This is a genomic window from Streptomyces sp. NPDC051909 (genome assembly GCF_040681095.1).
Taxonomy (GTDB): Bacteria; Actinomycetota; Actinomycetes; order Streptomycetales; family Streptomycetaceae; genus Streptomyces.
Genome location: NZ_JBFAYA010000002.1, coordinates 57,672 through 115,342, shown reverse-complemented (window position 1 = coordinate 115,342; position 57,671 = coordinate 57,672). Strand labels below are relative to the sequence as shown.

Here is a 57,671-nt window from a genome sequence, read left to right as displayed (position 1 = left end):
CCCGAGCGCCCTAAGGCCCCCTGAGGTACGTCTAAGGACCCCCGTACGCCGAACATGCGGCACTCTCCCGATGTGGCCGCACCCCCTGGGACACGACAGTAGAGGCATCGCAAGGAGCGATACCGAAGGCCGAGAACCCAGGGAGAACCTCATGTTCGCGTACGAACTCCACCAGGCCCGCCACAACGAGCTCGTCGCCCGGGCCGCCGCCCAGCGCCTCGCCCGGGAGGCCCGCAAGGCCGCCCGCAGCGGGCGCGACGAACCCGAGGGGCGGGTGAGCGCCCAGCGGCACCGCTTCGTCCGGGCCGCGTGACCCCGGGATGCCGCACGCCCCCCGTACGAGCGCACCGGCGGACGCCTGTGCGATGCTCGGCGCCGTGGAGACCAGGTCAGTCAGCCCCGTCTTCGTCGGCCGGGCCGGCGAACTCACCGCCCTCACCGAGGCGCTCTCCCGCGGCGGCGCGGGAGAGCCCCAGGCCCTCCTCCTCGGCGGCGAGGCCGGGGTCGGGAAGACCCGCCTCGTCGAGGAGTTCACCGCCCGCGCCCGCGCCGCCGGCGCCGTCGTCGCCCTCGGCGGCTGCGTCGAGATCGGCGCCGACGGACTGCCCTTCGCCCCCTTCTCCACCGCCCTGCGCGCGCTGCGCCGCGAACTGCCCGAGGAGTTCGCCGCGGCCGCCGCGGGACAGGAGGGCGAACTCGCCCGCCTCCTCCCCGAACTCGGCGACCCCGCGGGCCACGAACCCGCCGCCGAGGAGGCCACCGCCCGCCTCTTCGAACTCACCGTACGGCTCCTCGAAGGCCTCGCCGCCGAGCGCACCGTCGCGCTCGTCCTGGAGGACCTGCACTGGGCCGACGCGTCCACCCGGCACCTGCTCGCCTACCTCTTCCGCACCCTCGCCCACGGCCGCATCACCGTCGTCGCCACCTACCGCGCCGACGACATCCACCGCCGCCATCCGCTGCGCCCGCTGCTCGCCGAACTCGACCGGCTGCGCTCCGTCCGCCGCATCGAACTCGCCCGCTTCACCCGCGCAGAGGTGCACCGCCAGCTCACCGGCATCCTCGCCGCCGAACCCGACCCCGCCCTCCTCGACCAGGTCTTCGCCCGCTCCGACGGCAACGCCTTCTTCGTCGAGGAACTCATCGCCTCCCACGAGTCCGGCTGCGCCGCCGGCGCGCTCAGCGACTCCCTGCGAGACCTGCTCCTGGTCCGCGTCGAAACCCTGCCCGAGGCCGCCCAGCGGGTCGTCCGGATCGCCGCCGAAGGCGGCTCCACCGTCGGCTTCGACCTGCTCGCCGCCGTCGCCGGACTGCCCGAGGACACCCTCATCGAGGCCCTGCGCGCCGCCGTCGGCGCCAACATCCTGCTCGCCGCCCCCGACGGCGACGGCTACCGCTTCCGCCACTCCCTGGTCCGCGAGGCCGTCAGCGACGACCTGCTGCCCGGCGAACGCTCCCGGCTGCACCGGCGCTACGCCGAGGCCCTGGAGGCCGACCCCGCGCTCGTCCGCGCCGACGAACGCGCTACCCGGCTCGCCACGTACTGGTACCACGCCCGCGACGCCGCCCGCGCCCTGCCCGCCGTCCTGCGCGCCTCCGTCGAGGCCCGCAAGCGCTACGCCTACGCCGAACAACTCCGGCTCCTCGAACGGGCCATGGAACTCTGGGACGAGGCCCCCGACGAGGTCCGCGCCGCCCTGCGCCCCCTCGACTACGCCGATTCCTACCCTGCCTGCGGCTGCGACCCCGAGACCCCGCTGCGCCATCTCGACCTGCTCGCCGAGGCCGCCGTCGCCGCCCGGCTCTCCGGCGAACGCGAACGCGCCCTCAAGATCGGCCGCACCGCGCTGCGGATCCTCGACAGCGGGGAGGAGCACGACCCGCTGCGCGCCGCCTGGTTCTACGTCGAACGCGCCCGCCTCCAGTCCGCCCTGGCCCGCGGCGACGGCTGGGCCGAGATCGCCCGCGCCCAGGAACTCGTCCGCGGCCTGCCGCCGTCCGCCGTGCACGCCGTGGTCCTCGGCGTCGCCGCCGGCTGGGGCATGCTCCGCAACCCCGGCCCCGAGGCCGTCGCCGACGCCGAACGCGCCGTCGAATACGCCCGGTTGGTCAAGGCCGAGGCCATCGAACTCGCCGCCCGTGGCACCCTCGGCACCCTCATGGTCGCCTCGGGCGACCCCGAGGCGGGACTCGCCCAGCTCCACGAGGTACGCGAACGGACCCTGGCCCTCGGCCAGTTCCACGAGGCCTCGCGCACCTACGTCAACATCTCCTCCGTCCTCGAAGGCCTCGGCCGCTCCCGGGAGGCCGTCGAGGTCGCCACCGCCGGCATCGAATCCGCCCGCGCCCACGGCCTCGTCGACAGCGTCGGCTGGGTCCGCGCCAACCTCGCCGAGTCCCTGCTCTCCCTCGGCGAGTGGGACCGGGTGCAGGAGGAGACCGAGGCGCTGCTCCGCACCGGGGCCGGCGCCTCCAAGCCGGGCGTCACCGCGCAGCTGCTGCTCGCCCACCTCGCCGTCGTCCGGGGCGAACCGGCCCAGGCCACCGCCCGGCTGTCCGAGGCGGCCGCCCGCTACGGCAGCCGCGACCCGATCCCGCAGTACACGCTTCCGATGGCCGAGGTGACGGCTCACATCGCCGCCGCCGAGGGCAGGCTCGACGACGTACGGGCGGGGTTCGCCGCGGCGGTCGCGGACGGGTGCCCGCCCGGCACCCACCGCTACGGCTGGCCGCTCGCCGCCGCCGCCGTCACCGCGGAGGCCGACGCCCGGGGCCTGCCCGCCGCAGCCGAGGGCCGCGCCGAGGCCCTCGACCGGATCCGCCGTTTCGTACGCGGCATGGCCGCGCCGGCGCCCGTCTGGCAGGCGTACTCCCTGCATGTCTCCGCCGAGCTGGCCCGCGCCGAGGGCCGGGACAGCGCGGAACGCCGGGCGGAGGTCCTCGCCGCCGTCGAGCCGCTCGACCGGCCCTACGAGCTGGCCATGGCCCGGCACCGCCTCGCCGACGCGCTGCTCGCCGACGGCGGCCGGCGGGAGGAGGCCGCCGCCCTGCTCCGCGCCGCCCACGCCACCGCCGTACGCCTCGGAGCACAGCCGCTGCGCGAGGACGTCGAACTGCTCGCCGCCCGTGCCCGCCTCGCCCCGCCCTCCGCCGCCCCGGACACCCCGGAGCGGCCGGAACCGGAAGGCGACGCCTTCGGCCTCACCCCGCGCGAACAGGACGTCCTGCGGCTGGTCGCCGCCGGGCGCACCAACCGCCAGATCGCCGAGGAGCTCTTCATCTCGCCGAAGACGGCGAGCGTCCACGTCTCCAACATCCTCGCCAAACTGGGCGTCGCGGGGCGGGGCGAGGCGGCGGCGCTGGCCCACCGGCTGCGGCTGCTGGACGGGCTCCCGGCCGAGGGCCGGTGAGCCATACTGGAGACGGCCACCACACGCGGAGGAACTGTGTTGTACCAGATCGAGTTCACGGAGCGTGCCGCCGCGCAGCGGGACGCCCTGCCCGAGGAGCGCCGCAAGCTCCTTGAGCGCGGCCTGCTCAAGCTCGCCGAGGACCCGTTCACGCCGGTGTCCCAGGCCGTCAGCGGCGAGGACATCCGGGTCGTCTCGGTGTCGCCCGGCCTCACAGTGGACTACATGGTTCACCGGGCCTTCCTGATCCTCGTCTCGGTCGCGATTCTCGACCAGTCGTTGATAGAGGAGTAGCCGAGGCGCGGCGTCAGCCGAGCTCCAGCCGCAGGATCCGGTCGTCGCCGGGACCCGGGGTGCCCCGGGAGTCGGTCTCGTTCGTCACCAGCCAGAGCCGATCGCCGCCCGCGGTCGCCTGGACCGTGCGCAGCCGTCCGTACTCACCCTCCAGGAACGCCACCGGCTCCCCGGATCGTTCCGCGCCGGAGAGCGGAATGCGCCACAGACGCTCGCCGCGCAGCCCGGCCATCCAGATCGCGCCCCGGGCGTACGCGATGCCGCTCGGGGAGGCCTCCGAGGTCGGCCACTGGGCCACCGGGTCGGTGTAGCCGGCCCGCCCGGCCGCGCCCTCCACCACCGGCCAGCCGTAGTTCCGGCCGGGCCGGATCAGGTTCAGCTCGTCCCAGGTGTTCTGGCCGAACTCCGACGCCCAGAGACGTCCGTCGGCGTCCCAGGCGAGGCCCTGGACATTGCGGTGGCCGTACGAGTAGACGAGGGAGTCCGGGAAGGGGTTGCCGGGCGCCGGGCGGCCCTCCGGAGTCATCCGCAGGATCTTCCCGCCGAGCGAGTCCCGGTCCTGCGCGAGGCCGGCCCGCCCGGTCTCGCCGGTCCCCGCGTACAGCATCCCGTCCGGGCCGAACGCGATCCGCCCGCCGTCGTGGACGAAGCCCTTGGGAAGGCCGGCGAGCACCGGCTCCGGCGCCCCGAGCCGGTCGCCCGCCCCGCCGCCGTACCGCATCCGGACGATCCGGTTGTCGGACCCGCCGGTCAGATACGCGTACACCCAGCCCTCCCGCACGGCCAGGCCGAGCAGCCCGCCCTCACCGCCCGGCTCGACCCCCGGCACCACGCCGAGCGGGGTCTGCCGGCCGGTGTGCCCGTCGACCCGGGTGACCGTCCGCTCGTCCCGTGACGACACGAGCAGGTCCCCGCCGGGCAGCTCCGCCAGACCCCACGGCGACTTCAGGCCCTCGGTGAGGGTGCCCGCGACCCGGACCGTGCCTGCGGCGGGGGAGCCGGTCGGCGCGGGCGCGGAGGACGCCGGCGGTGGGCTGGAGGGTGGGGCGGAAGGGGCGGAGGACGGCCCGGAGGAGCATCCGGCGGCGAACAGCAGCGCGGCCGCGCCGACCGCCAGTGCCCTGCCCGCCCGTGTCCTGCTGACGACTCGGCCTCGGCCCATGTCCCGATCCCTTCCGGCGGCGGCGTTCCGGCGGCTCCTTCCTTGATACACCGCCGGACCGACAGGGGCCCGGACACCACTCAGTCCCACGACCCCCGGGCCGCCGGAAGCGCCGCGATCTCCGTCAGGTCGGCGGCGTCGAGGACGAGCTCGGCCGCCCGGGCGTTCTCCACCGCCCAGCGCTCCCGCTTGGCGCCCGGGATCGGGACGACGTGCGGGCCCTGGGCGAGCACCCAGGCGAGGGCGACCTGCGCCGGGGTGACGTCCGCGCCGTGCCGGGCCGCGACCCGGCGCAGGCCGGCCACCAGCGGCTGGTTCGCGGCCATCATCTCGGCCGTGAACCGCGGGTGCCGGGCCCGCGGGTCGTCCTCCTCGAAACCGCCGCCGGGCGTCAGCGTGCCGGTGAGGAAACCACTGCCCAGCGGCATCGCGGCCAGGAAGCCCACACCCCGCGCCGCGCACCACGGCAGCAGCCGGTCGAGGGCCTCCGGCGACCACACCGACAGCTCCGCCTCGACCGCGCTCACCGGGAACACCTGCTGGATCCGCTCCAGCTGCCGGATCGTTCCGTCAAAGCCGCCGCCGGTCACCGGCCGCCGGAAGAACCGGGTCCGGGCGCCCACCGCGCACAATCCGAGCGCCCGCACCTTCCCGGCCCGTACGAGATCGGCCATCGCACCCCAGGTCTCCTCCACCGGCACCTCGGGGTCGGCCCGGTGCAGCTGGTAGAGGTCGATCACATCGGTCTGCAGCCGCCGCAGCGAGGCGTCGCAGGCCCGACGCACATAGCCGGGGCGCCCGTTGGCCACCACATGCCCGTCGCCCACGAGCAGCCCGCACTTCGTCGACACGAAGGCGTCCACCCGACGCTCCTTCAGCACCCGTCCGAGAAGCAGCTCGTTGGTGAACGGTCCGTACATGTCAGCGGTGTCGAGCAGGGTCGTCCCGGCGTCCAGGGCCGCGTGCACCGTGCGCAGGGAACGGTCGCCCCGCTGCTCGGAGGAGCTGTAAGCCCAGTTCATCGGCATGCACCCGAGCCCCACCGCACCCACCCCGAGCGCCGCCGCCCCGATCGTCCTGCGCTCCACGTGCCGCTACCCCTCCCTGTGCAGCCCCCAAAGTAACCAATGGCGCGCGGGATTCTTCGCATAGCCTCCCGGTCATGACACTCGATGACACCGCCGCTGACGTGTGGCTTCCGATTCCCGCCGACGAGATCGACGGACTTCCGGAGCCGGGCGCGTCGGGCCTGAACTACCGCTTCTGGGACGGCGGGCCGGACTTCCCGGCCGATCCCGCGCGGTGCGCCTTCTACGTCGTGCCCTACATGAAGGGCGAGGAGATCGCGGTCCGTCCGCTCGCCGGGATGTCCTCGGTGCGCGCGGTGCAGACGCTCTCCGCCGGAGTCGACCATGTCACGCCCGGCATCGGCGCGCTGCGCTCCGGCGTGCGCCTGTGCAACGCCAGGGGCGTGCACGAGGCCAGCACCGCGGAGCTCACCCTCGCGCTGATCCTCGCCTCGCTGCGCGGCATTCCCGGCTTCGTGCGCGGTCAGGACGCGGAGGAGTGGCGGTCCGGCTTCTACCCGGCGCTCGCCGACAAGTCCGTGCTGATCGTCGGGTACGGATCGATCGGCGCCGCCATCGAGGACCGGCTCGCTCCGTTCGAGTGCGCGCGGATCGTCCGCGTCGCGCGCTCGGCGCGCACCACCGCGCGCGGGCCGGTGCTTCCGCTGTCCGAACTGGCCGCGCAACTGCCGCAGGCCGATGTGGTCGTGCTGTCGACCCCGCTCACCCCCGAGACCCGGCAGCTGGCCGGCGCGGACTTCCTCGCCCGGATGAAGGACGGGGCCCTCCTGGTCAACGTGTCGCGCGGCCCGGTGGTGGACACCGCCGCGCTCCTGAAGGAGGTCGAGAGCGGCCGGATCCGTGCGGCACTCGATGTCACCGACCCGGAACCGCTGCCGGCCGGGCACCCCCTGTGGCACGCTCCCGGTGTGCTGGTGAGCCCCCATGTGGGCGGCTCCACCTCGGCGTTCATGCCGCGCGCCAAGCGTCTGATCGCGGCGCAGCTGACCCGCTTCGCCGCGGGTGAGGACCTGGCCAACGTGGTCCTCACCACCTGAGCCGGCGCCCCGGGGGCGTGCGCCCCCCGAGTGCGCTCCTCATGAGCCCCCTGGTCGTCACGGAGAGTACTCCACCCCTGTCCCTGAGTGACGATCCTGGTGTATGGTCCCGGAGCGGGGGACTGCGTCGAGAACGGGCAGACGCTGGGGAGCGAGAGTGACGGGACATCAGATTCCGAGGGGGGCGACGGGTGGAGCACGGCCGAGCGACCGACGATCCGACGCGACGGTGCCGCCGCCGGCCGCCCCGCGTCTCGCGGCCGCCCTGCCGGGCCGGCCGGTGCCGGACCAGCCCGCCCGCGCCTCAGGACCCGCCGCGGACGGCCGCGGCGCCCACCCGCCGACCGGCCCCGGCCCCGGCGCAGTGGCCGTGCCCGCGCCCCGCGCGGCCGGCACCCGCTGCGAGGAGCGCGGCGAGCCGTCCGGCGGCTGCGGCAGCCACGCCGTACCGCGCTCCGAAGGCCCCGCCGACGCCCTCGCGGCGCAGCCGCATCCCGGCGAGGCCCCGGAGGAGCGGATGAGCACCGCCGCGCTCACCGCCCCCGTCGCCCCCGGCGCCGCCGGACCCGGCTCCGGACCGGGCGCCGGCTCCGGGGCACCCGTACCCGGGCGCGGGCGGCGTCCCGGGCGGCCCCGTCCCGGCGCGGGCGGGGTCCTCGGGCAGGTCGGCCTCGGCCTGGTCTGCGGCGGCTATGCCACCGGCGCCGCCGTCGGCTGGGGTTCCGCGGACCTCGCCCTCGTCATGGGCGACTTCGGGCTGAGCGCCGCCGCGCTCACCGCCGCCGTCTCCTGCTTCCTGTACGCCCGGGGCCGGGGCCGCGCCTTCCGCCCCGCCTGGTACCTCTTCGCCTTCTCGTCCTTCATGGCCGCCGCCGGGAACGCCGTCTGGGGGTGGTACGAGGTCGTGCTCCGCCGCGGGGTGCCCAGCCCCTCCGCCGCGGACCTCTGCTTCCTGCTCTTCGCCCCGCCCGCCATCGTCGGGCTGCTCGTCCTCGCCAAGAAGCCCGTCACCAAGGCCGGCTGGGTCTGCCTCGGCCTCGACTCCTGGCTGATCGGCGGCTCCCTGCTCACCCTGTCCTGGAGCCTCGCCCTCGCGCACACCGCGTACGTGCCGGGCGAGAGCGTCGCCCGCGCGGCGCTCTCCCTCGCGTACCCCCTGCTCGACATCGTGCTCGTCAGCATGGTGCTCGCGCTGCACTTCCGCCGCTCCCACTTCAACCGCTCGGCCGTCCACACCGCCATCGCCGCGCTCGCCCTGACCGTGCTGTGCGACGCGCTGTTCACCTCGCCGCTGCTGCGCGAGCACTACAGCTCCGGCCAGCTCCTCGACGCCGGCTGGTTCGCGGGCTCCCTGCTGCTCGCGTACGCCCCCTGGGGCGTGCGCCGGCATGTCGACCCCGGCCCCGCCGCCCGCGCCCGGCACCCGCACAGCCGCCCCCTCGCCGGCTCGCTCGCCGCGCTCACGCCGTACCTCGCGGCCGCCGTCTGCACCCTGAGCATCCTCTACAACGTCGTCGAGGGCCGCAGCGTCGACCGCGTCGTCGTCCTCACCGGATGCACGGTCGTGCTCGCGCTGGTCGTCCGGCAGGGCATCATGCTGCTCGACAACATCGCCCTCACCCACGAACTGGCCCAGAAGGAGAACCACTTCAGGTCGCTCGTGCAGGGCTCCAGCGACGTCATCATGATCGCCGCGCCCACCGGCATACTGCGCTACGTCAGCCCGGCCGCCGCCGGGGTGTACGGCCGCGAGGCCGAGGAGCTGATCGGCTCCGAACTGGCCTCCCTCATCCACCCCGAGGACCTCGGCGGCGTCGTCCACGAGGTGCGCCGCTTCCTGGCCGCCCCGCCCTCCGAGGAGCCCACCACCCGGATCGAGTGCCGCTTCCGCTCCGGCCGCGGCGACTGGCTCAACGTCGAGTCCACCGTCAACCGGCACCAGGGCGGGCTGATCTTCAACAGCCGCGACGTGACCGAACGGGTCCGGCTCCAGGCCCAGTTGCGCCACAACGCCGAGCACGACCCGCTCACCGACCTGCCCAACCGGGCCCTTTTCACCGAGCGGGTGCGCGGCGCGCTGAGCGGCCGCCGCGCCACCGACATCGGCACCGCCGTGCTCTTCATCGACCTCGACGGCTTCAAGGCGGTCAACGACCGGCTCGGCCACCAGGCCGGCGACGAACTCCTCGTACAGGCCGGCCGCCGGCTCCAGGAGTCCGTGCGGGCCGGGGACACCGCGGCCCGGCTCGGCGGCGACGAGTTCGCCGCGCTCATCCTCGGCGACGGCAACCGCGACCGGGCCGACCGCGAGTGCCGGGTGGCCGAGATCGCCGACCGGCTGCGGGCCACGCTCTCCCAGCCGTACCGCGTGGACGGCGCCAACGAGGTGCGGGTCGCCGCCTCCATCGGCGTCGCCTTCGCCGAGCCCGGGATCAGCGCGGGCGACCTGCTGCGCAACGCCGACCTCGCCATGTACCGGGCCAAGGCCGCCGGCAAGGACCGGGTCGAGCTCTACGCCCCGCAGATGCAGGCCGAGGTCGTACGCCGCACCGAGCTCGCCACCCGGTTGCGCACCGCTCTGCACGACGGCGAGTTCGCCCTGCTCCACCAGCCCGTGGTCGATCTGAGCACCGGCCGGATCGCGGCCGTCGCCGCCCAGGCCCGCTGGCGCTCCGCCCAGGGCATCCTCTTCACTCCGGCCGAGTTCCTGCGGGTCGCCGAGGACGGCGAGCGCACCGCCGAGCTCGGCCGCCGGCTCCTGGAGGAGGCCGTCGAGCAGGCCGCCGAGCGGGCCGGGATCGGCCATCGTGCCCCGGTGACCGTGCGGCTCTCCGCCCGCCGGCTGCTCGACCGCTCCCTGCCGCTGGGCTCCGTCGAGTCCCTGCTCACCCGGCACGGGCTGCCCTCCGGCTCGTTGATCGTCGAACTCGCCGACAGCGACCCCCGGGACCCCCGGGTCTCCTTCGACGAGCTGGAGCAGCGCCTGGCGGCGCTGCGCCGGCTCGGCGTCAAGATCGCCCTGGACGGATTCGGCAGCGGACATGCCGCGATCAACGCCCTGCGGCGGCTCCCGGTCGACATACTGAAGCTGGACCGCGGCCTGGTCGAGGGCATCGTGGAATCGGCCAGACTGCGCAAGATCACCAGCGGGCTGCTCCGGATCGCCGGCGACCTCGGGATGCAGTCCGTGGCCGACGGCGTGGACATGCCCGAGCAGGTGCTCGCCCTGCGCTCCATGGGCTGCACCCACGGCCAGGGCATGGCGTTCTCCGGCCCGCTGGACGAGTACCGGCTGCGCAGGGCCCTGGTGCGGGACGAGTATCCGCTGCCCGGGGCGGTCCCGGTGAGCGCCGGAAACCGGCCCCCTGCCCGCTCACATGGTGAGACGCCCGTCCCACCCACTTGACAGTGGCAGTGCGTCGGCGAGAGGGTCAGTGCCATGCGCACCCGAATTCTCGTACTTGGACAGCGCGTCGGCTGAGGCAGGCCAAGGAAGGCCCGCCTGAAACGCACCCGACGCGCTCCCCTCGCTTGCCTATCGGCACGAGGGGTTTTTTGTTGCACCGGATCACCCCGAAGTCGTACCAAACCCTCGCAAAAACCTCTGCTTCGAGAAGAGAATGCTGATGACCGAGCAGGCCACCGGGCACCATCCGCAGCCGCGGACCCGTAGCGGCGCACAGCCCGCCACCACCGTCGAGCACGTCACGGGTGCGCAGTCCCTCATCCGCTCTCTCGAGGAAGTGGGCGCCGACACCGTCTTCGGCATTCCGGGCGGCGCGATCCTCCCGGCGTACGACCCGATGATGGACTCGAAGCGGGTGCGGCACATCCTGGTCCGCCACGAGCAGGGCGCGGGCCACGCCGCCACCGGTTACGCGCAGGCCACCGGCAAGGTCGGCGTCTGCATGGCGACCTCGGGCCCGGGCGCGACCAACCTGGTCACCCCGATCGCCGACGCCCACATGGACTCCGTCCCGCTGGTCGCGATCACCGGTCAGGTCTCCTCCAAGGCGATCGGCACGGACGCCTTCCAGGAGGCGGACATCTGCGGCATCACGATGCCGATCACCAAGCACAACTTCCTGGTCACCCGGGCCGAGGACATCCCGCGGACCATCGCCGAGGCCTTCCACATCGCCTCCACCGGCCGCCCCGGCCCGGTCCTGGTCGACATCGCCAAGGACGCCCTCCAGGCGAAGACCACCTTCAGCTGGCCGCCGCAGACCGAACTGCCCGGCTACCGCCCGGTGACCAAGCCGCACGCCAAGCAGATCCGCGAGGCCGCCAAGCTGATCACCGCCGCCAAGCGGCCCGTCCTGTACGTCGGCGGCGGCGTCCTGAAGGCCGGCGCCACCGCCGAGCTGAAGGTCCTCGCGGAGCTCACCGGCGCCCCGGTCACCACCACCCTGATGGCCCTGGGCGCGTTCCCCGACAGCCACCCGCTGCACGTGGGAATGCCGGGCATGCACGGTGCGGTCACCGCCGTCACCGCGCTGCAGAAGGCCGACCTGATCGTCGCCCTCGGCGCCCGCTTCGACGACCGCGTCACCGGCAAGCTGGACAGCTTCGCCCCGTACGCCAAGATCGTCCACGCCGACATCGACCCGGCGGAGATCGGCAAGAACCGCACCGCCGACGTCCCGATCGTCGGTGACGCCCGCGAGGTCATCGCCGACCTGGTCCAGGCCGTCCAGGCCGAGCACAGCGACGGCCACAAGGGTGACTACACCGCCTGGTGGAGCGACCTGAACCGCTGGCGCGAGACCTACCCGCTCGGCTACGACCTGCCGGAGGACGGCAGCCTCTCGCCGCAGCAGGTCATCGAGCGGATCGGCAAGCTCGCGCCCAAGGGCACGATCTTCGCCGCCGGCGTCGGCCAGCACCAGATGTGGGCCGCCCACTTCATCGACTACGAGCAGCCCGCGACCTGGCTCAACTCCGGCGGCGCCGGAACCATGGGCTACGCGGTCCCGGCCGCCATGGGCGCCAAGGCCGGCATGCCGGACCGCACGGTCTGGGCGGTCGACGGCGACGGCTGCTTCCAGATGACCAACCAGGAGCTCACCACCTGCGCGCTGAACAACATCCCGATCAAGGTCGCCATCATCAACAACGGCGCCCTCGGCATGGTCCGCCAGTGGCAGACCCTGTTCTACAACCAGCGCTACTCCAACACGGTCCTGCACTCCGGCCCGGAGGACGTCAACCCGGAGGCCAAGGGCACCCGTGTCCCGGACTTCGTGAAGCTCTCCGAGGCCATGGGCTGTGTCGCCCTGCGCTGTGAGGACCCGGCCGACCTCGACAAGGTCATCGAGCAGGCCAACGCCATCAACGACCGCCCGGTCGTGATCGACTTCATCGTCCACGAGGACGCGCAGGTCTGGCCGATGGTCGCCGCCGGCACCTCGAACGACGAGGTCATGGCCGCCCGGGGCGTCCGCCCCGACTTCGGCGACGGCGAAGACGACTGAGGCGAAGAGCGAAAGCGCGAACAGGAGACCCACACCATGTCCACCAAGCACACGCTCTCCGTCCTGGTCGAGAACACGCCCGGCATCCTCGCCCGGATCGCCGCCCTGTTCTCCCGCCGCGGCTTCAACATCGACTCGCTCGCGGTCGGTGTCACCGAGCACCCCGACATCTCCCGCATCACCATCGTGGTCGGTGTCGAGGACCTGCCCCTGGAGCAGGTGACCAAGCAGCTCAACAAGCTGGTCAACGTCCTGAAGATCGTCGAACTCGAGCCCAGCGCCGCGATCCAGCGCGAGCTCGTCCTGGTGAAGGTCCGCGCCGACAACGAGACCCGCTCCCAGATCGTCGAGATCGTCCAGCTGTTCCGCGCCAAGACCGTGGACGTCTCGCCCGAGGCGGTCACCATCGAGGCCACCGGTTCGAGTGACAAGCTGGAGGCGATGCTCAAGATGCTGGAGCAGTTCGGCATCAAGGAGCTCGTCCAGTCCGGCACGATCGCCATAGGGCGCGGGGCCCGGTCCATCACGGACCGCTCGCTGCGTGCCCTCGACCGCAGCGCCTGATACACCGCACGACACCAGGGGTCGACCGCCGGTCCGGCCGGCGGTCCGCCTGGCGAGACCCGACAACGTTCCTTCCGCACCCCGCCGTACGGTGGGACGCAACACCAGCACCTCAAGGAGATTTCCAGTGGCCGAGCTGTTCTACGACGCCGACGCCGACCTCTCGATCATCCAGGGCCGCAAGGTCGCGGTGATCGGTTACGGCAGCCAGGGCCACGCCCACGCGCTGTCGCTCCGTGACTCGGGTGTCGACGTCCGCGTCGGTCTGCACGAGGGCTCCAAGTCCAAGGCCAAGGCCGAGGAGCAGGGCCTGCGCGTGGTCACGCCCGCCGAGGCGGCCGCCGAGGCCGACGTGATCATGATCCTGATCCCGGACCCGATCCAGGCCAAGGTCTACGAGGAGTCCATCGCCCCGCACCTGAAGGACGGCGACGCCCTCTTCTTCGCCCACGGCTTCAACGTGCGCTTCGGCTTCATCAAGCCCCCGGCCGGCGTGGACGTCGCCCTGGTCGCCCCGAAGGGCCCCGGCCACCTGGTCCGCCGCCAGTACGAGGAGGGCCGCGGCGTTCCGGCGATCGCCGCCGTCGAGCAGGACGCCACGGGCAGCGCCTTCGCCCTGGCCCTGTCGTACGCCAAGGCCATCGGCGGCACCCGCGCCGGTGTCATCAAGACCACCTTCACCGAGGAGACCGAGACCGACCTCTTCGGCGAGCAGGCGGTGCTCTGCGGCGGCGCCTCCGCGCTCGTCAAGGCGGGCTTCGAGACCCTGGTCGAGGCCGGCTACCAGCCGGAGATCGCCTACTTCGAGTGCCTCCACGAGCTGAAGCTCATCGTCGACCTCATGTACGAGGGCGGCCTGGAGAAGATGCGCTGGTCGGTCTCCGAGACCGCCGAGTGGGGCGACTACATCACCGGTCCGCGCATCATCACCGACGCCACCAAGGCCGAGATGAAGCAGGTCCTCGCCGAGATCCAGGACGGCACCTTCGCCAAGAACTGGATGGACGAGTACCACGGCGGTCTGAAGAAGTACAACGAGTACAAGACCCAGGACGAGAAGCACCTCCTGGAGACCACCGGCAAGGAGCTGCGCAAGCTCATGAGCTGGGTGAACGACGAGGAGGCGTAAGCCTCCACCGGGGGTCCCCCCACGCCCCTCGGGCGTAGGGGGCGGGGCCGGACTACCTGTTGGTTCGGCCCCTTCCTCCACCCTTGGACACCCCGTCCAACCACGGAAGGGTGATCCTTCCAACGAGGCGCAGGAACCGTGCCTCCGCACCACTACACTGCTCAACAACATCGCGTCTGGCCCACAGCGTCGTGCGCTTTCACGCGGCAAGCCCCCTCCACCGCTGCGGCCGTCGGGACGGCCGTCCGCACCGTCTCTGTGAGGACTCAACGTGAGCTCGAAACCCGTCGTACTCATCGCTGAAGAGCTGTCGCCCGCCACCGTGGACGCACTGGGCCCGGACTTCGAGATCCGGCAGTGCAACGGCGCCGACCGCGCGGAGCTGCTCCCCGCGATCGCCGACGTCGACGCCATCCTGATCCGCTCCGCGACCAAGGTCGACGCGGAGGCCATCGCCGCCGCCAAGAAGCTGCGCGTCGTCGCGCGTGCCGGTGTCGGCCTGGACAACGTGGACGTCTCCGCCGCCACCAAGGCCGGCGTGATGGTCGTGAACGCCCCGACCTCCAACATCGTCACCGCCGCCGAGCTCGCCTGCGGTCTGCTCGTCGCCACCGCGCGCAACATCCCGCAGGCCAACACCGCGCTGAAGAACGGCGAGTGGAAGCGCTCGAAGTACACCGGCGTCGAGCTCAGCGAGAAGACCCTCGGTGTCGTCGGCCTCGGCCGCATCGGCGTCCTGGTCGCCCAGCGCATGTCCGCCTTCGGCATGAAGATCGTCGCCTACGACCCCTACGTGCAGCCGGCCCGCGCCGCCCAGATGGGCGTCAAGCTGCTGTCCCTGGACGAGCTGCTCGAGGTCGCCGACTTCATCACCGTCCACCTGCCGAAGACCCCGGAGACCCTCGGTCTCATCGGCGACGAGGCGCTGCACAAGGTCAAGCCCTCGGTCCGGATCGTCAACGCCGCGCGCGGCGGGATCGTGGACGAGGCGGCGCTGTACTCGGCGCTCAAGGAGGGCCGGGTCGCCGGCGCCGGCCTCGACGTGTACGCGAAGGAGCCCTGCACGGACTCCCCGCTCTTCGAGCTCGACCAGGTCGTCTGCACCCCGCACCTCGGCGCCTCCACGGACGAGGCCCAGGAGAAGGCGGGCATCGCGGTCGCCAGGTCGGTGCGCCTGGCGCTCGCCGGCGAGCTCGTCCCGGACGCGGTCAACGTCCAGGGCGGCGTCATCGCCGAGGACGTGAAGCCGGGTCTGCCGCTGGCCGAGAAGCTCGGCCGGATCTTCACCGCCCTGGCCGGCGAGGTCGCCTCCCGCCTGGACGTCGAGGTGTACGGCGAGATCACCCAGCACGATGTGAAGGTGCTCGAACTCTCCGCGCTCAAGGGCGTGTTCGAGGACGTGGTCGACGAGACCGTGTCGTACGTCAACGCCCCGCTGTTCGCGCAGGAGCGCGGTGTCGAGGTGCGCCTGACCACGAGCTCCGAGTCGCCCGACCACCGCAACATGGTCACCGTGCGCGGCACGCTCTCGAACGGCCAGGAGGTCTCGGTCTCCGGCACGCTCGCGGGCCCGAAGCACCTGCAGAAGATCGTCGCGGTCGGCGACTACGACGTGGACCTGGCGCTCGCCGACCACATGGCGGTGCTGCGCTACGAGGACCGTCCGGGCGTCGTCGGCACGGTCGGCCGGATCCTCGGCGAGGCCGGTCTGAACATCGCGGGCATGCAGGTCTCCCGCACGGTGGAGGGCGGCGAGGCGCTCGTCGTGCTCACCGTCGACGAGACCGTCCCGGCGCCGGTCCTCGCGGAGATCGCGGAGGAGATCGGCGCGGCCTCGGCCCGCTCGGTCAACCTGGTCTGACCTTCCCGCGAGGGACCCGTACCCGGTCACTAGACATCCGTCTTACACGGGCGTCTAGCGGCCGGGTACAGTGCTGTCATGGGACACAAGGAAGACCTGCTGGAGGGCGCCAAGCGCTGCCTCCTGGAGAAGGGGTACGGGCGCACCACCGCCCGCGATGTCGTGGCCGCCTCCGGCACCAACCTCGCCTCCATCGGCTACCACTACGGCTCCAAGGACGCCCTGCTCCAGCAGGCCTTCCTCGCGCTCACCGAGGAGTGGGGGGAGTCGGTCGGCGGGGCCGACGCCGAGGGCGGCGGGAAGCTCCCCGCCGATCCGTACGAGCGCTTCCGCGCCGTCTGGGAGCGCCTGATCGACGCCGCCGAGGCCAGCCGCCCGGTCTGGAAGCTCCAGACCGAGGTCGTCACCCGCCTCGACGACGACGAGAAGCTCCGCGAGGCGATCAAGGAGCCGCAGCGGGAGGGCCGGCTCGGCATGGCCGAGGGCATGCTCGGCATCGACCCGGAGGCGGACCCCGAGAAGGCCCGGGTCGCCGGCCTGCTCATGCAGGCCCTGGCGGCCGGTGTGATGATCCAGTGGGTGGTCGACCCGGAGACCGCGCCGACCGCGGACGACCTGACCGAGGGTCTCAAGGTGCTGATGGGGGAGTAGGGGGGACTCTCGGCCCGCCCGGTCCGTCCGGTGGCGCTCCGCGAGCCTGGCCGAGCGGCACTTCGAGCTGGTCGGCCGGCTGCTCGCCCAGGCCCTGGAGGAGTCCGAGACCACCGGCGAGCCCGCCAGGGCGTGTGTCGGAAGTCCCGTCTGCCGGGAGGCGCCCTGCACGCACGCTCGCTGCGTTGTCAGTCGTCGGCGCAGCACGCTGCGCTCTCTCCCCCTGGGCCTTGGCGGCCCGGGTGGTGCCCCCACCCTCCGCCTTGCGAGCGCACGCACCGGACGCCTCCCGGCCCGCCCTGCGGGCGGACTGGGGGTACGCCCCCTGGCTTCGCCGGGGGTACCCCCACCCGGCGAAGCCAGGGGGAGCTACTTCCGACACACGCCCTAGGCCTCCCCGAACTCCCCTGCCGAGCCCGTCCGCCCCGCCCCGACCGGAGGTCCCCACCCCGTGGCCGAACTGCGTCTGTCCCCGACCTGGCCCCACCCCGACACCCCGCCCCCCGCCCGCCGTACGCCCTGGCTGCGCGACGCCCTCGCCGCCGAGGCCGCGACCGAAGCCGACCGCACACCGCCGCTCACCGACGAGATCCGGTGCGACGTGTGCGTGGTCGGCGGCGGCTTCACCGGACTGTGGACGGCGCTGGAGATCCTGCGCCGCGCGCCCGGCACCGACATCGTCCTCGTCGAGGCCGATGTGTGCGGCGGCGGTGCCTCCGGCGCCAACGCCGGCTTCCTGATGCCCATGTGGGCCCGCTTCAGCAGTCTGGTCGCGATCGGCGGCCTCGGCGAGGCACGCCGGATCGGCGAGGCCTCCGCCGCCGCCGTCGACGAGATCGTCGACTTCGCCGCCACCCACGGCATGGACATCGAGCACCGCCGCGGCCCCTGGATGTGGGCCGCCTCCTCGCCCGGCCAGCGCGGCGCCTGGCAGCGGACCCTGGACGACCTGAACCGGGCCGGGATCGAACCGCTGCACCGGATCACCGCCGCCGAGGCCCGCGAGACCGTCGGCACCCGCCACCACTACGGGGCGGTGCTCGACCCCGGCTGCGTCACCCTCCAGCCCGCCCGGCTGACCCGGGGGCTGCGCCGGGTCGCCCTGGACGCGGGCATCCGGATCCACGAACGCACCCCGCTCACCGCGCTGCGCGCCGCACCGGGGGGCACCGTCCGCGCCCGCACCCCGTACGGCGCCGTCCACGCCGACAAGGTCGTGCTCGCCGTCAACGCCTGGGCCGGGCAGCTCGAAGACCTCGGCCGCCGCATGGTCACCGTGGCCAGCGACACCGTCCTGACCCGGCCGGTGCCGGAGCGCCTCAAGGCCCTCGGCTGGGACGGCGAGGTCTCGGTCTGCGACTCCCGGCGGCGCCTGAACTACTACCGCACCACCCCCGACGGGCGGCTGCTCTTCGGCAAGGGCGGCTCCGGCGTCGCCTACGGCGACCTCGGACCCAGCACCCTGTGGGGCGACGCGCTGCGCCCCGCCGAACTGCGGGCCCACCTCGGCCGGCTCTTCCCCGAACTCGCCGACGCGCCCGTCGACATGAGCTGGACCGCGCCCGTGGAGTACTCGGTGACCCATCTGCCCTTCGCCGGATGGCTGAAGTCGGTGCCCGGTGTCTGCTACGCCACCGGCTACTCCGGCGACGGCGTCGGCCCCTCGCGGCTGATGGCCAAGGTCCTCGCCTCCCTCGTCCTCGGTACGCACGACGAGTGGTCGCGCTCCGCCTTCACCCGGGCGCCGGGCGGCTGGTTCCCGCCCGAGCCGGTGCGCACCCCGGGCGCGCGCCTGGTGCTTCCGGCGCTGCGGGCGATGGAGGCCCGGGAGGACCGCGGGGGCCGGGTGCCGGACCTGGTCAAGCGGCTGGTGGAGGTGTTCTGACCACGACCCCGGTCCTTCAGTCCGGGACGGCGCGGAAGCGGCGCCGGTACTCCATCGGCGTGGTGTCGAGCCGGCGGCGGAAGGCCCGGATCAGGGTGTCCGTCGTGTCGAACCCGCAGCTCGTGGTGATCCGTTCGAGCGTCGCGTCCGTCGACTCCAGCATGTTCCGGGCCCGTTCGACCCGCGCCGACTCGACGTAGGCGCTCGGGGTGGTCCCCAGCTCGGACTTGAAGATCCGGGTCAGCTGCCGCTCGCTGATGTGCGCGCTCGCGGCGAGGTCGGCGAGGGTGAGCCGGCCGCCCAGATTGCGGGTGACGTAGTGCCGCAGGTCCTCCACCCGACGGGTGGTGGAGACCGGTTCGAGCGGCACGCTGAACTGGCTCTGCCCGCTGGGCCGTTTCAGATACATCACCAGCTGCCGGGCCACCCGCAGCGCCGTCGCCTCGCCGAAGTCCTCGGCCACGAGCGCGAGCGACAGGTCCAGGCACGAGCTGATGCCGGCGCCGGTCCACACGTCGCCGTCCCGGACGAAGATCGGGTCGGCGTCGACCTCCACCGCCGGATGGTCGGCGGCGAGCTGCCCCGCCGTCGACCAGTGGGTGGTGGCCCGCTTGCCGTCGAGCAGCCCGGCGGCGGCCAGGATGTGCGCGCCGACGCAGACCGAGGTGACCCGTCGGGTCCGCGCGGCCAGTGTCTTCACCCAGGAGACCACCGCCGGGTCGACGAGCGCCCGCACCCGCCGCTCGCCGTCCGTCTCCACCGAACCGGGCACCAGAAGGGTGTCGATGCTCCGGGCCGCCGCCTCCTCGAAGGTCAGGTCCGGCAGCACGCGCACACCGGCCGAGGTGGTGACGGGCGCCGTCGACTCGGCGGCGAGGACGACCTCGTACCCCGTCGCGTCGTCCGTCTCGCGCCGCAGCAGGGCGAAGACCTCGGGCGGTCCGGTGACGTCGAGCAGGTCGACGCCCTCGAAGAGGACGATGACGACGAGTCGTCCGGCGCCGCTCACGATGACCCCCGTCCTCCCCGGCCGACCGGCCGGGGCTCTGTCCGCGCATGGTAGACGGCCGTGGCCGGCGCGCGGCCCGGGCACCGGCTGTTCACCTGCGGTGTGCCCGGAGACCTCCTCCCGATCGGATCGCGGTCGCACGGCTCGGAGGTAATGCGTCTCTACGAGGACCAGACCGCGCCGCCCGCGCAGTGCCGAACAGCAGTCGCCGACCCGTCCAGGAGGACGTGTGCCACCCGAAGCCGAGACCGCGACCCGTCCGTCCCGGCCCCGGCTGCGGGCGGCGGCCGGGGCGGCCCTGCTCACCGGCGTGCTCTTCTGTCTGGCCTCGCGGCTCGCCGGGAGCCACCCGTTCGGCTCCCGGACCCGCAACATCGTCGACCTCGGCCAGCAGTACCTCCCGTTCCACGCCTACTGGCGCGGCCTGCTCCTCGGCGAGACCCACGGCGACCTCTTCCTGAACTGGAACTCGGGCTTCGGCAGCAACTTCCTGGGCGACCTCGGCACGTACCTCGGCAGCCCCTTCGACCTGCTCGTGGTGCTCTTCCCGGCCGACCGTCCCGAGCTCGCCCTGTACGTCGTCACCGTGCTCAAGATCGCCACCGCGGGCGCGGCGACGGCCGCCCTGCTGCTCACCCTGCGGCGCGGCCCGTGGCCGGTCGCCGCGGTCCTCGGCACCGCGTACGCGCTGTCCGGCTGGACCTTCAACTACGGCGCCACCGTGCCGATGTGGCTCGACGGCCTGGTGGCCTTCCCGCTGCTCTGCCTGGTGGGGGAGCGGGCCCGGAAGGGGCGCCGACCGGTCCTCGGGCCGCTGGTCGTCGCCGTCGCCTGGATCGCCAACTTCTACACCGCGTACATGGCGACCATCGGCGCCGCCGTCTTCCTCCTCGTCCGGCTGCTCACCACCGACGACACCACCGACAACACCTGGGCCGGGCGCACGATCCGCCGCCCCCGCCTCGCCGCGCTGCTGCGCGCCGCCCGCACCGTCGCCATCGGCATCGGGCTCGCCGCCCCGCTCGTCCTCGTCGTCTTCCTCGGCACCAAGGTCGCCGACCCGACCCCGCCGACCGTCTTCGCCCCGGCCGCCTGGACCGACGTCCTGGCCCGCTTCCTGCCGGCCACGGCGAGCGTCGCCTCACCCGCCCTCTTCATCGGCACGCCCGCCCTGGCGCTCGCCCTCACCCTGCCCTTCAACGGCGCCGTCGCCGGCCGCGTCCGGGCCGGCTGGGTCTCGGCGATCGTGCTGGTCACGCTCTCCCTGCAGTGGGAGCCGACCCACCTGCTCTGGCACGCCGGCGCCTCGCCCAACGGCATCCCGTACCGTCAGACCTTCGTCCTGTGCGGCCTGTTGCTGATGGCGGCCTGGCTGTCCGTGGCCGGCGGGCCGCCGCGGCCGCCCGCGCTGCTCGGCGGCGCCGGCGTGCTCGCCCTCCTCGCCCTGGCCGCGTCCGGCAGCGTCGTCGTCGACCGCTGGACCTATCCGGCCGCCGCCGCGGCCGGCGCCCTGGCCGTCCTCGCCGCCGGGGCCGCGCTCCTCGCCCGGTCCCGCCCGGCCGTCCGGCTGCTGCCCGTCCTGGCCGTCGGTCTGCTGCTCGCCGCGCAGGCGGGGGAGACCCTGGTCACCGGCAAGCGCATCGAGGAACAGCAGCTCGCCCAGGTCTCCTGGGCGCCCCGGATCGGCCCCTGGCACACCGACATGACCGCCGCCGTCGCCGCGAAGGACGCCTGGCCGCGCCACCGCACCGACCCCGGTGAGGTCCCGGGCGGCAACGACGTGCTCCTCGTCGGCGGCGAGGGCGCCGACTACTACAGCAGCCTCACCTCCGACACGTACTCGCGCACCCTCTCCGCCCTCGGCTTCGGCTACTACGCCAAGGGCCGCCACCCGGTGAGCCTCGACAACCCCGTGACCGACGCGATCTTCTCCATCGGCACCCGGATGCGCTCCACGCCCCGGGGCCCTCTGGAGCTCGACCGACTCCCCGAGGCCACGATCGAGGTCGCCGACAGCCCCGTGCCGCCGCTGGTCACCGTCCGCCCGGACCCGCCCGCCCCGGCTCCCGCGCCCGGCTCGGCCGCCGACACCGCCTTCGCCCGCCAGGAGCGCATGCTCGGGAGCGCGGTCTACACGGTCCCGGCCGCCCCGCGCCGTACCGACACCCCGGACACCCCCGACGGTTCCGGCGCCGGAACCGCCCTCACCGCGAGCTGCCCGGCCGGCTCCGAGGTCTGGTTCTGGGCCCCCGACTACCAGGGCACCGCCACCCTCTCCGGCACCCCAGCCGCCCCACCGGCCGCCTTCGCCGGCAAGCCGCCCTCGGTGCGCGCGCCCATGCGGCGGCTCGGCGCCGTCCCCGCCTCCGGCGCCGTACGCGTCGAGCTGACGCCCGGGCCGAAGGCCAGGCTCCCGCTCAAGCTGCCGGCCCGGCCGATCGGCTGCCTGGAACGGCACCGGCTCGACACCGCCGTACGGGACCTCACCGCCACCGGCGCCACCGCCGTCCGCGCGACCGGCCACACCCTCACCGCCGAGCTGCCCGCCGGCAGCACCGGCACCGCCGTGCTCGCCGTCCCCCGGATCTCCGGCTGGCGCTGCGCCGCCGGCGACGCGCCCCTGGAGCCCGCGCACCGCCGCCTCGGCCTGCTCGCCGTCCCCCTCGACGGCAAGGCCACCACCGTGACCTGCTCCTTCCGCCCGCCCGGCGTGAAGGTCGGCGGCGCGGTCGGCGCGGCGGCCCTCCTCGCGCTGCTCCTCACCGCCCTGCTCCACCGGAGCCGCCGGACCCGTGAACCCGCAGGACCGCAGGAGTTCACCGCCCGTGCACATCCGGCTCGTTCAACGGAGAAGTCCCCTGTCTAGCCTGCCCGACCAGTACCGATCAGCGAGTTGGTGAGTCCGAGTGCCGAAACTGTCCGTCGTCGTGCCCTTCCACAATGTCGGGCCCTACGCCCCCGACACCCTGCGCAGTCTCGCCGACAACGCGGACGACGACACCGAGTTCCTGCTGATCGACGACCACTCCACCGACGAGACGCCGGACCTCCTCGACCGCTGGAAGAGCCGCATCCCGCAGGCCACCGTCATCCGCCACGAGACCAACCTCGGCGTCGCCCAGGCCCGTAACACCGGCATCGACGCCGCCACCGGCGACTACGTCACCTTCCTCGACGGCGACGACTGGTACGCCCCCGGGCACCTGCGCGCCATGGTGAACGGGATCCACCGCCTCGGCGTCGACTTCGCCCGCACCGACCACGTCCTGTCCACCGGCCGGAACCGGCAGATCCGCTACGCCCCGGCGAAGGTCCGCGACGCCGCCATGGACCCGCGCGACGGCATCGCCCCCGCCAGCATGATCACGATGGTCGACTACCCCTTCGTGCCCTTCGGCGTCTACAGCGCCCGCCTCTTCGAGAACGGCACCGGCCGCTTCGAGACCAGGCTGCGCACCGCCGAGGACCGCCTCTGGATCTGGCGCCTCCACCTCAACGCCACCAGCTACGCCGCGCTCTCCCTGCACGGCTGCTTCTACCGGCGCGGCGTCACCACCTCGCTCACCCAGATCACCGACAACCGGCAGCTGGACTTCATCCCCTCCTACGACCTGCTGCTCGACGAGGTCGGACGGGACCGCGACGCCGACCGCTTCCTGCCCAAGGCCGTCCGCACCTACTGCGCGATGATCGCCTTCCACATGGCGAAGTCCGACCAGTACGAGGCGGCCGTCGGCAAGCGGCTGCGCCGCGACGTCACCGACGCCCTGCGCCGGATGCCGCAGCAGGTCCTCGACGAGACCCTCGCGACCATGGACACCCCCCGCAGCACCCTCCTGAAGAGCCTGCGCGACACCGGAAAGGCCGCCTGAGCATGCCGACCACGGAACGCGATCACGTCCAGATCTTCCAGGTGTCCACCCTGTACGGCGCCGCCACCGCGGCCGCCGCCATCGACGCCGGCCGCTTCGGCGGACCCGGCGAGGCCCGGCGCCTGCTGCTCGTCTCGAACAACGCCGAGATCCCCGAGACCGCCGTCCGCCTGGAGACGATGACCGGCTACCCGCAGGTCGCCGGCCGCTTCGACGGCGTCCTCGACTGGAACGAGGCCGTCCATCCGCACCACCCCAGCTCCTGGGCCCCGCGCCCCGAGGAGGCCCCGCTCTGGCAGCGGGTCCTGCGCACCGCCTGGGACCTCGGCACGGCCCCCGTCGAGCTCGTCGTCGAATCCATCCAGGTCAACCCGGCCAAGGCGCTCGCCGCCGTGTTCGCCGAGAGCTCCGTGCACGTCTACGCCGACGGCCTGATGAGCTACGGCCCCACCCGCGACGAACTGCCCCAGTCCATCGCCTGCCGCATCCGCCGGGTGCTCCACCTCGACCTCGTGCCCGGCCTGCGGCCGCTGCTCCTCACCGAGTACGGCGTCGGCGCCGAACTGGTCCCCGACGACGCCTTCCGCGCGGTGCTGCGGGAGATCGCCGAGGCCTCGCGGGACTCCGCCGAGGACACCGCGCTCGCCGCCGCGGCCGCCGCCGCGCCCACCGCGCTGCTCCTCGGCCAGTACCTCGCCGTCCTCGGCATCCTCACCGTCGAGGAGGAGGAGGACCTGCACCTACGGATGCTGCGCGGCGCCGCCGCGGCCGGTCACCGCGCCGTGGTCTTCAAGCCGCACCCGACGGCCCCCGCGAGCTACTCCACCGCGCTGCACGAGGAGGCCGCCCGGACCGGCGTCGACCTCACGGTCCTGGACGGCCCGCTGCTCGCCGAGACCTTCTACGAACGATGCCGCCCAAACCTCGTCGTGGGGTGTTTCTCCACCGCGATGCTGACCGCCTCCGTCTACTTCGGCGTGCCGATCGCGCGGGTCGGCACCGGCACGGTCCTGGACCGCCTCACCCCGTACGAGAACAGCAACCGGGTCCCGCTCACGGTCGTCGACCACCTCGTGCCGGACCTGGAAGGCGACACCGCGCCCGCCGTGCCGGGCGCCGCCCCCGACACCCTGGCCCCGCTGGTCCGCGCCGTCGGCTACTGCATGCGCCCGGCCGCGCACCCCGGTCTGCGCCGGGAGACGGCCGCCTATCTCGCGGAGCACGGCGCCGACCCGGCCCTGGCCCACCACTTCCCGGCCGAGCGCCTGGCGGAGCTGGAGCTGAGGGTCCCCGTCCGCGCCTAGGTCCTGTCCGGCCCGAGGCCGTATCCCGCGGTCTTACGCACGGTCGGCCGACCGGACCAGGGTGAAGACCGCGCCCTCCGGGTCGGTCACCAGGGCGAGCCGGCCCGCCGTGCCCTCGCGCGGCGGGCGGACCACCTGGCCGCCCAGCTCCACGAGCAGCCGGGCGGACGCGTCCACGTCGGCCACCTCGAAGTACGTCATCCAGTGCGCGCCCCGGTCACGGGGCAGCGCCGTGCCCACCCCGTGCAGCGAGGCGACCGGGCGCCCGTCGAGGTGGAGGGTCAGATAGTCGAAGTCCGCGGACACCACCGGCTCGACCTCGTAGTCGAAGACCGTCGCGTAGAACTTGCCGACCGAGGCCGTCTCGTACGTCAGCAGCTCGTTCCACACCGGCGTGCCGGGCGGTCCGGCCGCCGCCGTGCCGTGGTGGGCGTCGGCCTGCCAGACGCCGAAGACGGCGCCCGCCGGGTCCGCGCAGATCGCCAGCCGGCCGGCCTCGCCCGCGTCCAGCGGGCCGACCGCGACCGTGCCGCCGCAACAGCGGATGGTCTCCGCCGTCTCGTCGGCGTCGTCGGTGGCCAGATAGGGGGTCCAGGCGATCGGCAGATGCCGGTCCGGGGGCAGCCGGCCGATCCCGGCCACCTCCCGCCCGTCGAGCAGCGCGCGCACATACGGGCCGAGCTGCTGCGGGCCCGGCACGAAGTCCCAGTCGAACAGCGCGGCGTAGAACTCCTGCGTCGCGTCAAGTCCGTGCACCATCAGGCTCACCCAACAGGGCGTACCGGGTGTGCGCCGAGTCGCCTCGGTCATCGTCGCTCTCTTCTCGCCAGTGGCCGTGCGCGGTCGGGCGGGCGGGCCGTGCGGAGGCCTCCTGGCGGGTCCCTGCCCGCGCGCCGCCCGCCGTACACCTGGACCGGGCGTCCGTCCCGTCCCGATGGTGGCACCACAAGACGGCCCGCGCGCCCCGGACGAATCGGGCGGGTGCCGTCCGTCAGGGGGCGGGCTGCGCGAGGATGGCTCCCATGAAGCCCATCATCTCCGCAAGCGAACTCGTCAGCGAATCGGCCGGGGCGAACCCGCCGGTCCTCCTGGACGTCCGCTACCTGGCCGTCGGCGGTCCGCCCGGCCGGCCCGAGTACGAGGCCGGGCACCTGCCCGGTGCCGTGTACGTGGACCTGGACGCCGAACTCGCGGGGCCGCCCGGGGCCGGCGGCCGGCACCCGCTGCCGGACCTGGCCGCCTTCGGCGCCACGATGCGCCGGGCGGGCGTCTCGGCCGGCACCCCGGTCGTCGTCTACGACGGCGGGCTCGGCTGGGGCGCGGCCCGCGCCTGGTGGCTGCTGCGCTGGGCCGGGCACCCGAACGTCCGGGTGCTCGACGGCGGCATCGCCGCGTGGACGGGGGAGCTGTCCAAGGACGTGCCCGTGCCCGCGCCGGGCGACTTCGAGCCGCGCCCGGGCGGCCTCCGGCTGCTCGACGCGGACGCCGCCGCCTCGCTCGCCCGCTCGGGTCTGCTGCTCGACGCGCGCGCCGCCGAGCGCTACCGGGGCGACGTGGAGCCGATCGACCGGATCGGCGGCCACATCCCGGGCGCGGTCTCGGCCCCGACGATGGAGAACGTGGGCGAGGACGGGCGCTTCTTCCCGCCTGAGTTCCTGGCGTCCCGCTTCTTCGGACTCGGAGCCGATGCCGGTGTCGAGATCGGCGTCTACTGCGGCTCCGGCGTGTCCGCCGCCCAGGAGGTGCTGGCCCTGGAGCTCGCGGGCTTCGAGGCCGCGCTCTACGCCGGCTCCTGGTCCGAGTGGTCCGCCGACCCGGCCCGCCCGGTGGCGACGGGCCCGGATCCGCAGTAGCCGGCGGTACGCAGAAGGGCCCGCGCCACGGTGGTGGCGCGGGCCCTTCCCCGTACGGGCTCCGAGGGTCAGTCCGACTGCTTCTTGCGCCGGGTGCCGAAGACGATCTCGTCCCAGCTCGGCACCGCCGCGCGCCGCCCGGGGCGGACGCCGTCCGCCTCGGCCTGCCGGTCGGTGGTGCCGATGAGCCGGTCGCGGTGGCCCGAGACGGCCCGCGGCATCAGGACGTCGGCGTAGGCGGAACCGGCGCCGGCGGAGGCCGCCGGGGCGGGCGGCTCCTCGGCCTCGACCTCGTCGGAGGGCTCGCTGACCGGCTGCTCGGGCACCACCAGGTCGCCGCGGAAACTCGGCACCGCCTCCAGGAGGCTGGTCAGCGAGTCGCGCTCCTCCTCCGGCTCGGGCGCCGGGGCGGGGCCGCGGTCGATCTGCCGGTCGAGCGCGCGGTCCAGCGGCCGGTCCCGGGGCAGCCGGGCGATCCGCGGCACGAACGGGAAGCTCGGCTCCGGCACGGCCGCGAGGGTGTCGTCGGTCTCGCCGATCAGCGCCCGCGCCTCGTCGTCCACGGCCTGGACGAGCCGCCGGGGCGGGTCGTACGTCCAGCTCGCCGTGTGCACCTCGCCCGCGACGCGGTAGACGAGCAGCACCTCCCAGGTGCCGTCGTCGCGGCGCCAGGAGTCCCACTGCACGGTGTCCTTCTCGGCGCCGCGCAGCAGCAGCCGCTCCTGCACCGCCTCGCCGAGCTGGGGTCCGGTGTTCTCGCCCGGCCGGCGCACGGGGGTCTTCCGCGCCCGCTCCGCCATGAAGGCGCGCTCGGCGAGCACGGGGCCCTCGAAGCGGCGCACCCGGTCGACGGGGATGCCGGCGAGCTGCGCGACCTCCTCGGCGGAGGCACCGGCCCGTATCCGGGCCTGGATGTCGCGGGGGCGGAGGTGGCTCTCGACCTCGATCTCGATCTGGCCGAGCCGGGCGCGGTCGTTGCGGACCGCGGCACGCAGCCGCTCGTCGATCGGAAGTGTGTACTCCGTGTTGTCAGCAGCCTTCAGCACCAGTCGTGTGCCGTCGTTCGAGACGGCCACGACACGCAGTTCGGGCATGGGAACCTCCCGGGTGGTGCCTGCCGACGTCACGTGCGTCGCTGCTTCCGCTAGTCGAGTGTGGCCTGCCCGGGTGCAGCCTGCCACAACCCTGCCGAGTTGCCCGGCGTGTCGGGCATGGACCCTGGAACGCCGTTATGGCACGGTTACCTGAATGCGACGCAGAGTGACTGGCGGTCACGCTGTGTCGCGGTGCCCGTGCGGTGCCGTGGCGCCGCCGGTTCGAGTGCCACCTTCGGCCCCCTTCCGTCGATTCCGGACACCCGTGAGGGAATCCGGACCCAGGGCTCGCCACAGTACTCCATTCGGGCCATCCGGGTGGAGCGGCGCGCCGCCCAACTTCTCGGGCGGTACGGGAGTTGAGTCTCCGTGATCCCGGCCTCCGCGTGTCTCTCTTCACAGAAGCACCGGAAACGGAACTAATCCCTTCGCCCATTTGTCCCTTCTGGGTGCACGCGGGAACGAATGAACGAGCAGGGGTTGGAGATGCGTCACACGCCGGACAGCGGCACGGAGCGGGCCGTGGGCGAGAAGAAACGGTTCGACCTGAGCGTTCCTCAGGTCGCGGGCAGCGCCGTCGCCGCCGTCGTCGCCGCGAAGCTCGCTTCGACTCTGGGGGTCTACGGCACGATCCTCGGCGCCGGTGTGATCAGTGTCATCGCCACCTGCGGCGGCCCGGTCCTCCAGCACCTCCTCAAGCGCACCGGTGAGCGGATGCGCGAGGCCGCCGCCCCGGCGAGGCAGCCGCAGCGGCCCCAGGAGCCGGGGGAGTTCGGCGAGCCGACCGTCCACGGCACCCGGATGCGCGGCCGGCGGCGCCCCGCGCTCGCCGCCGCCGCCGTCTTCCTGCTCGCGATGGGCGGCATCACCGCGTACGAGCTGACCTCCGGTCAGGACCTCGGCGGCACCAGGGGCGCCACGACCTTCGGCTCGGCGGTCCGGGGCGGTGACCGCTCCGACGACGGCGGGAAGGGTGAGGTGTCACCGTCCTCGACGCCCCGGCCGGAGCACGGCGGCGGCGGTACGCCGACCCCGGACGCCACGTCCGGCGGCGGCGGGACGGGCACGGCCACCCCCGACCCGACCGGCACACCGACCCCGACGCCGTCCGGTTCCACCGAACCCACCGACAGTCCCACCGCCACCGCCGCCGCCACGCCGCCGCCGACCACCCCGCCCGCCGGCGAGCCCGTGAGCCCGCCCGTGAGCCCGGGGGCGGCGGCCGAGTGACCGTCAGTCGCCGAGCACCCGGCGCAGGTAGTCGTTGCCGAAGCGCCGGTCCGGGTCGAGCCGGTCGCGCAGCGCCGTGAACTCGCCGAAGCGCGGATAGGCCTTCGCGAAGTAGGCGGCGTCCCGGGTGTGCACCTTGCCCCAGTGCGGGCGCCCGCCGTGCTCGGTCATGATCCGCTCCACCGCGGTGAAGTAGGCGCGGTGGGGCGTGCCCTTGTAGAGGTGCACGGCGATGTACGCGGACTCCCGGTCCGAGGCCGTGGACAGCGCGATGTCGTCGGCCGGCGCCGTGCGCACCTCCACCGGGAAGCTCACCTTCAGCGGCGAGCGCTCGATCATCGCCTTCAGCTCGCGCAGCGCGGACACGGCGGCCTCGCGCGGCAGCGCGTACTCCATCTCCAGGAAGCGCACCCGGCGCGGCGAGGTGTAGACCTTGTACGGGATGTCCGTGTACGTACGGGCGGACAGCGCCCGGCTGGAGACCTTGGCGAGCGCCGGGATGACCGGCGGCACCGCCCTGCCCAGCGAACAGGCCAGCTGGAAGATCCCGTTGGAGAGCAGCTCGTCCTCGACCCAGCCGCTCACCCGGCCCACCGGAGCGGCGGGGCCCGCGCTGCGGTTGTTGCGCTTGGTGTTGCAGTTGTCGGTGTGCGGGAACCAGTAGAACTCGAAGTGCTCGTTCTCCGCGTGCAGCTGGTCGAACTCGGAGGTCACGCGGTCGAAGGACATCGGCTCCTCGCGCGCGGTGAGCAGGAAGACCGGCTCCACCGCGAAGGTGAGGGCGGTGACCACGCCGAGCGCGCCGAGGCCGATCCGGGCGGCGGCGAAGACCTCCGGGTTCTCGGTCGCCGAGCAGGTCATCAGGGAGCCGTCGGCGGTGACCAGTTCCATCGCGCGGATCTGCGCGGCGATGGAGGCGGAGTCCCGCCCGGTGCCGTGGGTGCCGGTCGAGGTGGCGCCGGCGACCGTCTGCTCCATGATGTCGCCCATGTTCGTGAGCGACAGGCCCTCGCGCGCGAGCGCCGTGTTGAGCCGCTTCAGCGGGGTGCCGGACTCCACGGTCACGGTCATCGCCTCGCGGTCGATCCGGCGGACGCCGCTGAGCAGGTGCGGACGTACGAGCACCCCGTCGGTGGCGGCGATGGAGGTGAAGGAGTGGCCGGTGCCGACCGTCTTCACCCGCAGTCCGTCCTCGGCCGCCCGGCGCACGGCCTCGGCGAGTTCCTCGGCGGAGGCCGGGCTCACCTCCCGCACGGGGCGCGAGGTGACGTTCCCCGCCCAGTTACGCCACGTGCTGCCCGCCGCCCTGGTGCTCCGCCCCGGCTGCGTCGTCGACCTGGTCAAGCTGCCCCTCCCGCGTCGGCGCCGGCCTGCGCAGCCGGCGGTGGCCCAGGAGTGCCACGACGACCGCGAGCGCACCCGACAGGACGGGCACCACGTACCCCGACTCCGCCCCCGACGCGTCGACGACCCAGCCCGCGGCCGAGGAGCCCAGCGCCACACCGATCGCGAGCCCGGTTCCCGTCCAGGTCATGCCCTCGGTCAGCTTGGAGCGCGGTACGTGCGCTTCGACGAGGGCCATCGTGGTCACCATCGTCGGTGCGATGGAGAGGCCCGCGACAAAGAGCGCCACGGCCAGCAACGGCAGGTTCCCGGCCAGTAGGAGGGGGATCATACTCACGGCCATCGCGCCCACGCCCACGAGCCAGCGCACCGCCGGCTCGCCCTTCACCCGGAGCAGTCCGAAGACCGCGCCGGCCACGCAGGAGCCCAGCGCGTACACCGCGAGCACCAGGCTCGCGGCCGACTTGTGGCCCTGTTCCTCGGCGAAGGCGACGGTCACCACGTCCACGGAGCCGAAGACCGCGCCGGTGGCGACGAAGGCCAGGGCGAGCACCTGCAGACCGGGGGAGCGCAGCGCCGAGCCGCCGGAGTGGGTGTCGCGCGGGTGCGGGGCGGGCTCGGTGGCGCGCTGCGAGGTCAGCCAGAAGACCCCGGCGGCGAGGAAGGCGCCGGCGAGCAGCGGGCCCGCCTCGGGGAACCAGGTGGTCGACAGACCGATCGAGAGGATCGGGCCGAAGATGAAGCACACCTCGTCGACGATCGACTCCCACGAGTACGCCGTGTGCAGCCGCTGGGGGTCGCCGCGGTAGAGCTCCGCCCACCGCGCCCGGGTCATCGCGCCGAGGCTCGGCACGGTGCCGACGCAGGCCGTGAAGACGAACAGGGTCCAGTCCGGGGCCCCGAACTTCACGCACAGCAGCAGCCCGGCGGCGGCCGTCAGCGAGATCAGGGTGGCCGGGCGCAGCACCGCGCGCTGCCCGTGCCGGTCGACCAGCCGGGAGATCCGCGGACCGAGCGCGGCGGCCGAGAGCGCGAGGGTCGCGGACAGCGCGCCCGCGAGCCCGTACCGCCCGGTGACCTGCGAGATCATGGTCACGATGCCGATGCCCATCATGGACAGCGGCATCCGGCCGATGAAGCCGGCGACGGAGAAGGCCGTGCTGCCGGGGGCCGCGAAGATCGCGCGGTAGGGACTGGGCAAGGGGATCTCCGGGCTCGGGCGGGCATGCGGGACCGCACGACGGGACGCACACGTGTCAATTAACAGCTAAAGCCTACGGCCTTGAAGTTGCCCGGTCACTCGCTTTTACCGGTCGGGCCGCACCGAGGGACGTCGGTGCCGGGTGGCAGGATCGGTGCCATGTCCGACGCGCTCGATCCCGCCCCGTACGACGCCCTGCTGCTGCTCTCCTTCGGTGGTCCGGAAGGCCCCGACGAGGTGGTCCCGTTCCTGGAGAACGTGACCCGCGGGCGCGGCATCCCCAAGGAACGGCTGAAGGAAGTGGGGCAGCACTACTTCCTCTTCGGCGGCGTCAGCCCCATCAACGACCAGAACCGCGCCCTGCTCGACGCCCTGCGCGCGGACTTCGCCGAGTCCGGCCTCGACCTGCCGGTCTACTGGGGCAACCGGAACTGGGCGCCGTACCTCACCGACACCCTGCGCGAGATGGTGACCGACGGACGGCGCCACATCGCCGTCCTCGCCACCAGCGCGTACGCCTCGTACTCCGGCTGCCGGCAGTACCGGGAGAACCTGGCGGACTCGCTCGCCGAGCTGGAGGCCGAGGGCCTGCCGCTGCCCCGCGTCGACAAGCTCCGGCACTACTTCAACCACCCCGGCTTCGTCCGGCCCATGATCGAGGGCGTGCTCGCCTCCCTCGCCGAGCTCGACGAGTCCGTGCGCGACGGGGCCCACCTGGCCTTCACCACCCACTCCATCCCCGACTCCGCCGCCGACACCTCGGGACCCGTCGCCGACCACGGCGAGGGCGGCGCCTACGTCCGGCAGCACCTCGACGTGGCGCGCCTGATCGCCGACGCGGTCCGCGAGGAGACCGGCGTCGAGCACCCCTGGCAGCTCGTCTACCAGTCGCGCAGCGGCGCCCCGCACATCCCGTGGCTGGAACCCGACATCTGCGACCACCTGGAGGAGCTGCACGGCGCCGGCGCCCCCGCCGTCGTCATGGTCCCCATCGGCTTCGTCTCGGACCACATGGAGGTCCTGTACGACCTCGACACCGAGGCCACCGCCAAGGCCGCCGAGCTCGGACTGCCGGTCCGGCGCTCGGCCACCGTCGGCGCCGACCCCCGGTTCGCCGCGGCCGTGCGCGAGCTGGTCCTGGAGCGCGCCGCGGGCGAGCGCGGACAGCGCGCCGAGCGCTGCGCCCTGGGCGCGCTCGGTGCCTCCCACGACCTGTGCCCGATCGGCTGCTGCCCCGGCCGGGCCGAGCACCCGGCCGCCGCCGGCGCCGACAGCCCGTACGCGTGAGCCGACAGCCCGTACGCCCGACCCTCAGGCCCAAGGAGACCGAGGCATGACCGACCCCCTGCTGACCGAACTGCACGAGCTGGCCCTGGAGGCCGGCCGGCGGGCCGGCGCCCTGCTGCGCGACGGGCGGCCCGACGACCTGGCGGTGGCCCAGACCAAGACCAGCGCCGTCGACGTCGTCACCGAGATGGACATCGCCGCCGAGAAGCTCATCACCGGCTTCCTCGCCGAGCACCGCCCGGACGACGGCCTCCTCGGCGAGGAAGGCGCCGCCACCCCCGGCACCAGCGGGGTGCGCTGGGTGATCGACCCGCTCGACGGCACCGTGAACTATCTCTACGGCCTGCCGACCTGGGCCGTCTCCATCGCCGCCGAGCGGGACGGCGAGACCGTCGTCGGCGTCGTCGAGGTCCCGCTGCGCGGCGAGACCTTCCACGCCACCCTCGGCGGCGGTGCCTGGCTCGGCGACCGGCGGCTCTCCGTCCGGCCCGCCCCGGAGCTCGGCCAGGCCCTGGTCGGGACCGGCTTCGGCTATGTGCAGGCCCGCCGCGACCACCAGGCCCAGGTGGCCCGGGAGCTGCTGCCGCAGGTCCGCGACATCCGCCGCGGCGGCTCCGCCGCCATCGACCTGTGCGATGTCGCGGCCGGCCGCCTCGACGCGTACTACGAGCGCGGACTCAACCCCTGGGACCTCGCCGCGGGCGATCTGATCGCCCGCGAGGCGGGCGCCCTGACCGGCGGCCGGGCCGGTGAGCGCCCGTCCGGCGAGCTGGTCCTCGCCGCTCCGCGGGGTCTCTTCGGCACCCTGCAGGAGTTCCTGGAGCGGGCCGGCGCCTGGCACGACTGACGTACGGCGGGCCGGATGGAGAAGGGCCCCCGGAGCCGACGGCTCCGGGGGCCCTTCCGACGTGTCCGCGGGATCAGGCGCAGGCGGCGCCGACCTCCACGCCGTGTTCGGCCGCCAGGCGGTGCAGGTCGTCGAGCTCGGCCTGCTCGACCTCCGCGAGGAAGTCGTCGCCCGCCTCGCGAGCGCGCGTGAGGTCGGACTGCGTGGCCCTGATGCGGTGCAGCAGTCCTGCGGTGAAAGCGTCCATCGTGCGCCCCCTCGTCATGGGTCGGTGGCACGGGGAGTGCCGGGGGTGGATGGATCACGCGCCGCTACCTCTGGGGGACAGAGAGCGGTAGGTGGCAGGCCACCTACAGGGCGTGATCGCGGGGTGTGCAGTCGTCCTCCCCAGCCCTTCGCGGACGGAAACCTCAACTGGCCCGCTGAATCAGGTGAATTCTCCGGGCGCCCGGGCCGGACCGGGGCCCGCGGGGCGCGTTCGCGGGGTGCGCCCCGAGGCCCCGCAGGGCGCCTTACAGCCGGTTTACGGGCGTTCGGGGCAGGATGGACACGCACAGTCAGTGCGCAGAACCGCCTTGTCCGCATGCGGGACCAGGGCGCCCAGGAAAGGACTTACGGACGTGCGCGTACTCGTCGTCGAGGACGAGCAGCTCCTCGCGGATGCGGTGGCCACCGGCCTGCGCCGGGAGGCCATGGCGGTCGACGTCGTGTACGACGGGGCCGCCGCCCTGGAGCGGGTCGGCGTCAACGACTACGACGTCGTGGTGCTCGACCGCGACCTGCCCCTGGTCCACGGCGACGACGTCTGCCGCAAGATCGTCGAACTGGGCATGCCCACCCGGGTGCTGATGCTGACCGCCTCCGGCGACGTCAGCGACCGCGTCGAGGGCCTGGAGCTCGGCGCGGACGACTACCTCCCCAAACCCTTCGCGTTCAGCGAGCTCACCGCCCGCGTGCGCGCCCTGGGCCGCCGCACCAGCGTGCCGCTGCCGCCCGTCCTGGAGCGGGCCGGCATCAAGCTCGACCCCAACCGCCGCGAGGTCTTCCGCGACGGCAAGGAGGTCCAGCTCGCGCCGAAGGAGTTCGCGGTCCTGGAGGTCCTGATGCGCAGCGAGGGCGCGGTCGTCTCGGCCGAGCAGCTCCTGGAGAAGGCCTGGGACGAGAACACCGACCCGTTCACCAACGTGGTCCGCGTCACCGTGATGACCCTGCGCCGCAAGCTCGGCGAGCCCCCGGTGATCGTCACCGTCCCCGGCTCGGGATACCGGATCTGATCCGATGGCCCCGAACACCTCGACCGTCGGAGCGCCACCGAAACCGCACTGGGACCCACGGGACCCGGTCCGCCCGCTGCTGCGCCCCACCATCCGGATAAGGCTCACCCTGCTCTACGGCGGGATGTTCCTGATCGCCGGCATCATCCTGCTGGCGATCATCTACCTCTTCACCGCGCAGGCCGTCCGGGACACCACCGCCACCCTGCCCTTCAAGGTGGTCAACGGCACCGTCACGGCGACCACCGACTGGTGCGAGCTGCCCGACAGGTCCACCGGCGAGCAGCTCAACAACGCCGTCTCGATGTGCCTGCGGCACCAGAGCGACCTGGCCCTGGACGACCTGCTGCGGCGCTCCCTGTTCGCCCTGCTCGGCCTGAGCATCATCGCCTTCGCCTTCGGCTACGCCATGGCGGGCCGGGTGCTCTCCCCGCTGGGCCGGATCACCCGGACCGCCCGCCAGGTGGCCGGCACGGACCTGTCCCGGCGGATCGAGCTGGACGGTCCCGACGACGAGCTGAAGGAGCTCGCCGACACCTTCGACGAGATGCTGGAGCGCCTGGAGCGGGCCTTCAGCGCCCAGCAGCGCTTCGTCGCCAACGCCTCGCACGAGCTGCGCACCCCGCTGGCGATCAACCGCACCCTGCTGGAGGTCACGCTCTCCGACCCGGCGGCGCCGGTCGAGATCCAGCAGCTGGGCAAGACCCTGCTCGCGACCAACGAGCGCAGCGAGCAGCTGGTCGAGGGCCTGCTGTTGCTCGCCCGCAGCGACAACGAGATCGTCGAGCGCAAACCGGTCGACCTGGCCGAGGTGGCCTCCCGGGCCATGGACCAGACACGCTCCGAGGCCGAGGCCAAGGGCGTGGAGTTCCGCGGCGAGCGGGCCGCGGCGGTGGTCCAGGGCAACGGTGTGCTCCTGGAGCGGATCGCCCTGAACCTGGTGCAGAACGCCGTGCGGTACAACGTGCCGGAGGACGGCTGGGTGGAGGTCGTCACCTCCGTGCAGGGCGGTCAGGCGGTCCTGGAGGTCTCCAACACGGGCCCGGTCGTCCCGGCATACGAGATCGACAATATTTTCGAGCCATTCCGGCGCCTCCGGCAGGAGCGCACGGGCAGTGACAAGGGGGTCGGCCTCGGCCTGTCGATCGCGCGCTCCGTCGCCCGGGCGCACGGCGGCCGTATCATCGCCGAGCCCCGCGAGGGCGGCGGGCTCGTGATGCGTGTCACTCTGCCGATCTGACACACTGCACGAAACCGACCGGTTCTGTTCGCTTTGCGCTGAATTTCCGGTTCTCTTTCCTTAAGTCGTTCTGTGTGATCGATCACAGGAATGAGTGTCCGGCCCTCCACTCTCCGTGATCGCGAATTCCCTCGGAAAACCCGGAAAAGTCCGGGTTTCCGGAGGTCCGAATGACGGGAAGTACACGGGGTGGCACCCGTGAGGGAGGGTCGCCGGACCGTGTACGGTCCGCTTCGCCACCCAAAGCCGGTCACTCGTGAGAGGGCGGATTGGGTGTCGATTGAGTAACAGACCTTGATGTGAGGCAAAATCTCCGCCTCAGGTCGGGCACAAGTCCGGCCTCTCACGCGTTACGTGCGCTGGAGACACCGCAAACCACCCAGAGGGGGAGAGCTGACATGGCAACGGATTACGACACCCCACGCAAGACCGACGACGACGTCGACTCGGACAGCCTTGAGGAACTGAAGGCCCGCCGGAACGACAAGTCCACCTCGACCGTCGATGTCGACGAGTTCGAGGCCGCCGAGGGCCTGGAGCTCCCGGGCGCCGACCTCTCGAACGAGGAGCTGGCCGTCCGGGTCCTGCCCAAGCAGGCGGACGAGTTCACCTGCATGAGCTGCTTCCTCGTGCACCACCGGAGCCAGCTGGCCCGGGAGAAGAACGGTCAGCCGATCTGCCGCGACTGCGACTGAGATCGAGTGACCGTGGCAGGCGACACACCGTCTCGGAAGCGACGGCTCCGGCTCCCCGGGAGGCCGGAGGCGTACCAGGGCGGCTCAGGCCCGGCAGAGGGCGTCCAGGACGCTCCCTCGGCCGAGCACTCCGCCCTCCTGCCCGCACCTGGCGCACGTGACGACGGGCGAGGCCCCACGGCCTCGCTCGAAGCATCCATCGCGCCGCACCGGGCCGGCCACCGGCTCGACCCGGACACGATCGACCCCGACACCACCGGCACCACCGACACCACCGGCACGGCTGGCACGACCGGCACGACCCCGGACAACCGCCACGACACCGCCAGGCGCGGCGTCCTGCGGCGCGTGGCCAACCCCGCGCGCGTCCAGCTCGACCGCATCAAGCTCGACAGCGCCCGCATCGAAGCCGTACGGCGCGGAGTCAGGCGCGGAGGTCAGGGCGCCAGGGCCGGCATCGGCTATCTCGCGGACCGCGTCATCGAGATCGCCCCGCGCGTCCCCGTACGGGACCTCGCGACCCTCCGGCGGCAGTTCCCCGGCCTCGGGCCCGAGCAGATCGCCGACAAACTGATCTCCGGCGCGGCCAACGCCAGCGCCACCGTCGGCGCCGGCATCGGCGCCGCCGCCATGCTGCCCGTCCCGCCCGCGATGCCCGCCGAGCTGGCCGCGGAGATCACCGGCGTCGCCGCCATCGAGCTCAAGCTCGTCGCCGAGCTGCACGAGGTCTACGGCCTGCGGCCCCCGGGCACGCTCACCCAGCGCTCCACCGCGTACCTCACCGCCTGGACCGAGGAGCGCGGCATCGACCCCACCAAGCCGACCACGGTCAACGCGGCGCTCGGCGGCCAGATGAAGCGCGAACTGCGCCAGCAGATCATGAAGCGCATGATGCGCAACCTGCCGAACCTCACCCCGTTCATGGTGGGCGCGGCCGTCGGCGCCGTGATGAACCGGCGCGACACCAGGAAGGTCGCCGCGCACGTCCGCAAGGACCTGCGCGCCCGCCAGATCCCCTGGGACGCCCTCCCGGCCCTGCCGCCCCTGGAGCAGCCGGAGAACCCCAAGGAGATCGACTTCTAGCCTCTGGAGGGCCCCTGAGGGCCCCCGGAGGCACTCCCCGAAGACACGGCCTAGCCGACCTCGGCGCGGGCCGCCTCGATGGCCGCCGCCAGCGCCTCCGGCTCACGGCTGGACAGATAGACGTACGGCGTCGGGTCCTCCGGGTCCGTGACCTCGACCCGTACCGCCGTCGCCACGTAGCTGCGCATCACCATGTACGCGCGCGGGTCGGCCTTGTGCGTGCGCCAGGCGCGCGCCTCCTCGGCGTCCAGCACCTCGGGCCGCCCGAGCGCCGACGCCGGAATCCGCGCGTCCCCCGCGACCAGCGAGCCGGCCACCACCCGGATCCGGGCCGAGCCGTACGACGAGACGCCCACCGCGGCGAGCGCCCCGGCGGCGAGCAGACCGCCGAGCGCCGGCAGCACCCCCAGCGGGAGCAGGATCAGGGCGCCCGACAGACCGAGCAGGACCGCGATCCCCCACCAGGAGCGGGGTGCGGTCAGGCGTTCGTCGAAGCTCGGGGCGGTCACGGGTGCGGAAGGCTGCTGCATGCCCCAAGCTTGGCACGGCGCGCCCCGCGCCCGGCCGCGCGGGTAAGGTCTGCGCCTGTGACTGGAACATCTGCCGCTCTCACGCCGCCGGCCGACGCCATAGCGCCGGTACGCCACCCCGACGCGCCCGCCCCCGGTGAGCCGCTCGGGGCGCACTACGAGTACTGCTTCGGGTGCGGCGGCGGGCAGCCCCACGGCCTCCACCTGGAGGCACGCGCGGGTGAGGGCGTGACGGTCACCGCGGAGTTCACCGTGACCCCCGACCACCAGGGCGCCCCCGGCCTCGCGCACGGCGGCGTGCTCGCCACCGCGCTCGACGAGACCCTCGGCTCCCTGAACTGGCTGCTGCGGGTCATCGCCGTGACCGGGCGCCTGGAGACCGACTTCGCCCGGCCCGTCCCGGTCGGCACCGTGCTCCACCTCCAGGCCGAGGTCACCGCCGTGCACGGCCGCAAGATCTACTCGACCGCCGTCGGCCGGATCGGCGGGCCCGAGGGGCCCGTCGCCGTCCGCGCCGACGCCCTCTTCATCGAGGTCAAGGTCGACCACTTCATCGACAACGGGCGCCCGGAGGAGATCCGGGCGGCCATGTCCGACCCCGACCAGGTCAGGCGCGCCCGCGCCTTCGAGGTGAACCCCTGATGCGCAATCCCGTCGACGTACTCATCCGCCGGGTGGACCCGGAGGTGCCGATCCCCGCGTACGGCCACCCCGGCGACGCCGGCGCCGATCTGGTGACCACCGAGGCCGCCGTGCTCGCTCCGGGGGAGCGGGCCGTGCTGCCCACCGGGGTGTCCATCGCGCTGCCCGACGGCTACGCCGCCTTCGTGCATCCGCGCTCCGGGCTCGCGGCCCGCTGCGGAGTCGCCCTGGTGAATGCCCCGGGGACGGTCGATGCCGGGTACCGTGGAGAGATCAAGGTGATCGTGGTCAATCTCGACCCGCGCGAGAGCGTGCGGTTCGAACGATTCGACCGGATCGCCCAGCTGGTCGTCCAGCAGGTCGAGAAGGTGCGCTTCCACGAGGTCGCGGAGCTTCCCGGCTCTGCGCGGGCCGAGGGGGGCTTCGGGTCCACCGGCGGTCATGCCGCCGTGGACGGCACTACGGGTGGGAATCGATACGCTTCGGTCGTATCCGACCGGGAAGGACAGTGACGTGTTCGGACGTCGCAAGAAGAGCGGTGCCGCCGAGGACGCCGCCGAGCAGGTCGTCGACGCGGTGGACACCGAAGACGCGACCGACGCCGCCGGAGGGCAGCGCCGGGTGAACCTTCCGCCGGCACCCCGGCCCGACGGTCCCTGGGACATCTCCGAGGTCAGCAGGCCGGAGGACGGCCGCGTGGATCTCGGCGGCATCTTCGTGCCCGGTGTCGACGGCATGGAGCTCCGGGTGGAGGTGGCGGGCGACGCGATCGTCGCGGCCACCGTCGTGCTGCGCGACAGCGCCGTGCAGCTCCAGGCCTTCGCCGCCCCCAAGAAGGAGGGCATCTGGGGCGAGGTCCGTGAGGAGATCGCCAACGGCATCACCCAGCAGGGCGGTGTCATCGACGAGATCGAGGGCCCGCTGGGCTGGGAACTGCGCGCCCAGGTCCCGGTGCAGCTGCCCGACGGCAACCGGGGCGTCCAGCTGGTGCGCTTCGTCGGCGTCGACGGCCCGCGCTGGTTCCTGCGCGGCGTGATCTCCGGCCAGGGCGCCGTGCAGCCGGAGGCCGCCGGGCTCCTGGAGCAGATCGTCCGGGACACCGTGGTCGTCCGCGGCGAGGGCCCGATGGCCCCGCGCGACCCGATCGTCCTCAAGCTGCCCAACGACGCCCAGATGGTCCCGGACGGCGTGCAGCAGGAGGACCAGTCCGGCTCCCGCTTCTCCGGCGGCATGGGACAGCTGCAGCGCGGCCCGGAGATCTCCGAGATCCGCTGACGCCCAGGGCCCTGGGCCCACGCCATGACATGAGCAGGCCCGGTGGGCCGCTCCTCCCCGCCCGTACGCCAGGTACGGACGGGGCGGGAGCGGCCCACCGGGTTTTCCACAGCCGGTTTTCCACAGGCCTGGTCCCGGCGCCCGCGCCCGGCACATACTGGCGGCGCACACGTTCGAACCAGGGGGGTACCACGGTGAGTGAGAGCAACGCGCGGACCGGCACGGCCGTCCTCGACGACCCGGCGGCCGTGCCGATGGTCCGGGTGGAGAACCTGCACCGGTCGTACGGGACGGGGGCCGCCGCCGTGCACGCCCTGCGCGGCGTCTCGTTCGAGATCCCACGCGGCGAACTGGTCGCCCTCAAGGGCCGCTCCGGCTCCGGCAAGACCACCCTGCTCAACCTGGTGGGCGGCCTGGACGAGGCCGACCAGGGGCGCATCGTCATCGACGGCACCGACCTCGCCGAGCTGAGCGAGGACGGTCTGCTCGAACTGCGCCGGGACCGGATCGGATTCATCTTCCAGTCCTTCGGCCTCATACCCATCCTGACCGCCGCGGAGAACGTCGGCGTGCCGATGCGGCTGCGCAAGGCCGACCCGAAGGAGCGCGAGGAGCGCGTCGCCCTGCTGCTCGCCCTCGTCGGGCTCGCCGATCACACCGCCCAGCGCCCCGGGGAGCTCTCCGGCGGCCAGCAGCAGCGGGTCGCCATCGCCCGCGCCCTCGCCAACCGGCCCGCGCTGCTGATCGCCGACGAGCCCACCGGACAGCTGGACGCCGAGACCGGCCTCGCCGTCATGGAGCTGCTGCGGGCCGTGGTGCGCAGCGAGGGCTGCACCGCCCTGGTCGCCACCCACGACACCCAGCTCCTGGGTCTCGCGGACCGGGTCCTGGAACTGCGCGACGGCGAGATCATCGAGCACTGACGCGACCGCGCCCCGGCCTCGGCACCGGATGCATCAGGATCACGTCAATACGGTCCGGAGCGCCGCTACCCGTGCGGAATGTCCGATTAGCTGGACGTAAGGTCAGGGCATGGGACGCGGCAGACTCCGGATCTACCTGGGAGCGGCACCGGGCGTCGGCAAGACGTACGCGATGCTCTCCGAGGCGCACCGCCGTGCCGAGCGCGGCACGGACGTGGTCGTCGCGTTCGTCGAGCACCACGGCCGGCCGCGCACCGAGGTGATGCTGCACGGCCTGGAGGCGATACCCCGGCGCCGCCTGGAGTACCGGGGCGGCGCCTTCTCCGAGATGGACGTGGACGCGGTCCTGGCCCGGCGGCCGGCCGTCGCGCTGGTGGACGAGCTGGCCCACACCAATGTGCCGGGCTCGCGCCACGCCAAGCGCTGGCAGGACGTGGAGGAACTGCTCGCGGCCGGGATCGACGTGGTCTCGACGGTCAACATCCAGCACCTGGAGTCCCTCGGCGACGTGGTCGAGTCGATCACCGGGGTGCGGCAGCGGGAGACCGTGCCGGACGAGGTGGTGCGCCGGGCCGACCAGATCGAGCTGGTCGACATGTCGCCGCAGGCGCTGCGGCGGCGGTTGGCCCACGGCAACGTCTACCAGCCGGACAAGGTCGACGCGGCCCTGTCGAACTACTTCCGGCCGGGCAACCTGACGGCGCTGCGCGAGCTGGCGCTGCTGTGGACGGCCGACCGGGTCGACGAGTACCTGCGCCAGTACCGGGGCGAGCACAACATCCGCTCCACCTGGCAGGCCCGGGAGCGGATCGTCGTCGGCCTCACCGGCGGCCCCGAGGGCCGCACGCTGATCCGGCGCGCCGCCCGGCTCGCCGAGAAGGGCGCCGGCGGCGAGGTCCTGGCCGTCTACGTCTCCCGCAGCGACGGCCTCACCGCCGCCTCGCCGAAGGAGCTGGCGGTGCAGCGGACCCTGGTCGAGGACCTCGGGGGGACCTTCCACCATGTGATCGGCGACGACGTCCCGCACGCCCTCCTGGAGTTCGCCCGGGGCGTCAACGCCACCCAGATCGTGCTCGGCTCCAGCCGCCGCCGCACCTGGCAGTACGTGTTCGGGCCGGGCGTCGGCCAGACCGTGGCCCGCGAGTCGGGTCCGGACCTGGACGTCCACATCGTCACGCACGAGGAGGCCGCCAAGGGCCGCGGGCTGCCCGTCGCGCGCGGCGCCCGCCTCGGCCGCGGCCGGATCCTGGCGGGCTGGCTGGTCGGCGTCGCCGGACCCGCCCTGCTCACCCTGCTCCTCATCCATGTCGACGCGGACCTCGGCCTCGCCAACGACATGCTGCTCTTCCTCACCCTGACCGTCGCCTCCGCCCTCCTCGGCGGCTTCCTGCCGGCCCTGGCCTCGGCGGCGTTCGGCTCCCTGCTGCTCAACTGGTTCTTCACCCCGCCGCTGCACCGGCTGACCATCGCCGACCCGCTGAACATCGTGGCCATCGCCGTCTTCTTCGGCGTCGGCATGTCCGTGGCCTCCGTCGTCGACCTGGCCGCCCGCCGCACCCAGCAGGCCGCCCGGCTGCGCGCCGAGTCCGAGGTGCTGTCCTACCTCGCCGGCAGCGTGCTGCGCGGCGAGACCAGCCTGGAGGCCCTGCTCGAACGGGTCCGGGAGACCTTCTCCATGGAGTCCGTCGCCCTCCTGGAGCGCACCGACGACCTCGCGCCCTGGACCAGCGCCGCGAGCGTCGGCTCCCACCCGGCGGCCCGGCCCGACGACGCCGACGTCGACATGCCCGTCGGCGACCACCTGGCGCTCGCCCTGACCGGCCGGGTGCTGCCCGCCGAGGACCGCCGGGTCCTCGGCGCCTTCGCCGCCCAGGCCGCCGTCGTCCTCGACCGCCAGCGGCTCGTCGACGAGGCCGAGGAGGCCCGCAAGCTCGCCGAGGGCAACAAGATCCGCACCTCGCTGCTCGCCGCCGTCAGCCACGACCTGCGCACCCCGCTCGCCGGCATCAAGGCCTCCGTCAGCTCGCTCCGCTCCGACGACGTCGAGTGGTCCGACGAGGACCGGGCGCTGCTCCTCGAAGGCATCGAGGAGGGCGCCGACCGGCTCGACCACCTCGTCGGGAACCTCCTCGACATGTCCCGGCTGCAGACCGGCACCGTCACCCCGCTGATCCGCCCCACCGACCTCGACGAGGTCGTCCCCATGGCCCTCGGCGGCGTCCCGGACGGCAGCGTCGAACTCGACATCCCCGAGACCCTCCCCATGGTCGACGTCGACCGGGGACTCCTCGAACGGGCGGTCGCCAACATCGTCGAGAACGCCGTCAAGTACAGCTCCGAGGGCGTCCCGGTCGCCGTCTCCGCCAGCGTCCTCGGCGAGCGCCTCGAACTGCGCGTCACCGACCGCGGGCCCGGCGTCCCGGACGAGGGCAAGGACGGCATCTTCGAACCGTTCCAGCGTTTCGGCGACGCCCCGCGCGGCTCCGGCGTCGGCCTCGGCCTCGCCGTCGCCCGCGGCTTCGTCGAGGCCATGGGCGGCACCCTCGCCGCCGAGGACACGCCCGGCGGCGGCCTCACCATGGTGCTCACCCTGCGCACCGCCGGCGGCGTCGCGCCGCCCCCGGACCCGGGCGCCGCCCCGGAGTCCGTCCACAGCTTCACGTGACAGACCCGGGCCACGGCCCCCGGCCCGTAAGCCCGTAACACCGCCTGCAAGAAACGAACAGGAAGGCCACCCTCCATGACCCGGGTCCTCGTGGTCGACGACGAGCCACAGATCGTCCGCGCCCTGGTGATCAACCTCAAGGCGCGGAAGTACGAGGTCGACGCGGCGCCCGACGGCGCCACCGCCCTCCGGCTCGCCGCCGAACGCCATCCCGACGTCGTCGTCCTCGACCTCGGCCTGCCCGACATGGACGGCGTCGAGGTGATCAGGGGCCTGCGCGGCTGGACCCGCGTGCCGATCCTGGTGCTGTCCGCCCGGCAGACCTCCGACGAGAAGGTCGAGGCCCTCGACGCCGGCGCCGACGACTACGTCACCAAGCCCTTCGGCATGGACGAGCTGCTCGCCCGGCTGCGCGCCGCCGTCCGCCGCGCCGAGCCGGTCGGCCGCGAGGAGGGCGACGTGGTCGTCGAGACCGACGGCTTCACCGTCGACCTGGCCGCCAAGAAGGTGCACCGGGCCGGCAAGGACGTCCGGCTCACCCCGACCGAGTGGCACCTCCTGGAGGTGCTCGTCCGCAACAGCGGCCGCCTGGTGAGCCAGAAGCAGCTGCTCCAGGAGGTCTGGGGCCCCTCGTACGGCACCGAGACCAACTATCTGCGGGTCTACATGGCCCAGCTGCGCCGCAAGCTGGAGCCGGACCCCTCGCACCCGCGCCACTTCGTCACCGAACCGGGCATGGGCTACCGCTTCGAACACTGAGTGCGGTCCCGGTGCGGTCCCGGTTCGGTCCCCGACGGGCTGTCGGCGGCGGCCGGTACGCTTTTACGTATGAGTGCCGCACCGCGTACAGAGAAGCCCGCCGGGCGCTTCCGCCGCATGCTCGACCGTCTGTCCACCTCCCAGGAGGAGCTGGAGTCGGTCGAGCTCCAGGAGGACTCCGCGGCCTCGGGGTGCACCCGTATCTCCGACTGCTCCGACCGCGAGATAGTCAAGGTGACTGGTACGTTGCGGACGGTCACCCTGCGCCCCCGTGCGGGTGTGCCCGCGCTGGAGGCCGAGCTCTTCGACGGCACGGCCCCGCTGGACGTCGTCTGGCTGGGCCGCCGCTCCATCGTGGGCATCGAGCCGGGCCGCAAGCTGATCGCCTCCGGCCGCATCTCCATGAGCCGCGGCCGGCGGGTCCTCTTCAACCCCAGATACGAGCTCCGACCGCTCGGACAGGAGTAGCCGGTGACGTCAGTCGACAAGCCGACCACCGACAGGGCCACCCCGGCCGGCCAGGCCGACAAGGCGGTGACCGAGGCCGCCCTGTTCGAGGCCTTCGGCGGCGTGCGCGGCATGGTGGAGACGGTCCTGCCCGGACTGCTCTTCGTCACGATCTTCACGATCAACAAGAACCTGCACTTCTCGGCGATCGCCGCGCTCGGCGTCTCGCTGGTCCTGGTGGCCGTGCGCCTGGTCCGCCGCGACACCGTCAAGCACGCCTTCAGCGGCGTCTTCGGCGTCGCCTTCGGTGTCGTCTTCGCGATGATGACCGGCAACGCCAAGGACTTCTATCTGCCGGGCATGCTGTACACCCTCGGCCTGGCCCTGGCGTACATCATCACGACCCTGGCCGGTGTGCCGCTGATCGGCCTGATCCTCGGCCCGGTCTTCAAGGAGAACCTCTCCTGGCGCACCCGCAACCCCGGCCGCAAGAAGGCCTACGCGAAGGCCAGCTGGGCCTGGGGCCTGATCCTGCTCGCCAAGTGCGCGATCCTCTTCCCGCTCTACTGGTGGGCCGACACCACCCAGTTCGGCTGGGTCCTGGTCGCCCTGAAGATCCCGCCGTTCCTGCTCGCGGTCTATCTGACCTGGGTCTTCCTCGCCAAGGCGCCGCCGCCGATCGACGTGTTCGCGGAGCTGGAGGCCGAGGAGGAGGCCGAGAAGGAGGCCGAGAAGGCCCGCAAGGCCGCGGACCGGGACCGTACCGACGTCTGACCGGCACACCGCACGCGTACGGGAAGGGGCCCGGGACCTGTCACAGGTCCCGGGCCCCTTCTCGTACTTCCGTACCTGCGTACGTCAGCCCTCGTCGCCCGCCCGGCGGACCGAGAGCAGCTCCTCCAGCTGCTCCTCGCGGGCCTGGGTGGCCACGAACAGCAGCTCGTCGCCCGCCTCCAGGGTCTCCTCCGGGCTCGGGGTGAGCACCCGGGAGCCGCGGATGATGGTGACCAGGGAGGTGTCCTGCGGCCAGGCCACCTCGCCGACCTGCGTCCCCGCGATCGCCGACTCCGGCGGCAGGGTCAGCTCGACCAGGTTGGCGTCGCCGTGGCTGAAGCGCAGCAGCCGGACCAGGTCGCCGACGCTCACCGCCTCCTCGACCAGGGCCGACATCAGACGCGGCGTCGAGACGGCGACGTCCACGCCCCACGCCTCGTTGAACAGCCACTCGTTCTTCGGGTTGTTGACCCGGGCGACCACGCGCGGCACGCCGTACTCGGTCTTGGCGAGCAGCGAGACGACCAGGTTCACCTTGTCGTCGCCGGTCGCCGCGATGACGACGTTGCAGCGCTGCAGCGCCGCCTCGTCCAGCGAGGTGATCTCGCAGGCGTCGGCGAGCAGCCACTCCGCCTGCGGCACCCGCTCCACCGAGATGGCGGTCGGGGCCTTGTCGATGAGGAGGACCTCGTGGCCGTTCTCCAGGAGCTCGCCCGCGATGGAACGGCCCACCGCGCCGGCGCCTGCAATAGCGACACGCATCAGTGACCGCCCTCCTCGGGACCCTCGGCGAAGGCCGCCTCGACCTTGGCGATCTCGTCCGTCCGCATCATCACGTGCACGAGGTCGCCCTCCTGCAGCACCGTCTGCGAGGTCGGAATGATCGCTTCGCCCAGCCGGGTGAGGAAGGCCACGCGCACGCCGGTCTCGTCCTGGAGCCGGCTGATCTTGTGCCCGATCCACGCCGGCGAGGTGTGCACCTCGGCGAGCTGCACTCCGCCGCTCGGGTCACGCCACAGCGGCTCCGCGCCCGAGGGCAGCAGTCGGCGCAGCATCTGGTCGGCGGTCCAGCGGACCGTGGCGACCGTCGGGATGCCGAGGCGCTGATAGACCTCGGCACGCCGCGGGTCGTAGATCCGCGCGGCCACGTTCTCGATGCCGAACATCTCGCGCGCGACCCGCGCGGCGATGATGTTCGAGTTGTCGCCGCTGCTGACGGCGGCGAAGGCTCCGGCCTCCTCGATGCCCGCCTCGCGCAGCGTGTCCTGGTCGAAGCCCACGCCGGTCACCCGGCGGCCGCCGAACCCCGAGCCCAGGCGGCGGAAGGCCGTCGGGTCCTGGTCCACGACCGCGACGGTGTGCCCCTGCTGTTCGAGGGTCTGCGCGAGAGCGGCTCCCACTCGCCCGCAGCCCATGATGACGATGTGCACGTCCCCTTACCCCGCACTCCTGATCGTCTTGCTGACCTGCGAAAACACCCTGCTCACAACTCTCCTGGCCTTAGGGCCTGTCCGGCCGCGGCGGACGGCGCACCGGCGCGCCGTCCGGTCCGAGCTTATGCGGCCACCGTGGCCGGGACCTCACCGGCGGTGGTATCCAGGGAGATTCCGTGCCGATCGGGGACCGCGGTGGTCTTGACGCTTTCCTAACGCTTACGATCCTCGGCGTGTCAAAACTGACTGACGTGCCCAAACGGATCCTGATCGGACGGGCCCTGCGCAGCGACAAGCTCGGCGAGACCCTTCTCCCCAAGCGGATCGCCCTTCCGGTGTTCGCCTCCGACCCGCTGTCCTCGGTGGCGTACGCACCGGGTGAGGTCCTCCTCGTCCTCTCCGTCGCGGGCCTGTCGGCCTACCACTTCAGCCCGTGGATCGCGCTCGCGGTCGTGGTGCTGATGTTCACGGTCGTCGCCTCGTACCGGCAGAACGTGCACGCGTACCCCAGCGGCGGCGGCGACTACGAGGTCGCCACCACCAACCTCGGGCCGAAGGCCGGACTGACCGTCGCGAGCGCCCTGCTCGTCGACTACGTCCTCACCGTCGCCGTGTCGATCTCCTCCGGCATCGAGAACCTCGGCTCCGCCGTCCCGTTCGTCGTCGAGCACAAGGTGGCCTCGGCCGTCGCGGTGATCATCCTCCTCACCCTGATGAACCTCCGCGGGGTCAAGGAGTCCGGCGGCCTCTTCGCCATCCCGACGTACGTCTTCGTCTTCGGCGTCTTCGCCATGATCGTCTGGGGTGCCTGGCGCGGCCTGGTCCTCGGCGACGACATGCGCGCGCCCACCGCCGGCTTCGAGATCAAGGCCGAGCACGGCGGACTCGCCGGCTTCGCGCTGATCTTCCTGCTGCTGCGCGCCTTCTCCTCCGGCTGTGCCGCCCTCACCGGCGTCGAGGCCATCTCCAACGGCGTGCCCGCCTTCCGCAAGCCCAAGTCGAAGAACGCCGCCACCACCCTGGCCCTCATGGGCGGCCTCGCCGTCACCATGTTCTGCGGCATCATCTTCCTGGCCATGGCCACCGACGTCCGGATGGCCGAGAAGCCGGCCACCGACCTGCTGGACAACGGCACCCCGGTCGGCGAGGGCTACGTCCAGGACCCGGTGATCTCCCAGGTCGCCGCCGCCGTGTTCGGCGACGGGACGTTCTTCTTCGTCCTGCTCGCCGCCGCCACCGCGCTCGTCCTCTTCCTGGCCGCCAACACGGCGTACAACGGCTTCCCGCTCCTCGGCTCGATCCTCGCCCAGGACCGCTACCTGCCGCGCCAGCTGCACACCCGCGGCGACCGCCTCGCCTTCTCGAACGGCATCGTGCTGCTCGCCGGCGCCGCCGCCCTGCTCGTCTGGCTCTACGGCGCCGACTCCACGCGCCTGATCCAGCTCTACATCGTCGGCGTCTTCGTCTCCTTCACGCTCAGCCAGATCGGCATGGTCCGGCACTGGAACCGGCACCTGAGGACCGAGCGCGACACGGCCAAGCGCCGCCACATGATCCGCTCCCGCGCGATCAACGCCTTCGGCGCCTTCTTCACCGGCCTCGTCCTGGTCGTCGTCCTCGCCACCAAGTTCACCCACGGCGCCTGGGTCGCCCTGCTCGGCATGGTGATCTTCTACGTGACGATGACCGCGATCCGGCGCCACTACGACTCCGTGGCCGCCGAGATCGCCGCCGCCGAGGAACGCCCCGACGAGTACGTGCGACCCTCCCGGGTCCGCTCCGTCGTCCTCGTCTCCAAGCTGCACAAGCCCACCCTGCGCGCCCTCGCCTACGCCAAGCTCATGCACGCCGGCGAGCTGGAGGCGGTCACCGTCAACGTCGACCCGGTGGAGACCAAGGCGCTGAAGGAGGAGTGGGAGCGGCGCGGCATCAACGTGCCGCTGAAGATCCTCGACTCGCCCTACCGCGAGATCACCCGGCCGGTCATCGAGTACGTGAAGACCATGCGCCAGGAGAGCCCGCGGGACGCCGTCTCCGTCTACATCCCGGAGTACGTGGTCGGCCACTGGTACGAGCACCTGCTGCACAACCAGAGCGCGCTGCGCCTCAAGGGCCGGCTGCTGTTCACGCCGGGCGTGATGGTGACCTCGGTGCCGTACCAGCTCCAGTCCTCCGAGGCCGCGAAGAAGCGGGCCCGCAGGCGCTCGGAGTGGAACGCGCCCGGTTCGGTGCGCCGCGGCCCGGTGGAGAAGGCCCGGAAGGAACCCGCCGGAAAGAGCAACTAGACTGGTGGGCTGCTGTGAATACAGCAGCCCACTTCTCCTTTCCCGTCCTCTTTCTCGTCCTCGCCCTCTGGAGCCCCCGATCATGCAGAACACCCCTGTGAAGTCCCTGATCGGGGAGGAGTACGAGGTCGAGGTCGGCCCGGTGGCCCACGGCGGCCACTGCATCGCCCGCACCGAGGGCGGCCGCGTCCTGTTCGTGCGCCACGCCCTGCCCGGTGAGCGGGTCGTGGCCCGGGTCACCGAGGGCGAGGAGACCTCCCGCTTCCTGCGCGCCGACGCGGTCGAGGTCCTGGAGGCCTCGAAGGACCGCATCGAGGCGCCGTGCCCCTTCTCAGGCCCGGGCAGGTGCGGCGGCTGCGACTGGCAGCACGCCAAGCCGGGCGCGCAGCGCCGCCTCAAGGGCGAGGTGGTCGCCGAGCAGCTGAAGCGGCTCGCCGGCCTCACCCCGGAGGAGGCCGGCTGGGACGGCACGGTCGTCCCCGCCGAGGGCGACAAGCTCCCCGCGGGCCAGGTCCCGCAGTGGCGCACCCGCGTGCAGTACGCGATCGACGCCGACGGCCGGGTGGGCCTGCGCAGGCACCGCTCGCACGAGGTCGAGGTGATCGACCACTGCATGATCGCCGCCGAGGGCGTCTCCGAGCTCGGCATCGAGAGCCGCACCTGGGAGGGCATGGCCTCGATCGAGGCGATCGCGGCGACCGGTTCGCAGGACCGCCAGGTCATCCTCACCCCGCGCCCGGGCGCCCGTCTCCCCATCGTCGAGCTCGACAAGCCGGTGTCGGTGATGCGTGTCGGCGAGAAGGACGGCGGCGTCCACCGCGTCCACGGCCGCCCCTTCGTCCGCGAGCGCGCCGACGACCGCACCTACCGCGTGGGCAGCGGCGGCTTCTGGCAGGTCCACCCGAAGGCCGCGCAGACCCTGATGCTCGCGGTCATGCAGGGCCTGACCCCCCGCAAGGGCGAGACCGCCCTCGACCTCTACTGCGGCGTCGGCCTCTTCGCGGGCGCCCTCGCCGACCGCGTCGGCGACCAGGGCGCCGTCCTCGGCATCGAGTCCGGCAAGCGCGCCGTCGAGGACGCCCGCCACAACCTCGCCGACTTCCCCCGCGTCCGCATCGAACAGGGCAAGGTCGAATCCGTCCTCCCCCGCACCGGCATCACGGACGTCGACCTCATCGTCCTCGACCCCCCACGCGCCGGCGCCGGCAAGCAGACCGTCCACCACCTCGCCCGCCTCGGCGCCCGCCGCATCGCCTACGTGGCCTGCGACCCGGCCGCCCTGGCCCGCGACCTCTCCTACTTCGCGGAGGGCGGCTACCGGGTGCGCACCCTGCGGGTGTTCGACCTGTTCCCGATGACCCACCACGTGGAGTGCGTGGCGATCCTGGAGCCGGTGAAGAAGGACGCCTGACCTGCGGTTTTGCGGGGGTGCTTTATGGGCGGTGTGGGCGTTACGGGCGATATCTTGACGCTGAGATGACGCTCATTTGACGCTCGTTCTGATGGGGCGTCAGTCGATTGTCGGGGAGGGCCGGGCTGCGGCGCGCACCGATGAACAGACGCGCTGCGGCGAAAGCGACGGAGCACGGCGAGCGAGGCTCGTCGGCTCCGTTTCGCTCTTGTGCGCTCGATGAGGAAGCGTTGCCGACCATTGCCTGAGAAGGAGTGCCTATCGCCTCGACGCGCGGCTAATATCCAGCTCTCAGGTACCGGCATGCGTCCGGCCTTTGGCCTGCTGCACGTCTGAAGGAGATCGGAAGCCCGGTGAGCAGTGCTCGTTCTGGTGGGCGGGTGCTGGCTGCCCACCCCGGTGACCCCAAGCGCGTCGGCCCCTACCGGATCATCGGGCGCCTCGGCTCAGGGGGCATGGGCACGGTGTTCGCCGGCCTCGACGCCGCCGGTCTGCGGGTCGCTGTCAAGGTCGTCCACCCTGCCCAGGCGGACGACGCGGAGTTCCGGGCGCGCTTCCGCCGAGAAGTCCAGCTCTCCGCCCGTGTCCAGGGCCCCTGCCTCATACCCCTGATCGCGGCTGACGCCGAAGCACCGTCACCGTGGCTGGCCACTGCCTATGCCCCAGGGCTCACCCTCGATCGGTACATCGCCGCGCACGGGCCGCTGGCCGGTGGAACCCTCTACGCCTTTGCTACGGGCACAGCCCAGGCCCTCGCGGCCATTCACGCCGCGGGTGTCGTCCACAGGGACGTCAAGCCGCAGAACGTCATCCTGACCCCGGTCGGTCCCCGAGTCCTGGACTTTGGCATCGCCCATGCCGCCGACGGCACATCCGTGACGCGCACCGGCATTCTGACCGGAACCCCAGGATGGATCAGCCCCGAGCACTACCGCACCGGTACAACGGGTCCCGAGGGCGACATGTTCGTCTGGGGCGCCCTCATAGCCTTCGCAGCCACCGGTCGCGCGCCCTTCGGCGGGGGAGCCCCCGACGCGGTCGCGTACCGGGTCATGTCCGAGGATCCTGATCTGCGTGGCCTTCCTGGCGAACTCCACGCCATCGTGCGCAGTGCTCTCGCCAAGGAGCCGGGGGACCGAGCCACCGCGTGGGACGCTGCCGAGACATGTGCCGTCCTCCTCGCAGCACAGGCCACACAGGTTGCGCCGACGGGTGCGGAGCCGACACTGGTGGGCGATCCCGTCGCTGCCCAGTGGGCCGTCCCCACTCTGGACGACCCGAACTGGAGGCATCCTGCCCGTTCCAGCAGACGACTCGTCGGCATCGCGGCGGTGGTGGGCACTGTCATAGGCGGCCTGGCGGGTGGAGCGCTGGCCCTGCAGCCCGACAAGACGGAGACGGCTTCGACGAGTTCCCGTCCTCCCTCCAGCGCATCCCCCAGCAAGACTGCCACCATGCCGGCTTCCGCTTCGCCCGCAAGCTCCCAGGCTGTGGTGGAAGCCGCGTCATCCCCTACTCCTGCGAACGCGGACGAGGCGACGATCGCCACGTGGCGTGCAGCTCGTCGTGCCAAAGGAGAAGCGGAGATCGAGACCGAGGCCGCACTCGGGCACGACCTCAGCTACGGCATGGGCGAGGACTACAACTACAGCGGTCAGTACAACGTGGGCTACGCCCCGGCCCGGAGAGAGCTCTACATAGCCATCAGCGGTCCGGCCATGGAGTCACGCGTCGTGCAGGGAGTGGCCAAGAACGCCTGCCTCACCTTGCGCATGATGGCGGGCATCTACAAGTCCCTTCCGTATGACGAGTACGTCCTGGTCGACAACACCACGTCCACGGCGCCGGCGATCGTGTGGGAGGACGACTTCCGCGCCAACACCGGCTGCATCACGCAGACCGTCGACCGCACCGCCGCCGACCCCGGGCAGGAGCCGAGCTGGCACCCCACCGAAGAAGGACTGGTCGCGGCCCAGATCCCCAGCGTCGACAAGCGCGAAATCAGAGTGGCAACCGAGGCGGTCCACCAGCTCTTTGTCGACTGGAACGCCAACTCCCGGCTGCTCGAAGACCCCCGCTATATCAGCGACGAGAACACCAGCATCGGTTTCGCTCCGCACGAAGGTGTGATGTACGTGTGGGCCACGAAGCCCGAGTGGGACCAGAGCACGCGAGAGGAGTGGGCAGAGGCCGCCGCCGGCGTGGCCTGCCAGACTGTTCTCGCGGAATCTCGCGCGGGGCAGGGATGGGGCTACGCCCAATACGCGGTGGCAGTCCTCGACGGTGCTGGAACCACGGACTTCCTTCGCTGGGGCACGGCCGGCAGCTGTGCGAGCTGACCTCCTCTCCGGGCATCACCACTGCGCTGGGTGATAGCCGGCCGAGCGAGGGACGTCTGTGGCCTGTCAGGCGCCGAACGCGGGCATGAGCCTGCCCGCCCCTGGTGCACGTGTCCCTCCAGCCTTGCGCCGGGGGGAAGCGGTTCCAAGTACGGTCCCGTGTTGGTTGCCGCCCGCGCTCTCCCCGTCAAGTGCTTAGAAGGCACTCGGTGTGATCCGTGAGTTAGGGTGCGTGACCTGCGTCTTTGTCGGCATTCGCAGGTCACGCGCTCGATCTTCCGGCGTTTTCGGGACGGTCCGCTAGCTGCGCTTCACGCGCTGACCGGGCAGCAGGCGGATGGCGAGGACGGATCCGTCGGCGTGGATGGATACGGGGCCGCCCCACTTCTTGTCCCAGGCGAGTTGGGGACGAGTGTGCCGGGCCGCGTGTACGCGGAGGCGGTACTCTTCGACCTCCCCTTCGGTAAGGAGGTCGAAGAGCTCCTTGTCCACGCCGGAGAACGCTTCGACGCGCGGCCCGTTCAGCCGGAACACATGGTCGGTGCCGGCGTAGGTGTGCCCGAGGAGGCGGTGGCTGATGTCCTGGACACTGCCGGCGGCAGCGTGTTCGAAGTCTTCGAACCGTTCGTTGCCCTGCCGCTTGGTGAGATAGCGGGAAGTGCCCTGACCGGAGCCGGTGAAGGCCATGAGCCCGGCCGCCGCCGCATGTCCGAGGACCTGCTGAAACCACTTGAAGTACTCGGGGGTCACGTGGCAGCCGGGAACTGGCTCGCGGGCCACCCCTCCCACATGGGGCGGCTGGATCCCCGGAAAGGGATTCTCCTCCGATGGGGCGGTGTCCAGGTCGGCTTTGCTTTCGCCGGAGGGGTCGGCGAGCCAGCCGTCACGGCCGGGAGCCTGCAGCGCGTGGACGGTCACGGTGCCGTCCGCAGGAAGTTCCGTGCTGAACAGCAGGCTCGGGGTCTCGTTCCACGCGCCGATGTGCACGGCCTCGGCGTGCACAGACGCGGACGCCAGCTGGCCGGCCGATATCGCCGCGTTGCTGTGGTTGCCCTTGGTCGCGATGGGGATTACGAGGGACGGCTCCCCAGGGCGCCAGACCTCCGCGAAGTACTGCGGCCGGTACCCGTACCCGATTTTGTTGCCCTTCTCCCTGCTCGTGAGGGCCCACCCGGCGCGCAAGACTGTGTCGGCCGGGACGATGCTCACGGAGTGCTCGGGGAACCGCCGCCCGAGCACCTGCTTGGCGAGCGTGAGCCCGAAGGCCATGCCGAGCTCGTGCGACTGGATGGTCTTGTACCGTTCGGCGATCTTCCGCCCTTCGGTCGAAAGCCCGAGGAACGAGTCAGGACCACCCGCCAGCGCCTGGCTGTACTTCAGGGCTCCCCAGTGCTCTGCAAGGCCGCGTCCGGCCCCCTTCCAGGACAGCGTCGTGGCCCGGCCGAGTGTGTGCAGCACGTCCCACATGGAGACTCGCACCCGGCGGTCGAGCTCGTTGCCCGGGATCCCGGACAGGACCGGTTTGCGGCGGAGCGGCTCGGCCTCCCTCTTCTTGCGCGCCTTGTCGTCCGCAGCGATCGCGGACTGCACCTTGCCGAGCAGTTCTTCGTTGGATCGGATGGACACGTTCGACGATGCGTCGAGGTCGAGTAGTACCTTCTTGGCCGGCTTCAATGAGTCCCCTACGGCTCGCACGGGCACTTCAAGAACCCCGCGAAGGTACGGTTGCGGCAGCCGGAGCACGCAAGTGCGCAGGGGCGCACAAGGCATGGACGACCCGCCCGCGAAGCGAATCGACCCATCGACAACGTTGATCTCGGTCAAGCTATTGGCGACGTCACGCCTCGTCACCGGCCGTATGGAACCGGATTCGGCGGCACCCTTGCCTTCGTACGAGTCGACACCAAACGCACGGTAGGGCGCTGATGTTGTGACCTCTGTAGAGGGCTTCGGGTTCGCCCTCGGGATCGGACGCTGCTTGCTCGAACTGCACCGCGTCTCTGCCGCCGTCCGTGCCGCCGCGTAGAGAACGTGACACCTCCTTGTCCGGGTAGCGGGTGGGCCCTTCTGCGCGACGAGGGGAATATGCGTGTGTCGCATGCCGCGGAGGGAGATGCTGGTGTATGCAGACTGGAAGCCCCGTGGCTGCAGGCGCCGGGGCGGAGGTAAGGGATCGGGGGTGGCTCGTGACAGGCGGGGCTTTCGAGGAGCTGACACGGACGGGCGAGCTGGGGCCGGTCTCGTTCGACCTGCTGCGGCGACTGGTCCACCAGGTTCGCCGCTCCTACGGCTTTCCACCGCCCGAGGGGCACGCGGAGTGGAGCGATGACGCTGCCTATGAGGTGGTCCTGGCGATGCTGACCCGCGAAGGGAAAGGACAGAAGTTCGTCACAAGCTGCTTCGCGCTCGCCACGGACGATGCTTCGCTGGAACGTGTGTATCTCGCGACGATCAAGCACTACTTCATCGACGAGGCGAAGAAGACGCCGCGGGGCAAGCTTCGGCGCCGTATCGCCCGGCTGATGAGCGAGGACCTGGCCTACCGGAAAACCAAGGGTTCCCCGCCCCGCTGGGCGCTGGCCGACCATGCCGATGGAGCTGTATGGCAGGGAGACCTGGACGATCTCATCGCCCGGGCCGCGCGGGTGACAGGGGTCGGCATCACCCGCTGGAACCATGCCGGCCCCACACCCAAGCAGACGGTCCATGCCCTCAAGACCATCCTGCTGTGCGTGCTGCAGCATGCACAGGGCGCGGTGCGGAAGGAGGACCTCGCCAAGGTCCTCGAGGCCCGGTTCGAGCTCCTGGCACCGGCCCGCTTCACCCCGCTGTACGCCGACGAAGGCACCGTCGCCGAAATCGTCGAACGGCAGGCGGCCACCACCGCACCGGACCCGACCGGGGTCGACGCAGTGGCCGAGGACATCTGGCAGCGCCTCTCACCCAATGAGCGCCTGCTGCTCCCGTACCTCGACAAGGACGCCCATCACGCGGCGCAGCTGCTGGAGATCCGGCAAGGCCACGCAGCCATGGTCCTGTCCAATCTCAAAACTCTGCTCCGTGACGCCCTATCCGTGGACAGTGACCCGCAGGCAGTCATGACCGCACTGCTGCGGCGCTGCGGCGACGCTCCTTCGTGAACCGTCCCAGTTACGTCGTCTGGATCCAGTGAGAAGAGAATGCGCTGATGGACCACAGCCGAGGAGACGGGGGAGACGGCATGAGCTCTGTCCACACCACTGCCTACCAGAGGCTGGTAGCCGCCGCGGCGGGATTGAAAGTGCCCGACGCCGTCCACCGGGTGGCCACCGCACCACCTCAGGACCCACGTCCGGGCCAGATCTGGCGTGCGGCATGGGAGGACACCATCCAGCTGCTGCTGATCACAACGATCGGTGACGATGACACCGTGCGTGCAGTGCCGACCTCCTTCGAACGGTACGTTGACAGCGACACCCTGCTTCTGCCCGCTCAGGCGACCACCCTGGAACAGCCGCTGGCATTGTGGTGGGGCTTGGAGACGACGCTTCCGTGGTGCGTGCTGGACCGGCAGGTCGGCGAGCTGACCAACCGCCCTGACATCCTCACCTCCCGCACACTTGCCGATGCCATCGCAGGCACCAAGCGGGGCAGCGGCGCTTTGCCGTCCGCGGCGGCCGACGAGTACCGCGCAGTCCTCGCCGACCGCCTTGAGGCCTTGGCCTCGGCACAGTGGGCTCCCCAAGGGGCGGGAGGCCTTTCCCAGCTTTTTCGTGCCCACGCCATCACCGCCCCGCAGCTCGCGGCCGCATTGAATCTGCTGCCGCCTCAGGCGCTCGCCGTATGGAGAGGACAGCAGGCCCTCACCGCCGACCAAGCCGCCGCACTCGCCGAGCGCCTCGGCCAGCCGGCCGGGTACCTGCTCGCGGCCAACCCCGCCTTGCCACCTGTCGTCGTGCACGAGCTGAACCGCCCCCTGCGCCGCACGCAGATCAAGAAGCTCGCCGCTCAGTACGACGAGACTGAACGCGACGGCCGACTGCGCGCCGCCTACGGCATCTTCACGCTCGCGGCACGCGACGATGACCGCGCCCAGCCGAACTGGACCGCCCGCACGGACCGCTACTTCGAACTCATCCTGGACAAATAGAGGAAAAGGGGGCACCTCGCGTGGTCAATTACGTGCTCGCCGGCGCAGCCCGCACTCAGGCCGCCGCCATGATCAAGGAAGTCGAAGCGGCTCGCCCCCGTGCCCTCGAACGCCTGACACAAGGCGCCCTCGCGGAACTGCGGACCTGGCCCGAGCTCACCGTCAAAGACG

General features: G+C 72.4%; 48 protein-coding genes (1 of these 48 only partly in view). 36 read left to right on the top strand and 12 right to left on the bottom strand.

All coding sequences use genetic code 11. The features are described 5' to 3' along the window. The first annotated feature begins 151 nt into the window (after positions 1-151). From AB0M18_RS03525 to AB0M18_RS03515, 3 genes are read left to right on the top strand one after another with little or no spacing between them, the layout of a single operon-like run. Positions 152-313: a hypothetical protein gene (locus AB0M18_RS03525; RefSeq protein ID WP_365755134.1), complete on the top strand. Its 162-nt coding sequence runs from the start codon at positions 152-154 to the stop codon at positions 311-313. A gap of 7 nt (positions 314-320) precedes the next feature. Continuing rightward, positions 321-3,410, top strand: coding sequence for an AAA family ATPase (locus AB0M18_RS03520; RefSeq protein WP_365755133.1), 3,090 nt, complete (start codon positions 321-323; stop codon positions 3,408-3,410). A gap of 36 nt (positions 3,411-3,446) precedes the next feature. Next, complete coding sequence (locus AB0M18_RS03515) at positions 3,447-3,704, top strand: hypothetical protein (RefSeq protein ID WP_365755132.1); 258 nt, start codon at positions 3,447-3,449, stop codon at positions 3,702-3,704. A gap of 13 nt (positions 3,705-3,717) precedes the next feature. Here the strand turns inward: AB0M18_RS03515 and AB0M18_RS03510 are convergent, their stop codons facing one another. Next, positions 3,718-4,866 (bottom strand): PQQ-dependent sugar dehydrogenase, encoded by a 1,149-nt coding sequence (locus AB0M18_RS03510; RefSeq protein ID WP_365755131.1) that lies wholly within the window; start codon positions 4,864-4,866, stop codon positions 3,718-3,720. Between the two features lie 80 nt (positions 4,867-4,946). Continuing rightward, a complete protein-coding gene (locus AB0M18_RS03505; RefSeq protein ID WP_365755130.1) occupies positions 4,947-5,954 on the bottom strand; it encodes an aldo/keto reductase in 1,008 nt (335 codons plus the stop codon). A 74-nt stretch (positions 5,955-6,028) separates the two neighbouring features. Here AB0M18_RS03505 and AB0M18_RS03500 point away from each other — a divergent pair, with 74 nt between their 5' ends. From AB0M18_RS03500 to AB0M18_RS03465, 8 genes are all read left to right on the top strand, one after another. Continuing rightward, a complete protein-coding gene (locus AB0M18_RS03500) occupies positions 6,029-6,991 on the top strand; it encodes a 2-hydroxyacid dehydrogenase (protein ID WP_365755129.1) in 963 nt (320 codons plus the stop codon). Positions 6,992-7,508: 517 nt separating this feature from the next. Then, positions 7,509-10,397 (top strand): EAL domain-containing protein, encoded by a 2,889-nt coding sequence (locus AB0M18_RS03495; protein ID WP_365755479.1) that lies wholly within the window; start codon positions 7,509-7,511, stop codon positions 10,395-10,397. A gap of 214 nt (positions 10,398-10,611) precedes the next feature. After that, positions 10,612-12,465, top strand: coding sequence for an acetolactate synthase large subunit (locus AB0M18_RS03490; RefSeq protein WP_365755128.1), 1,854 nt, complete (start codon positions 10,612-10,614; stop codon positions 12,463-12,465). Between the two features lie 36 nt (positions 12,466-12,501). Next, entirely contained in the window at positions 12,502-13,029 is a 528-nt protein-coding gene (gene ilvN, locus AB0M18_RS03485) for an acetolactate synthase small subunit (RefSeq protein ID WP_116158691.1), read from the top strand. Between the two features lie 127 nt (positions 13,030-13,156). Next, positions 13,157-14,158 (top strand): ketol-acid reductoisomerase, encoded by a 1,002-nt coding sequence (gene ilvC, locus AB0M18_RS03480; protein WP_365755127.1) that lies wholly within the window; start codon positions 13,157-13,159, stop codon positions 14,156-14,158. A 271-nt stretch (positions 14,159-14,429) separates the two neighbouring features. Then, positions 14,430-16,019, top strand: coding sequence for a phosphoglycerate dehydrogenase (serA, locus tag AB0M18_RS03475; protein ID WP_365755126.1), 1,590 nt, complete (start codon positions 14,430-14,432; stop codon positions 16,017-16,019). Between the two features lie 78 nt (positions 16,020-16,097). Then, complete coding sequence (locus AB0M18_RS03470; protein ID WP_365755125.1) at positions 16,098-16,670, top strand: TetR/AcrR family transcriptional regulator; 573 nt, start codon at positions 16,098-16,100, stop codon at positions 16,668-16,670. A gap of 451 nt (positions 16,671-17,121) precedes the next feature. Then, positions 17,122-18,555, top strand: coding sequence for an FAD-binding oxidoreductase (locus tag AB0M18_RS03465; protein ID WP_365755124.1), 1,434 nt, complete (start codon positions 17,122-17,124; stop codon positions 18,553-18,555). A 16-nt stretch (positions 18,556-18,571) separates the two neighbouring features. Here the strand turns inward: AB0M18_RS03465 and AB0M18_RS03460 are convergent, their stop codons facing one another. Then, complete coding sequence (locus tag AB0M18_RS03460) at positions 18,572-19,564, bottom strand: DJ-1/PfpI family protein (protein ID WP_365755123.1); 993 nt, start codon at positions 19,562-19,564, stop codon at positions 18,572-18,574. Positions 19,565-19,793: 229 nt separating this feature from the next. On the opposite strand from AB0M18_RS03460, the gene AB0M18_RS03455 reads away from it, so the two are divergent. Genes AB0M18_RS03455 through AB0M18_RS03445 form a run of 3 tightly spaced genes read left to right on the top strand, consistent with a single transcriptional unit; the run spans position 19,794 to position 24,740 of the window. Then, on the top strand, positions 19,794-22,430 hold the full coding sequence (locus tag AB0M18_RS03455; protein WP_365755122.1) for a YfhO family protein: 2,637 nt from the start codon (positions 19,794-19,796) through the stop codon (positions 22,428-22,430). Between the two features lie 40 nt (positions 22,431-22,470). Then, positions 22,471-23,436, top strand: a complete 966-nt coding sequence (locus tag AB0M18_RS03450; protein ID WP_365755121.1) for a glycosyltransferase family 2 protein — start codon at positions 22,471-22,473, stop codon at positions 23,434-23,436. A gap of 2 nt (positions 23,437-23,438) precedes the next feature. After that, positions 23,439-24,740 carry a polysialyltransferase family glycosyltransferase gene (locus AB0M18_RS03445; protein ID WP_365755120.1) on the top strand — a complete coding sequence of 434 codons (1,302 nt, stop codon included), beginning with the start codon at positions 23,439-23,441 and terminating at the stop codon, positions 24,738-24,740. Positions 24,741-24,773: 33 nt separating this feature from the next. On the opposite strand, the gene AB0M18_RS03440 is transcribed toward AB0M18_RS03445, so the two are convergent. Beyond that, positions 24,774-25,550 carry a VOC family protein gene (locus AB0M18_RS03440; RefSeq protein WP_365755119.1) on the bottom strand — a complete coding sequence of 259 codons (777 nt, stop codon included), beginning with the start codon at positions 25,548-25,550 and terminating at the stop codon, positions 24,774-24,776. Between the two features lie 212 nt (positions 25,551-25,762). Here AB0M18_RS03440 and AB0M18_RS03435 point away from each other — a divergent pair, with 212 nt between their 5' ends. Beyond that, entirely contained in the window at positions 25,763-26,593 is an 831-nt protein-coding gene (locus AB0M18_RS03435; RefSeq protein WP_365755118.1) for a sulfurtransferase, read from the top strand. Between the two features lie 68 nt (positions 26,594-26,661). Here the strand turns inward: AB0M18_RS03435 and sepH are convergent, their stop codons facing one another. Then, positions 26,662-27,720, bottom strand: coding sequence for a septation protein SepH (gene sepH, locus AB0M18_RS03430; protein WP_365755117.1), 1,059 nt, complete (start codon positions 27,718-27,720; stop codon positions 26,662-26,664). Between the two features lie 453 nt (positions 27,721-28,173). Here sepH and AB0M18_RS03425 point away from each other — a divergent pair, with 453 nt between their 5' ends. Beyond that, positions 28,174-28,917, top strand: a complete 744-nt coding sequence (locus AB0M18_RS03425; protein ID WP_365755116.1) for a hypothetical protein — start codon at positions 28,174-28,176, stop codon at positions 28,915-28,917. A gap of 3 nt (positions 28,918-28,920) precedes the next feature. Here AB0M18_RS03425 and AB0M18_RS03420 read toward each other — a convergent pair whose 3' ends face one another. Together AB0M18_RS03420 and AB0M18_RS03415 are read right to left on the bottom strand one after the other, a co-directional pair. After that, positions 28,921-30,261, bottom strand: a complete 1,341-nt coding sequence (locus tag AB0M18_RS03420) for a D-arabinono-1,4-lactone oxidase (protein ID WP_365755115.1) — start codon at positions 30,259-30,261, stop codon at positions 28,921-28,923. Beyond that, positions 30,200-31,462, bottom strand: coding sequence for an MFS transporter (locus AB0M18_RS03415; protein ID WP_365755114.1), 1,263 nt, complete (start codon positions 31,460-31,462; stop codon positions 30,200-30,202). Before AB0M18_RS03415 ends, AB0M18_RS03420 begins: the two co-directional genes overlap by 62 nt. Before the next feature lie 159 nt (positions 31,463-31,621). Between AB0M18_RS03415 and AB0M18_RS03410 the strand changes: the two genes are divergently transcribed. Both AB0M18_RS03410 and AB0M18_RS03405 read left to right on the top strand, forming a co-directional pair. Then, a complete protein-coding gene (locus AB0M18_RS03410; RefSeq protein ID WP_365755113.1) occupies positions 31,622-32,749 on the top strand; it encodes a ferrochelatase in 1,128 nt (375 codons plus the stop codon). Positions 32,750-32,795: 46 nt separating this feature from the next. Continuing rightward, positions 32,796-33,596 (top strand): inositol monophosphatase family protein, encoded by an 801-nt coding sequence (locus AB0M18_RS03405; protein WP_365755112.1) that lies wholly within the window; start codon positions 32,796-32,798, stop codon positions 33,594-33,596. 73 nt (positions 33,597-33,669) lie between these two features. On the opposite strand, the gene AB0M18_RS03400 is transcribed toward AB0M18_RS03405, so the two are convergent. Beyond that, positions 33,670-33,843 (bottom strand): hypothetical protein, encoded by a 174-nt coding sequence (locus AB0M18_RS03400; RefSeq protein ID WP_365755111.1) that lies wholly within the window; start codon positions 33,841-33,843, stop codon positions 33,670-33,672. A 373-nt stretch (positions 33,844-34,216) separates the two neighbouring features. On the opposite strand from AB0M18_RS03400, the gene AB0M18_RS03395 reads away from it, so the two are divergent. From AB0M18_RS03395 to AB0M18_RS03380, 4 genes are all read left to right on the top strand, one after another. Continuing rightward, a complete protein-coding gene (locus AB0M18_RS03395) occupies positions 34,217-34,870 on the top strand; it encodes a response regulator transcription factor (RefSeq protein ID WP_265864944.1) in 654 nt (217 codons plus the stop codon). A gap of 4 nt (positions 34,871-34,874) precedes the next feature. Beyond that, on the top strand, positions 34,875-36,110 hold the full coding sequence (locus tag AB0M18_RS03390) for a HAMP domain-containing sensor histidine kinase (protein WP_365755110.1): 1,236 nt from the start codon (positions 34,875-34,877) through the stop codon (positions 36,108-36,110). Positions 36,111-36,508: 398 nt separating this feature from the next. Then, on the top strand, positions 36,509-36,805 hold the full coding sequence (locus AB0M18_RS03385; RefSeq protein ID WP_003955561.1) for a DUF4193 domain-containing protein: 297 nt from the start codon (positions 36,509-36,511) through the stop codon (positions 36,803-36,805). A 12-nt stretch (positions 36,806-36,817) separates the two neighbouring features. Then, on the top strand, positions 36,818-37,888 hold the full coding sequence (locus AB0M18_RS03380; RefSeq protein WP_365755109.1) for a hypothetical protein: 1,071 nt from the start codon (positions 36,818-36,820) through the stop codon (positions 37,886-37,888). Positions 37,889-37,938: 50 nt separating this feature from the next. On the opposite strand, the gene AB0M18_RS03375 is transcribed toward AB0M18_RS03380, so the two are convergent. Next, positions 37,939-38,418: a DUF3093 domain-containing protein gene (locus tag AB0M18_RS03375; protein ID WP_365755108.1), complete on the bottom strand. Its 480-nt coding sequence runs from the start codon at positions 38,416-38,418 to the stop codon at positions 37,939-37,941. 57 nt (positions 38,419-38,475) lie between these two features. Here AB0M18_RS03375 and AB0M18_RS03370 point away from each other — a divergent pair, with 57 nt between their 5' ends. From AB0M18_RS03370 to AB0M18_RS03335, 8 genes are all read left to right on the top strand, one after another. Then, complete coding sequence (locus AB0M18_RS03370; protein ID WP_265864948.1) at positions 38,476-39,060, top strand: PaaI family thioesterase; 585 nt, start codon at positions 38,476-38,478, stop codon at positions 39,058-39,060. Further along, positions 39,060-39,572 (top strand): dUTP diphosphatase, encoded by a 513-nt coding sequence (dut, locus tag AB0M18_RS03365; protein ID WP_017237679.1) that lies wholly within the window; start codon positions 39,060-39,062, stop codon positions 39,570-39,572. Before AB0M18_RS03370 ends, dut begins: the two co-directional genes overlap by 1 nt. A 1-nt stretch (position 39,573) precedes the next feature. After that, entirely contained in the window at positions 39,574-40,335 is a 762-nt protein-coding gene (locus AB0M18_RS03360) for a DUF3710 domain-containing protein (RefSeq protein WP_365755107.1), read from the top strand. Between the two features lie 254 nt (positions 40,336-40,589). Then, positions 40,590-41,258, top strand: coding sequence for an ABC transporter ATP-binding protein (locus AB0M18_RS03355; protein ID WP_365755478.1), 669 nt, complete (start codon positions 40,590-40,592; stop codon positions 41,256-41,258). A gap of 109 nt (positions 41,259-41,367) precedes the next feature. Next, positions 41,368-43,923 carry a sensor histidine kinase KdpD gene (locus tag AB0M18_RS03350; protein WP_365755106.1) on the top strand — a complete coding sequence of 852 codons (2,556 nt, stop codon included), beginning with the start codon at positions 41,368-41,370 and terminating at the stop codon, positions 43,921-43,923. Positions 43,924-43,998: 75 nt separating this feature from the next. After that, positions 43,999-44,682: a response regulator gene (locus AB0M18_RS03345; protein WP_265864951.1), complete on the top strand. Its 684-nt coding sequence runs from the start codon at positions 43,999-44,001 to the stop codon at positions 44,680-44,682. Between the two features lie 69 nt (positions 44,683-44,751). Then, positions 44,752-45,150: an OB-fold nucleic acid binding domain-containing protein gene (locus tag AB0M18_RS03340; protein WP_365755105.1), complete on the top strand. Its 399-nt coding sequence runs from the start codon at positions 44,752-44,754 to the stop codon at positions 45,148-45,150. 3 nt (positions 45,151-45,153) lie between these two features. Next, positions 45,154-45,903 carry a DUF3159 domain-containing protein gene (locus AB0M18_RS03335; RefSeq protein WP_365755104.1) on the top strand — a complete coding sequence of 250 codons (750 nt, stop codon included), beginning with the start codon at positions 45,154-45,156 and terminating at the stop codon, positions 45,901-45,903. A gap of 84 nt (positions 45,904-45,987) precedes the next feature. Here the strand turns inward: AB0M18_RS03335 and AB0M18_RS03330 are convergent, their stop codons facing one another. Both AB0M18_RS03330 and AB0M18_RS03325 read right to left on the bottom strand, forming a co-directional pair. Next, positions 45,988-46,665: a TrkA family potassium uptake protein gene (locus tag AB0M18_RS03330; protein WP_365755103.1), complete on the bottom strand. Its 678-nt coding sequence runs from the start codon at positions 46,663-46,665 to the stop codon at positions 45,988-45,990. Then, complete coding sequence (locus AB0M18_RS03325) at positions 46,665-47,333, bottom strand: TrkA family potassium uptake protein (protein ID WP_365755102.1); 669 nt, start codon at positions 47,331-47,333, stop codon at positions 46,665-46,667. Before AB0M18_RS03325 ends, AB0M18_RS03330 begins: the two co-directional genes overlap by 1 nt. A 236-nt stretch (positions 47,334-47,569) precedes the next feature. On the opposite strand from AB0M18_RS03325, the gene AB0M18_RS03320 reads away from it, so the two are divergent. The 3 genes from AB0M18_RS03320 to AB0M18_RS03310 all read left to right on the top strand — a co-directional run bounded on the left by AB0M18_RS03320 (position 47,570) and on the right by AB0M18_RS03310 (position 53,371). Continuing rightward, positions 47,570-49,621 carry an APC family permease gene (locus AB0M18_RS03320; RefSeq protein ID WP_365755101.1) on the top strand — a complete coding sequence of 684 codons (2,052 nt, stop codon included), beginning with the start codon at positions 47,570-47,572 and terminating at the stop codon, positions 49,619-49,621. Between the two features lie 82 nt (positions 49,622-49,703). Beyond that, a complete protein-coding gene (locus AB0M18_RS03315) occupies positions 49,704-51,032 on the top strand; it encodes a class I SAM-dependent RNA methyltransferase (protein ID WP_365755100.1) in 1,329 nt (442 codons plus the stop codon). 353 nt (positions 51,033-51,385) lie between these two features. Then, positions 51,386-53,371: a serine/threonine-protein kinase gene (locus AB0M18_RS03310; protein WP_365755099.1), complete on the top strand. Its 1,986-nt coding sequence runs from the start codon at positions 51,386-51,388 to the stop codon at positions 53,369-53,371. 300 nt (positions 53,372-53,671) lie between these two features. Here the strand turns inward: AB0M18_RS03310 and AB0M18_RS03305 are convergent, their stop codons facing one another. Continuing rightward, entirely contained in the window at positions 53,672-55,045 is a 1,374-nt protein-coding gene (locus AB0M18_RS03305) for a hypothetical protein (RefSeq protein WP_365755098.1), read from the bottom strand. 512 nt (positions 55,046-55,557) lie between these two features. Between AB0M18_RS03305 and AB0M18_RS03300 the strand changes: the two genes are divergently transcribed. From AB0M18_RS03300 to AB0M18_RS03290, 3 genes are all read left to right on the top strand, one after another. Continuing rightward, positions 55,558-56,511: a hypothetical protein gene (locus tag AB0M18_RS03300; protein WP_365755097.1), complete on the top strand. Its 954-nt coding sequence runs from the start codon at positions 55,558-55,560 to the stop codon at positions 56,509-56,511. Between the two features lie 80 nt (positions 56,512-56,591). Further along, positions 56,592-57,500 carry a hypothetical protein gene (locus AB0M18_RS03295; protein WP_365755096.1) on the top strand — a complete coding sequence of 303 codons (909 nt, stop codon included), beginning with the start codon at positions 56,592-56,594 and terminating at the stop codon, positions 57,498-57,500. 20 nt (positions 57,501-57,520) lie between these two features. Further along, on the top strand, positions 57,521-57,671 hold the beginning of the coding sequence (locus tag AB0M18_RS03290) for a DUF955 domain-containing protein (RefSeq protein WP_365755095.1). 875 nt of this gene lie beyond the right edge of the window; the window shows 151 of its 1,026 coding nt (coding positions 1-151); it begins with the start codon at positions 57,521-57,523; its stop codon lies off the right edge, out of view.

Coding starts and splice junctions, on each gene's coding strand:
- dut (WP_017237679.1), top strand. CDS start 39,060: ATGCGCAATCCCGTCGACGTACTCATCCGCCGGGTGGACCCGGAGGTG.
- AB0M18_RS03410 (WP_365755113.1), top strand. CDS start 31,622: ATGTCCGACGCGCTCGATCCCGCCCCGTACGACGCCCTGCTGCTGCTC.
- ilvN (WP_116158691.1), top strand. CDS start 12,502: ATGTCCACCAAGCACACGCTCTCCGTCCTGGTCGAGAACACGCCCGGC.
- AB0M18_RS03405 (WP_365755112.1), top strand. CDS start 32,796: ATGACCGACCCCCTGCTGACCGAACTGCACGAGCTGGCCCTGGAGGCC.
- AB0M18_RS03350 (WP_365755106.1), top strand. CDS start 41,368: ATGGGACGCGGCAGACTCCGGATCTACCTGGGAGCGGCACCGGGCGTC.
- AB0M18_RS03525 (WP_365755134.1), top strand. CDS start 152: ATGTTCGCGTACGAACTCCACCAGGCCCGCCACAACGAGCTCGTCGCC.
- AB0M18_RS03425 (WP_365755116.1), top strand. CDS start 28,174: ATGCGTCACACGCCGGACAGCGGCACGGAGCGGGCCGTGGGCGAGAAG.
- AB0M18_RS03490 (WP_365755128.1), top strand. CDS start 10,612: ATGCTGATGACCGAGCAGGCCACCGGGCACCATCCGCAGCCGCGGACC.
- AB0M18_RS03440 (WP_365755119.1), bottom strand. CDS start 25,550: ATGACCGAGGCGACTCGGCGCACACCCGGTACGCCCTGTTGGGTGAGC.
- AB0M18_RS03355 (WP_365755478.1), top strand. CDS start 40,590: ATGGTCCGGGTGGAGAACCTGCACCGGTCGTACGGGACGGGGGCCGCC.
- AB0M18_RS03330 (WP_365755103.1), bottom strand. CDS start 46,665: ATGCGTGTCGCTATTGCAGGCGCCGGCGCGGTGGGCCGTTCCATCGCG.
- AB0M18_RS03400 (WP_365755111.1), bottom strand. CDS start 33,843: ATGGACGCTTTCACCGCAGGACTGCTGCACCGCATCAGGGCCACGCAG.
- AB0M18_RS03345 (WP_265864951.1), top strand. CDS start 43,999: ATGACCCGGGTCCTCGTGGTCGACGACGAGCCACAGATCGTCCGCGCC.
- AB0M18_RS03520 (WP_365755133.1), top strand. CDS start 321: ATGCCGCACGCCCCCCGTACGAGCGCACCGGCGGACGCCTGTGCGATG.
- AB0M18_RS03470 (WP_365755125.1), top strand. CDS start 16,098: ATGGGACACAAGGAAGACCTGCTGGAGGGCGCCAAGCGCTGCCTCCTG.
- AB0M18_RS03295 (WP_365755096.1), top strand. CDS start 56,592: ATGAGCTCTGTCCACACCACTGCCTACCAGAGGCTGGTAGCCGCCGCG.
- AB0M18_RS03435 (WP_365755118.1), top strand. CDS start 25,763: ATGAAGCCCATCATCTCCGCAAGCGAACTCGTCAGCGAATCGGCCGGG.
- AB0M18_RS03385 (WP_003955561.1), top strand. CDS start 36,509: ATGGCAACGGATTACGACACCCCACGCAAGACCGACGACGACGTCGAC.
- AB0M18_RS03390 (WP_365755110.1), top strand. CDS start 34,875: ATGGCCCCGAACACCTCGACCGTCGGAGCGCCACCGAAACCGCACTGG.
- AB0M18_RS03375 (WP_365755108.1), bottom strand. CDS start 38,418: ATGCAGCAGCCTTCCGCACCCGTGACCGCCCCGAGCTTCGACGAACGC.
- AB0M18_RS03445 (WP_365755120.1), top strand. CDS start 23,439: ATGCCGACCACGGAACGCGATCACGTCCAGATCTTCCAGGTGTCCACC.
- AB0M18_RS03500 (WP_365755129.1), top strand. CDS start 6,029: ATGACACTCGATGACACCGCCGCTGACGTGTGGCTTCCGATTCCCGCC.
- AB0M18_RS03510 (WP_365755131.1), bottom strand. CDS start 4,866: ATGGGCCGAGGCCGAGTCGTCAGCAGGACACGGGCGGGCAGGGCACTG.
- AB0M18_RS03315 (WP_365755100.1), top strand. CDS start 49,704: ATGCAGAACACCCCTGTGAAGTCCCTGATCGGGGAGGAGTACGAGGTC.
- AB0M18_RS03495 (WP_365755479.1), top strand. CDS start 7,509: ATGAGCACCGCCGCGCTCACCGCCCCCGTCGCCCCCGGCGCCGCCGGA.
- AB0M18_RS03340 (WP_365755105.1), top strand. CDS start 44,752: ATGAGTGCCGCACCGCGTACAGAGAAGCCCGCCGGGCGCTTCCGCCGC.